The sequence below is a fragment of the Rubidibacter lacunae KORDI 51-2 genome, from assembly GCF_000473895.1.
GTDB classification, from domain to species: Bacteria; Cyanobacteriota; Cyanobacteriia; order Cyanobacteriales; family Rubidibacteraceae; genus Rubidibacter; species Rubidibacter lacunae.
Genome location: NZ_ASSJ01000051.1, coordinates 1 through 51,829 on the forward strand (window position 1 = coordinate 1; position 51,829 = coordinate 51,829).

At 55.6% G+C, this 51,829-nt stretch carries 47 protein-coding genes and 3 pseudogenes; 30 read left to right on the plus strand and 20 right to left on the minus strand.

Annotated features, from left to right (window positions below):
- Positions 1–18: 18 nt before the first annotated feature.
- From KR51_RS09540 to KR51_RS09565, 6 genes and pseudogenes are all read left to right on the plus strand, one after another.
- Positions 19–546: pseudogene (locus KR51_RS09540) on the plus strand (Uma2 family endonuclease).
- 587 nt (positions 547–1,133) lie between these two features.
- Positions 1,134–4,559 carry an SUMF1/EgtB/PvdO family nonheme iron enzyme gene (locus tag KR51_RS20215; protein ID WP_022607177.1) on the plus strand — a complete coding sequence of 1,142 codons (3,426 nt, stop codon included), beginning with the start codon at positions 1,134–1,136 and terminating at the stop codon, positions 4,557–4,559.
- Positions 4,560–4,989: 430 nt separating this feature from the next.
- Entirely contained in the window at positions 4,990–5,241 is a 252-nt protein-coding gene (locus KR51_RS09550) for a hypothetical protein (RefSeq protein WP_156915060.1), read from the plus strand.
- The gene (locus KR51_RS09555) at positions 5,226–5,639 is read left to right on the plus strand and encodes a type II toxin-antitoxin system VapC family toxin (protein ID WP_022607183.1); all 414 of its coding nucleotides are present in this window, start codon (positions 5,226–5,228) and stop codon (positions 5,637–5,639) included. The genes KR51_RS09550 and KR51_RS09555 overlap by 16 nt, the downstream gene beginning before the upstream one ends.
- Positions 5,640–5,937: 298 nt before the next feature.
- Positions 5,938–6,177 (plus strand): hypothetical protein, encoded by a 240-nt coding sequence (locus KR51_RS09560; RefSeq protein WP_022607185.1) that lies wholly within the window; start codon positions 5,938–5,940, stop codon positions 6,175–6,177.
- Positions 6,178–6,393: 216 nt separating this feature from the next.
- The gene (locus tag KR51_RS09565; protein WP_022607187.1) at positions 6,394–7,221 is read left to right on the plus strand and encodes a DUF4351 domain-containing protein; all 828 of its coding nucleotides are present in this window, start codon (positions 6,394–6,396) and stop codon (positions 7,219–7,221) included.
- Between the two features lie 73 nt (positions 7,222–7,294).
- Here the strand turns inward: KR51_RS09565 and KR51_RS19625 are convergent, their stop codons facing one another.
- Positions 7,295–7,438: a hypothetical protein gene (locus KR51_RS19625; RefSeq protein ID WP_022607189.1), complete on the minus strand. Its 144-nt coding sequence runs from the start codon at positions 7,436–7,438 to the stop codon at positions 7,295–7,297.
- The gene (locus tag KR51_RS09570) at positions 7,438–7,950 is read right to left on the minus strand and encodes a hypothetical protein (RefSeq protein WP_022607191.1); all 513 of its coding nucleotides are present in this window, start codon (positions 7,948–7,950) and stop codon (positions 7,438–7,440) included. The genes KR51_RS19625 and KR51_RS09570 overlap by 1 nt, the downstream gene beginning before the upstream one ends.
- A 143-nt stretch (positions 7,951–8,093) precedes the next feature.
- Here KR51_RS09570 and KR51_RS19630 point away from each other — a divergent pair, with 143 nt between their 5' ends.
- The 5 genes and pseudogenes from KR51_RS19630 to KR51_RS21270 all read left to right on the plus strand — a co-directional run.
- Positions 8,094–8,351: a hypothetical protein gene (locus KR51_RS19630; protein ID WP_156915061.1), complete on the plus strand. Its 258-nt coding sequence runs from the start codon at positions 8,094–8,096 to the stop codon at positions 8,349–8,351.
- Positions 8,352–8,746: 395 nt separating this feature from the next.
- Positions 8,747–8,947: a hypothetical protein gene (locus KR51_RS19635; RefSeq protein WP_022607193.1), complete on the plus strand. Its 201-nt coding sequence runs from the start codon at positions 8,747–8,749 to the stop codon at positions 8,945–8,947.
- Complete coding sequence (locus tag KR51_RS09580; RefSeq protein WP_022607195.1) at positions 8,944–9,291, plus strand: hypothetical protein; 348 nt, start codon at positions 8,944–8,946, stop codon at positions 9,289–9,291. Before KR51_RS19635 ends, KR51_RS09580 begins: the two co-directional genes overlap by 4 nt.
- Before the next feature lie 131 nt (positions 9,292–9,422).
- Positions 9,423–9,596, plus strand: coding sequence for a hypothetical protein (locus tag KR51_RS19640; RefSeq protein WP_156915062.1), 174 nt, complete (start codon positions 9,423–9,425; stop codon positions 9,594–9,596).
- Positions 9,597–9,830 (plus strand): annotated as a pseudogene (locus tag KR51_RS21270) (integrase core domain-containing protein); the annotation flags it as partial.
- Positions 9,831–10,100: 270 nt separating this feature from the next.
- On the opposite strand, the gene KR51_RS09590 reads toward KR51_RS21270, so the two are convergent.
- From KR51_RS09590 to KR51_RS19650, 5 genes are all read right to left on the minus strand, one after another.
- Positions 10,101–12,368, minus strand: coding sequence for a heavy metal translocating P-type ATPase (locus KR51_RS09590; protein WP_051358144.1), 2,268 nt, complete (start codon positions 12,366–12,368; stop codon positions 10,101–10,103).
- Between the two features lie 92 nt (positions 12,369–12,460).
- Positions 12,461–13,030 (minus strand): TolB family protein, encoded by a 570-nt coding sequence (locus KR51_RS09595; protein ID WP_022607199.1) that lies wholly within the window; start codon positions 13,028–13,030, stop codon positions 12,461–12,463.
- Complete coding sequence (locus KR51_RS09600; RefSeq protein WP_022607201.1) at positions 13,005–13,571, minus strand: TolB family protein; 567 nt, start codon at positions 13,569–13,571, stop codon at positions 13,005–13,007. The genes KR51_RS09595 and KR51_RS09600 overlap by 26 nt, the downstream gene beginning before the upstream one ends.
- Before the next feature lie 106 nt (positions 13,572–13,677).
- Positions 13,678–14,619 carry a Ycf66 family protein gene (locus tag KR51_RS09605; protein ID WP_022607203.1) on the minus strand — a complete coding sequence of 314 codons (942 nt, stop codon included), beginning with the start codon at positions 14,617–14,619 and terminating at the stop codon, positions 13,678–13,680.
- Positions 14,620–14,649: 30 nt separating this feature from the next.
- Positions 14,650–14,886, minus strand: a complete 237-nt coding sequence (locus KR51_RS19650; RefSeq protein ID WP_022607205.1) for a hypothetical protein — start codon at positions 14,884–14,886, stop codon at positions 14,650–14,652.
- 4 nt (positions 14,887–14,890) lie between these two features.
- On the opposite strand from KR51_RS19650, the gene KR51_RS09610 reads away from it, so the two are divergent.
- From KR51_RS09610 to KR51_RS09620, 4 genes and pseudogenes are all read left to right on the plus strand, one after another.
- Entirely contained in the window at positions 14,891–16,084 is a 1,194-nt protein-coding gene (locus tag KR51_RS09610) for an anhydro-N-acetylmuramic acid kinase (RefSeq protein ID WP_051358146.1), read from the plus strand.
- A gap of 107 nt (positions 16,085–16,191) precedes the next feature.
- Positions 16,192–16,662, plus strand: coding sequence for a hypothetical protein (locus tag KR51_RS09615; RefSeq protein WP_022607208.1), 471 nt, complete (start codon positions 16,192–16,194; stop codon positions 16,660–16,662).
- A 369-nt stretch (positions 16,663–17,031) separates the two neighbouring features.
- Positions 17,032–17,148 (plus strand): annotated as a pseudogene (locus KR51_RS21275) (hypothetical protein); the annotation flags it as partial.
- Between the two features lie 967 nt (positions 17,149–18,115).
- A complete protein-coding gene (locus KR51_RS09620) occupies positions 18,116–19,666 on the plus strand; it encodes a serine/threonine-protein kinase (RefSeq protein ID WP_022607211.1) in 1,551 nt (516 codons plus the stop codon).
- Positions 19,667–19,941: 275 nt separating this feature from the next.
- Here the strand turns inward: KR51_RS09620 and KR51_RS09625 are convergent, their stop codons facing one another.
- The 4 genes from KR51_RS09625 to KR51_RS09640 form a co-directional block, all read right to left on the minus strand.
- On the minus strand, positions 19,942–21,060 hold the full coding sequence (locus KR51_RS09625; RefSeq protein ID WP_022607213.1) for a Gfo/Idh/MocA family protein: 1,119 nt from the start codon (positions 21,058–21,060) through the stop codon (positions 19,942–19,944).
- Between the two features lie 104 nt (positions 21,061–21,164).
- The gene (locus KR51_RS09630; RefSeq protein WP_022607214.1) at positions 21,165–21,653 is read right to left on the minus strand and encodes an ureidoglycolate lyase; all 489 of its coding nucleotides are present in this window, start codon (positions 21,651–21,653) and stop codon (positions 21,165–21,167) included.
- Positions 21,653–22,336, minus strand: coding sequence for a hypothetical protein (locus KR51_RS09635; protein ID WP_022607215.1), 684 nt, complete (start codon positions 22,334–22,336; stop codon positions 21,653–21,655). Before KR51_RS09635 ends, KR51_RS09630 begins: the two co-directional genes overlap by 1 nt.
- Positions 22,329–22,898, minus strand: coding sequence for an Npun_F5560 family protein (locus tag KR51_RS09640; protein WP_022607216.1), 570 nt, complete (start codon positions 22,896–22,898; stop codon positions 22,329–22,331). The genes KR51_RS09635 and KR51_RS09640 overlap by 8 nt, the downstream gene beginning before the upstream one ends.
- 330 nt (positions 22,899–23,228) lie before the next feature.
- Here KR51_RS09640 and KR51_RS09645 point away from each other — a divergent pair, with 330 nt between their 5' ends.
- A complete protein-coding gene (locus KR51_RS09645) occupies positions 23,229–23,474 on the plus strand; it encodes a DUF1049 domain-containing protein (protein ID WP_198016744.1) in 246 nt (81 codons plus the stop codon).
- Between the two features lie 89 nt (positions 23,475–23,563).
- Here the strand turns inward: KR51_RS09645 and KR51_RS09650 are convergent, their stop codons facing one another.
- Complete coding sequence (locus KR51_RS09650) at positions 23,564–23,941, minus strand: hypothetical protein (RefSeq protein WP_022607218.1); 378 nt, start codon at positions 23,939–23,941, stop codon at positions 23,564–23,566.
- A 904-nt stretch (positions 23,942–24,845) separates the two neighbouring features.
- On the opposite strand from KR51_RS09650, the gene KR51_RS09655 reads away from it, so the two are divergent.
- From KR51_RS09655 to KR51_RS17525, 4 genes are all read left to right on the plus strand, one after another.
- Entirely contained in the window at positions 24,846–25,235 is a 390-nt protein-coding gene (locus KR51_RS09655) for a hypothetical protein (RefSeq protein WP_156915066.1), read from the plus strand.
- Positions 25,225–25,761 carry a hypothetical protein gene (locus tag KR51_RS09660; RefSeq protein WP_022607221.1) on the plus strand — a complete coding sequence of 179 codons (537 nt, stop codon included), beginning with the start codon at positions 25,225–25,227 and terminating at the stop codon, positions 25,759–25,761. Before KR51_RS09655 ends, KR51_RS09660 begins: the two co-directional genes overlap by 11 nt.
- A 613-nt stretch (positions 25,762–26,374) precedes the next feature.
- Positions 26,375–26,764 carry a hypothetical protein gene (locus KR51_RS09665; protein ID WP_156915067.1) on the plus strand — a complete coding sequence of 130 codons (390 nt, stop codon included), beginning with the start codon at positions 26,375–26,377 and terminating at the stop codon, positions 26,762–26,764.
- Positions 26,754–27,425 carry a hypothetical protein gene (locus KR51_RS17525; RefSeq protein ID WP_022607224.1) on the plus strand — a complete coding sequence of 224 codons (672 nt, stop codon included), beginning with the start codon at positions 26,754–26,756 and terminating at the stop codon, positions 27,423–27,425. The genes KR51_RS09665 and KR51_RS17525 overlap by 11 nt, the downstream gene beginning before the upstream one ends.
- A 255-nt stretch (positions 27,426–27,680) precedes the next feature.
- Here KR51_RS17525 and KR51_RS09675 read toward each other — a convergent pair whose 3' ends face one another.
- Positions 27,681–28,646: an NAD(+) kinase gene (locus tag KR51_RS09675; protein ID WP_022607226.1), complete on the minus strand. Its 966-nt coding sequence runs from the start codon at positions 28,644–28,646 to the stop codon at positions 27,681–27,683.
- A gap of 1,091 nt (positions 28,647–29,737) precedes the next feature.
- On the opposite strand from KR51_RS09675, the gene KR51_RS09685 reads away from it, so the two are divergent.
- Positions 29,738–30,376 carry a precorrin-8X methylmutase gene (locus KR51_RS09685; protein WP_232214582.1) on the plus strand — a complete coding sequence of 213 codons (639 nt, stop codon included), beginning with the start codon at positions 29,738–29,740 and terminating at the stop codon, positions 30,374–30,376.
- A 609-nt stretch (positions 30,377–30,985) separates the two neighbouring features.
- On the opposite strand, the gene KR51_RS09690 is transcribed toward KR51_RS09685, so the two are convergent.
- Complete coding sequence (locus KR51_RS09690; protein WP_022607230.1) at positions 30,986–31,750, minus strand: inositol monophosphatase family protein; 765 nt, start codon at positions 31,748–31,750, stop codon at positions 30,986–30,988.
- A gap of 112 nt (positions 31,751–31,862) precedes the next feature.
- The gene (locus tag KR51_RS09695) at positions 31,863–32,561 is read right to left on the minus strand and encodes a phosphoribosyltransferase (protein ID WP_022607232.1); all 699 of its coding nucleotides are present in this window, start codon (positions 32,559–32,561) and stop codon (positions 31,863–31,865) included.
- A gap of 53 nt (positions 32,562–32,614) precedes the next feature.
- Here KR51_RS09695 and KR51_RS09700 point away from each other — a divergent pair, with 53 nt between their 5' ends.
- Complete coding sequence (locus KR51_RS09700; RefSeq protein WP_232214583.1) at positions 32,615–33,367, plus strand: uracil-DNA glycosylase; 753 nt, start codon at positions 32,615–32,617, stop codon at positions 33,365–33,367.
- 15 nt (positions 33,368–33,382) lie between these two features.
- Here KR51_RS09700 and KR51_RS09705 read toward each other — a convergent pair whose 3' ends face one another.
- A complete protein-coding gene (locus tag KR51_RS09705) occupies positions 33,383–34,381 on the minus strand; it encodes an aspartate carbamoyltransferase catalytic subunit (protein WP_022607235.1) in 999 nt (332 codons plus the stop codon).
- A 398-nt stretch (positions 34,382–34,779) separates the two neighbouring features.
- On the opposite strand from KR51_RS09705, the gene KR51_RS09710 reads away from it, so the two are divergent.
- Complete coding sequence (locus KR51_RS09710; protein ID WP_022607237.1) at positions 34,780–35,103, plus strand: hypothetical protein; 324 nt, start codon at positions 34,780–34,782, stop codon at positions 35,101–35,103.
- A 162-nt stretch (positions 35,104–35,265) separates the two neighbouring features.
- Here the strand turns inward: KR51_RS09710 and KR51_RS09715 are convergent, their stop codons facing one another.
- Positions 35,266–35,805, minus strand: a complete 540-nt coding sequence (locus tag KR51_RS09715; RefSeq protein WP_022607238.1) for a DoxX family protein — start codon at positions 35,803–35,805, stop codon at positions 35,266–35,268.
- 466 nt (positions 35,806–36,271) lie between these two features.
- Here KR51_RS09715 and KR51_RS09720 point away from each other — a divergent pair, with 466 nt between their 5' ends.
- Positions 36,272–36,772: a molybdenum cofactor biosynthesis protein MoaE gene (locus KR51_RS09720; protein ID WP_022607239.1), complete on the plus strand. Its 501-nt coding sequence runs from the start codon at positions 36,272–36,274 to the stop codon at positions 36,770–36,772.
- A 51-nt stretch (positions 36,773–36,823) separates the two neighbouring features.
- On the opposite strand, the gene KR51_RS09725 is transcribed toward KR51_RS09720, so the two are convergent.
- The gene (locus KR51_RS09725) at positions 36,824–37,261 is read right to left on the minus strand and encodes an SRPBCC domain-containing protein (RefSeq protein ID WP_022607241.1); all 438 of its coding nucleotides are present in this window, start codon (positions 37,259–37,261) and stop codon (positions 36,824–36,826) included.
- Between the two features lie 184 nt (positions 37,262–37,445).
- Here KR51_RS09725 and KR51_RS09730 point away from each other — a divergent pair, with 184 nt between their 5' ends.
- Together KR51_RS09730 and KR51_RS17530 are read left to right on the plus strand one after the other, a co-directional pair.
- A complete protein-coding gene (locus tag KR51_RS09730; RefSeq protein ID WP_022607243.1) occupies positions 37,446–38,843 on the plus strand; it encodes an NAD-dependent malic enzyme in 1,398 nt (465 codons plus the stop codon).
- A gap of 375 nt (positions 38,844–39,218) precedes the next feature.
- Entirely contained in the window at positions 39,219–39,974 is a 756-nt protein-coding gene (locus tag KR51_RS17530) for a DUF4339 domain-containing protein (RefSeq protein WP_022607245.1), read from the plus strand.
- Between the two features lie 121 nt (positions 39,975–40,095).
- Here the strand turns inward: KR51_RS17530 and KR51_RS09740 are convergent, their stop codons facing one another.
- Positions 40,096–41,295 carry a methanobactin export MATE transporter MbnM gene (locus KR51_RS09740; RefSeq protein WP_022607247.1) on the minus strand — a complete coding sequence of 400 codons (1,200 nt, stop codon included), beginning with the start codon at positions 41,293–41,295 and terminating at the stop codon, positions 40,096–40,098.
- Between the two features lie 253 nt (positions 41,296–41,548).
- Positions 41,549–43,378, minus strand: coding sequence for an ABC transporter ATP-binding protein (locus KR51_RS09745; protein ID WP_022607251.1), 1,830 nt, complete (start codon positions 43,376–43,378; stop codon positions 41,549–41,551).
- Positions 43,379–43,534: 156 nt separating this feature from the next.
- Here KR51_RS09745 and rpmB point away from each other — a divergent pair, with 156 nt between their 5' ends.
- From rpmB to KR51_RS09765, 4 genes are all read left to right on the plus strand, one after another.
- On the plus strand, positions 43,535–43,771 hold the full coding sequence (rpmB, locus tag KR51_RS09750; protein ID WP_022607253.1) for a 50S ribosomal protein L28: 237 nt from the start codon (positions 43,535–43,537) through the stop codon (positions 43,769–43,771).
- A 382-nt stretch (positions 43,772–44,153) separates the two neighbouring features.
- On the plus strand, positions 44,154–49,109 hold the full coding sequence (hpsA, locus tag KR51_RS09755; protein ID WP_022607257.1) for a hormogonium polysaccharide biosynthesis protein HpsA: 4,956 nt from the start codon (positions 44,154–44,156) through the stop codon (positions 49,107–49,109).
- 371 nt (positions 49,110–49,480) lie between these two features.
- Positions 49,481–50,095, plus strand: a complete 615-nt coding sequence (locus KR51_RS09760) for a hypothetical protein (RefSeq protein ID WP_040655823.1) — start codon at positions 49,481–49,483, stop codon at positions 50,093–50,095.
- A gap of 33 nt (positions 50,096–50,128) precedes the next feature.
- A complete protein-coding gene (locus tag KR51_RS09765; protein WP_022607261.1) occupies positions 50,129–51,223 on the plus strand; it encodes a hypothetical protein in 1,095 nt (364 codons plus the stop codon).
- The last annotated feature ends 606 nt before the right edge of the window (positions 51,224–51,829 follow it).

Sequence of the window (51,829 nt, forward strand, 5' to 3'; positions counted from 1 at the left end):
AGCATCAGCGTCGGGAGGATGTCACAAGCAGAGCAGTCCAGCGCAGTCAAGCACGAATACGTGCGGGGTCAAGTGCACGCCATGTCTGGGGCAAGCGATGTCCACGTGACGATCTCGCACAATCTCATATCACTTCTCAAGGCCCGTGTGCGCGGAAGCGGCTGTCGGCTTTATGGGCTGGACATGAAGGTACGCATCGAAAGCTAGGATGTTTTCTACTATCCGGACTTGTTAGTCACCTGCGACCTGCGCGATCGCGCCTTTACCTACTACAAATGTTTCCCGAAACTCGTCGTCGAAGTGCTTTCCGATCGTACGGAAGCGTTCGACCGGGGCGATAAGTTTGCCAACTACCGCGAGCTGGCAAGTTTGGAAGAGTATCTATTGGTGTCGCAAAAGCGGAAACTCGTGGAGTGCTTCCGCCGCAATGCCGAAGGGTTGTGGGTGTTGCACGCCTACGGTGCGGGGGAGCAAGTGGAGCTGACCGGGGTAGGGTGGACTGGCGCGATCGCCGACTTGTACGAGGACGTTGAGGTTGCCTCGTGAGGTGGGTGGCTGCGATCGCGGAGTCCGTTTTCTCCAGTCAACAATACTGATTTTTTTGTTTTCATGGGCGAGGAACATCCTTACCTCAAGTGAATTGCCTGGATAGGATTAAGCATATTCAATTACCCCTTCAACCGATGCGCTCCCCCTGGCAGACTGACACTTCTCCTGAAATGCCTGTGAGCTCGCTACAAGCTTGCTTGATTTTAGGTGCTCGTGACAGTCAGGCGCTACGCTCTTTCGATTCTTGGTCTTGCCTGGGTTTTCTTGACCGGTCGGAGTGCCGAGCGGTAGCGGAGCTGGTTGGGAGCAGCGAGTGGTGGCAGAGAATTTGTAGGACCCCAGGGTGGCTGCTGTCGCGTTGCGCCGCATCCTCTAACTGAATAAGGGGGGCGAGCGTGCAACTCGTAAATACTGCTAGAGGTTTGCCGAGTCCCGTGGATGTCGGCAGCGATTGCCACTCAGAGTGAATCTCGTCAGCAACATTAATTAAAGATTGTGGGATTTCCTCGGGTGGATAGACTGAGCGTGGTGGCGGTCGCGGCATGCCTCACCTATGATTGCACCAGAGTGTTAACCCATAAGCCATGCCACCTGTCCGGGGACTTTCAGAGCCGAACGAGAAGACCGCCTCCAGGAAGTGCAAGCCCTCCCAGCGCTGTTGGGGTTTATCAACAGCAGTTGTTTTGGCGATGACGATCGCGCTAGCAGGAGGTGATGCGACCCGGGCGGAGGCATGTAAAGCTGAAGAGATACAAAACTGGGTTGAGGAACTCGAACAAGGAGGGGGAGGCGAGGAGCGAGCGAGAATCGAGCTGATCGATTGTGAAACAGATGCGATCGCCCCGCTGAGAAAAAAACTAGCGGTCAATGATTGGCAGTCCAACCCGCAGAAGTGGGAACTGCAGGAAGCGCTGCTCGAAGTCTTGACAGAGATTGCTGGCGATCTTGCCGAAGACGCACCGATGCTGGAGAAGGAGAAACTGAAGTCGGCGATCGCAAGGCTGAAGGACGGAATCTCTGTCCTGGAAAAGTTTGAGGAAGAGTTCCAGCAAACTCCTCCCAGCGTATCGGGGAACGCATTCGATACGCCTGAAAAGCGCACTGCTTATGCGGCAGCTCAAATCGCAAAGCTGCGACCGCCCCTGAGAAAACTGCAATGGTGGTTGTGGTGGCAGCAGTTTGGGTTGTGGGTGGGTGGCGGCGCGATCGCGGTGCTGGGCTACGGCAGCGTGCTCTGGCTGCAGCCGCTTTGGTTGTTGCGGCTGCCTACCAAGTTCAAGATTCCGAAAACGGAAATCGAGCTCACGATGGGGATGATGCGCCGGCTGACATATCGGCCGCGAGTGCTAGATCGGTGGGTGGCAATCCACCTTACGACAGCTCGGCAGGAGTTTGAGAAGAAGGATACGGTGCGCGAGCGGGCGGTGCATATCTCAATTCCTGCAAGGCTGGATAAGGAGTTATTGGTAGAGCCTAGCGGTAAAGACTTGCGGGGAATTTGCGCAAAACCGAGGTTCTGCGTGTTAATCGTGGCGGAAGGCGGATCGGGAAAGACCAGCCTGGCCTGTCAAATTGCCCTGTGGGCGATGTCAGATGACCCGGAGGAGCGCCTCTGCAAGCACCGAATGCTTCCAATATTGATCGAACAGGAACTCCCCGTAGTTGAGGAGGGGAAAGACTCACTGTTGGAGGCGATTCGGGGGCAACTCAACGATTTGGTACGTGCAGTATCCCCGATACAGCCGGAGTTGGTAGAGCAGCTATTGCGTCAGCGTCGTCTGTTAGTGGTGGTAGACCACCTGTCGGAGATGACAAAGGCAACTCGCGATAAAGTTCGGCCTCAACAACCCGAGTTCGCTATTAACGCGTTGGTCGTAACCTCCCGGCTCGATGAAAAGTTGGGCGGTGTCAACCGAACACGCCTCGAACCGTTGCGGGTGGAAGGCGATCGCTTGTCGAGTTTCATCGCCGGATATTTAGAGCGACTCGGGAAACGCGACCTGTTTGAGGATGAAGACTATTTCAGTGCATGTCGCCGCCTATCCCGCATGGTGGGTCAGCGCAATATCACCGTCTTGCTTGCTAAGCTTTTCGTCGATCAGATGGTCGAGCAACAGCAAGGGGCGGGGGGGACGCTGCCGGCGAACGTGCCGGAACTCATGTTGAGCTATCTCAATCAGCTCAATCGCACGATCGAACCGGCCAATCGACGCGATCGCCTCCAGGTGCAGAAAGACGCGCAGATCGTCGCCTGGGAGTGTCTGAGGCAAACGTATCGACCCGCGCCAGCGAACAAGGAAGATGTCTCCAAAGCGTTGAGAAGAACTGGAAGCACTACAGAAACTGCCCAAGAGCAACTGGACTATTTGGAAACTCGGTTGCGCTTGCTGCAGACCCTGGAGCCGGGGGACAAACTCCGCATCATCCTCGACCCATTAGCAGAATATTTGGCAGCTTTGTGGCTGGTGGGTGACTGTCGAGATGGCTCGGACGATCGCTGGCGGGACGTTCTGGACTCCGTTGACAAGGTTCTAGAAAGCACAAACGATGCGCCCGAAGCCATTCGAGGTTTCTTGCTGGCCGTGCGCGATGCTAGCTTGCTCAAGAAAAAAGAAGCTCGGGTTCCAGACTGGGTGCCGGAAGAACTGGCGCGAAAAGCGGGCATCGATCCAGAGGAACTGCGCCAAATTGAAGAAAAACGCCGGATCCGCTTGCTGATTTCCGAACTGTCTGCCCCAGAGTTAGACTACCGAATTCGCGCGGCTGAAGACCTGGGCGATCGCGGTGCTGCAGCGGCGATCGCGGTGCCGAACTTGCTCGGCATGGTCGAAAACCAGGAACAGAGCGTCGAAGCCAGAAAAGCGGCAGCAACCGCTCTGGGCAAGCTGGGAGCCAACAGCAACGCGCTGCGAGACCAGATTGCTGATCGCTTGGTGGCTCTGCTCGTGGATGAAGCCGAAGCGTCTTCTGCGGAAGATGACGATCGCCTTATAGTGAAGCGTAGCGCCGCTGAAGCGTTGGGGTGCATGCAGGCTGCGCGGGACGAATTAATTGATATTCTCGAAAATACCGCTCGGCCTCTCACTGTGCATCAGGGATGCGCGCGGGCTTTAAGTCGGTTTGATGCTGAAAGTGGCGCGCAGATGCCGGTGCTGGTTGTGCGTATACAGAACGGCCAAACAACGACCCAAGTGCGGCACGTCCGGGTTTGGAAAGAGTCCTTGCCAGAAGGACTAACCCTCGACCTTGTCGATATTCCAGGCGGGAGTTTCTTGATGGGCTCGCCGCCTGATGAGGCCGGACGAGATGTGTACCAAAGCGTGTTTCCTGAAACCGAGGGACTGGATGTGGAGGCGCAACATAAAGTTGCGATCGCATCGTTCAAAATGAGTCGGTGTCTCATAACACAAGCTCAGTGGCGGACAGTGGCTGCTTTGCCTCGAATAAAGTACGACCTCGACCCCGATCTGCCTCGATTCAAAGGAAACGATCGCCCCGTTGAGAACGTCAATTGGTATGAAGCATTGGAATTATGCGATCGCCTCTCAGCCCATACCGGACGACCCTACCGGCTGCTGAGCGAGGCGGAGTGGGAGTATGCCTGCCGTGCCAGATCGACGACGCCATTTCACTTTGGCGAGACAATAGATGTCGGGTTGGTGAATTACGATGGCAACTACACTTATGGGGAAGGAATACAAGGAGAGTATCGCCAGGAAACTACGGAAGTAGGTATGTTTGGGGTGGCGAACGCCTTCGGGTTGTCAGATATGCACGGCAACTTGTGGGAGTGGTGTGCAGACCACTGGCATCCTTCCTACGAGGGTGCGCCGACGGACGGCAGTGCTTGGTTAACAGAGGACGAAAGCAGCTTCCGCCTGCTGCGCGGCGGTTCCTGGAGCAACCTTCCGTGGTACTGTCGCTCGGCGCTCCGCTACCGTTACAACCCAGACGTACGCAACGGCATAAGCGGTTTCCGTGCGGCGTGCGACGCGCCCTGGACCGGATAGCCCTTTGCTATTTTTCCATCGAGCCCGCGTGATTGAAGGAGTGGTAAAGCCGCCTACAGCATTTACCAGGCTAGTGAGGTACACATGTTTTTTGGATTGGCTAAATGGCGGGGGTTCAAAAAGTGAGAGCGCACCTCACGAGACCGATAAATGCTGTATCTTTCCCCTATAACCGCGATCGCCATCCCAACGGCGAAGACTCCATAACGCCACCCCCACAGTACCAGCCCGGCTGTCAGCACTGCCACCAGGAACAGCGATCGCATCTTCAACCTTCTCGCCCCCAGGATTACCGCGAGGAATTGCTCCAGCTCAGAATCTCCTCGGCGATCGCCTTTGCCCCTTGGGCTTTGAGAGCGATCGCGCCTTTGCCACTGTCTCGACGAGCCACAATAGAGATGTAACCTTCACCCAGACGGTAGCCGCTCTCATGACCATTCGAGAACTGCTCGAAGCTGCCCAAGAACTAAGCCAGCGCGATCGCATCCGGTTAGCCAGCGAGCTCATGCAACTCGTCGCCCGAGAACTGGAAGACCCCGAGCCCACGTCATCCCCGTCCACACCGTCCGAGGATCCTTTCGTCGGTCTTTTCTCTGGGTCTGCGGAACTTGCCACTCAAGCTGAAGAGATCCGCCAGCAAGAACTGCAAACCTCGTCTGGCTTCACGTGGAAGGCGTATTAGCGGACACCGGCTTTGTTGTGGCTTTGGTCAACCGCAGCGATCGACGCCACCGCAACGTCGTCCCTATCTATCAACAGTATCCGCAGATTCCGCTCCCCCAGCTGGTCTTGGGAGAAGTTGCTTACCTCATTGGTAGAGATGCAGGCATCGCCACCACAGTTCGGTTCCTGAAGGGCATACCAGCCAGCCGATTTGAGACGATTTTTGCAACTGACGCTGACATTGCCCGCGCTGCAATGATTCTGGAGCAATACATCGACAGCAAGGTCGATTTCGTTGATGCCTGCATTATGGCGATCGCCGAAAGGCTCGACATCCCAACCGTGCTGACTATCGACCGCCGCGACTTCCAGATTTTCAGACCGAGACATTGCCAAGGCTTTATCCTCAAACCGTAAACAGTGTCAGAACAGCACCGCAATCGCTACCCCAACTCCGAGCCGCCATAACGCCACCGCCACACGGCTAGCCCGACCGCAAGAGGAGCTCACAACAGCAGCGATCGCGTCTTCAACCGCCTCGCCGCCAGCATCAACGCGAGGAACCGCTCCAGCTCAGGATCTCCTGGGCGATCGCTTCTACACTCTGGGACTTTGGGAGCGATTCTGCCTTTGCCCGCTCCACTGCCGCGCAAAGGTCGTCGGGCAAGTCATCGTCGTTGAGGTTGGCCGCAATCGCGTACGTGGTTGCAGCAACTTGCTGCTCAACAGCTACTGGGAGGTCGCTGCCGAGTTGGGTGCCGACCTGGACCCGTTGCGGGACTTCCTGACCGGGCAGAGCGATCGCCTCCCCTCACACCTCCGAGAGTTCGTCGGGAGCAGCCAGCAACTTGCCGAGAGCAAGGACATCCCGGCGCTGGCGGCGGCCTTCTTCCTCGGCAGCGAGAACGGGACGGGCCTCCTGCGCGACTGGCTGCGGTTTTCGAGACCGCTGTAATAAACGCGCAAGGGAGTCAGGGCAAGGATTTCAAGAAGCCGAAAAATTTGTCACTTAGATTTCGCATAATCTGGGGCCAATTCTAACGGTAATTAGCGGTAATTCTTTGACGATCGATGTGCAGATTGGGGTTGCGGCGGTTTGCTTTTTAGGAAGTGAGATCGCACCCTCCCACACGAGGCACTATTATGGCCGAGTGTCATCGCATGGGTACAAATGTCCTACGACAGCGTATGCAAATTTATCGCGGAGAACTTCACTGCTGATATCACCACCTGGTTGCTGGGCGAGCCGGTTGAGTTGGTTCGCCTGGAGCCCTCCGAATTGGTGAGCAGTCCCATCTACGCCGATACCCTGGTGGCACTGGAAGACCGAAACCTATCGTTGCACATTGAGTTTCAGGTTGAGCCGAAGCCAGATATCCCATTCCGAATGCTGGATTACGCCGTACGCGCCATTCGCCGTACCCCCGAGAAAGCAGTGCGGCAGGTGGTGGTCTATCTGCGGCGATCGCGATCTCCGTTGGTGCGTCAAACTGTCTCTGAGCGAGATAGTACTCGCCACGAATTTCAGGTCATTCGCATTTGGGAAGAGCCTTCGTCCCGCTTTCGGGAATTACCAGGCCTACTTCCCTTTGCAGTACTCTCTGAGACAAGGGATCGCGAGCGGACATTACAGCAGGTGTCGAGGCAAATTGAAGACATAGGCGATCGCGGGCAACGGGGCGATGTCGCAGCCTCAACGGCAATTCTGGCAGGGTTAGTATTGGATAAGGATCTGATTCGGAACGTACTGCGGGAGGACGTGATGAAGGAGTCGGTGGTCTACCAGGATATTGTGGCAACTGCAGAAGAGCGCGGCCGACAAAAGGAAGGCCTCTCCTTTGCCTCGAGGATGCTGAAGCGCCGTTTTGGAGAGTTGCCTCCCGAAATAGTACAGAAGGTTGAGGGGTTATCTCTCGCATCCTTAGAGCAGTTGGGCGAGGCACTATTCGATCTCTCCGATCGAGCTGCTTTGGCTACCTGGCTTCAAGAGCATCAATAAGTGAGAGCAGGACGGCCGTCGGTATCCGACCGAAGAGCCCCCTCATTTAAACAATAAAACCCATTCGGCTCTCTCACGAAAGCCATCCACACGCTAACGCGATCGCGCTACCTACGCCGACCAGCACCCCATAGCGCCACCGCCAAAGCACCAGCCCCACTGCCATCGTCGCCACGACTAGCAGCGATCGCGCCGACAACCTTCTTGTCTTCAGCATTACCGCAAGGAATTGCTCCAGCTCAGAATCTCCTCCGCGAGCGCTTCTACACTCTGGGACTTTGGGAGCGATTCAGCCTTTGCCCGCTCCACTGCCGCGCGCAGGTCGTCGGGTAAGTCATCGTCGTTGAGGTTGGCCGCGATCGCGTACTTCGCCACTTCCACCCCTGCCTTCCATTCCTGAGCCAAGCGCATCAGTTGGGCGAATTGCTGCTCCCGATATCCGCTTCCGCTACTAGATGCATCCGCGGTCTTCTGGGGATGCACGACGGACTCCTCGGGCAACGTTACGGAACGTTGCGCTTCCAGAAATCCCTCAATCCTGCCGCGATCGCAGTAGTACCTATGTAGCGCGTCGAGCTGCCGTACGTGCTCGGCAGTAAAGTACGCGCGACGCTGCCGATCCTTGCGCGCCTGGATATCTAGGTATTTCAGCCATTCGTAGAACATCGTCTTGCCAATGCCGTACCGCTGCAGCAGCTCGCTGCGACGCGCCTGAGTGGGAAGTTCCATTGCTCTCAACCTGCTGGAAACGTCGCCGGATGTCTACCCGGACGAGTTCATTTTAGTACAAATGTACGCATTGCGTTCCGATTTGCTGCGGAATCCCGCGGACTGCTCCAGCATTGGTTTGTTCGAGCGCAGGTGTCAATCCGATGGAACCCAGCCAGAGTTATCACCAGACGGGGGTGGCGATCGCAGATGCCTTCTCCCGTCTCACACCCCCCAAGCGGGTGGCGCACGTCGCAGTAGCTCTCTGCTTTGGGGTGGGGGATTTCGCGCATTTGGCGCAGGCACTGTCGCACCAGCGCGCGCGGGCGACAGCTCATTGTGTTGATGCACCTCGACCAAACTGGTTGGCGGCGGTCCCGAGTTGCTTCCCAACCGCTATGGGGAGGTCGCCGCCACTCTAGTCCCAAACCTAAAACCGAAACGGACGTTCCCGGCCGGGCGCAGCGATCGCCTCCCCTGGCACCTCCGAGAGTTCGTCGTGGGCAGCCAGCAGCTTGCTGAGAGGGGGACATCCCGACACTGGCGGCTGCCTTCTTCCTCGCTAGCCAGAACGGGACGGGCATCCTGCGGGTTTTGCGGCAGTATCTGCATCCGCCGAAATCTGCTCCTCCTTCCCAGCCTCCGCGCGATCGCCGACTAGGAGCAATTCCACGCGATCGCCCCCTTGAGCTGGTTTGCGGACTCTGTTCGAACGATCGCCAGAATACTGCCCTCGCGATCGCAGTCCAGACCCGCCGCCGTTGTGGGATGCAACCTCTCAACGGATGGCTTCTAATTCACTTGCTGTCTGAATGCCATGTCCAACCGCCCCTGGTTTACCCGCCGCGAGCGCGTCTTCCATCTCCTCGATGAGTGCTGGTGTGAAGGTCGCCGCTCCCATCAGCAGCTCAAAGGTCACGTCCGTCGTGCCACCGGCACGGCCTGCTCCCCGAAGCTGATTGTCGCGTGGAAGCGCGATCGCCACATTCCCCTAACTTGTCACAAGGAACCCGTATGAAACCCGCTACCGCCCGCCTGCAAGTCGTCAAAAAACAGCTCCCCCCCAAGCGCCCGCGTCGAAGTAAGCTGCGGAGGGAGTGGGAAGCGTTTCTGCGCTGGAACGCCTACGCCGTCGGTTTCGTAGCTCCCGCGTCGATGATCCCCCAAGTTGCTCTGGTTTGGCAGGGGCACATCGTGGGGATTGCCCTCATCTCCTGGATTTTGCTTTCTTTGAAGAGCACGCTGTTCGCTTTTTGGGGACTGGAGCGCCGCGTCTGGGTGGTGGCGTTCAAGGAGGGGCTCCAGGCGATCGCCAACCTGCTGGTACTGGCCGGCTTCATCTATCACGCATACTTGAAGTGAGGTGAGCCACGATCTGGTCGACGTCAGAGAAATCTGGCAGTGCAGGCGATCGCCTCCCCGATCGTGGAGGATCCTCCGTGCCAGAGCTGCGCAGCAAGCACAGCCCCCCTGCGGCTTCGGCACCCTGATTGATGAGGGTTGCCCCAGGGCATCGGGTCTACGAGCGCGTCATCGAGTTCGTGCGCCATCGCTCGGGGGGCTGTTGCTCCCGGCGAGCGATCGCCCGCTGGTTGCTAGAGAACGTGCATTACAGCGATCGTGGCCTGAATGCCTCGAAGGAAAACCATCGCTGGCAGGGAGCTTAAGGCATCGAGTACTCGATGAGCCGTCGGGGCAATTTCTTGGACAATACTCTGGTTGAAAGCTTCTTTGCGACGCTGAGGACCGAGCTGGTGTATGACACCAACGCCCTCAACATGGAGGAAGCAAAGTCCGAAATCTTCGAATAAATCGAGGTGTTCTACGATCGGCAACGACGGCACTCGACCCCGGGCTGTGCCACTCCAGCAGACTTCGAGCAAGCCACATCAGCAACTTAACCGACTTGTGCAAAACCCGAGCAAGGCCAACTGGAGAGCAAGCTCTTGCAGCACCTCGAAGATCTCACACCAAAGGTTGTAGCTGCGCTACGGTGCGAAGAGTTCGTTCTCGACGCTCTATCTGTCGCAATACTTCCAAGTGTTGGTATTTGCGCGCTTTAACTACTGATGGCAATGGATAGCTGAAACGATGGATCTACCTCCGAGCCGGCTCGGAGATCTTTATGCGAATAGAGGGCGAACAGAGCGCCTTTTTATACCCCCTCAAAGTTACTGATGAGGCGTGAGGCTTCGGGTCGATCGCTTCAAACGCAGCGCGTTGAATACCACGGATACCGAACTGAGCGCCATCGCTCCGCCGGCAATTGCCGGATTCAAGAGCAACCCGAAGGTCGGGTACAGCAACCCGGCCGCGATCGGAATGCTGGCAACGTTGTAACCGAAGGCAAACCAGAGGTTCTGTCGGACATTCCGCATCGTCGCCCGACCGAGCTGAATCGCGATCGCGATGTCGTGGAGGTTGCCGGACATCAGGGTGATATTGCCAGCGGCGATCGCGACGTCGGTGCCGGTGCCGATCGCGATGCCCACGTTTGCTTGAGCGAGAGCTGGCGCGTCATTGATGCCATCGCCGACCATGGCAACGCGCTTGCCTTCCTGCTGTAACGCCTTTACCTCCTCGGCTTTACGATCCGGTCGCACGCCGGCCGCAAAACGCCAGATGCCGGCCTCCCGCGCGATCGCTTCGGCAACGCGTTCGTTATCGCCCGTCAAGACCATGACTTCCAAGCCCAGCAGCTGTAGCACCCGCACCGCTGCTCTTGCCTCCGGTTTCAGCACATCTGCCAGTGCGACGATGCCTGCTGCGCGATCGCCGATTGCCAACCACACCACGGTTTGCGCGCGAGCTTCCCATGCGTTGGCGCGATCGCTTAACTCAGACGTATCGATACCATCTGCCTCCAACCAAGCACGCGTGCCAGCGCGAGCGGGGACACCCGCCACGTTCCCCTTCACACCGCAGCCCGGAACGGCCTCGAACTCCGCGACCGCTGGCAGCTCGGCACTGGCAATGCCCCAGTCGGTTACGTAAGCGACGATCGCCGCTGCCAGCGGATGCTCCGACTGCCGCTCCAACCCTCCCACCAACCGGAGTGCCTCCCGATCGTTTAGGGTGCCACCTGGAGCAATCGCAAAGTCCGTCACGGTAGGATTGCCCTGGGTCAACGTGCCGGTTTTATCCAAAATCGCCACCTGCAGCTTGCCCACAAGCTCGATAGTTTCCGCATCGCGGATGAGAATGCCCCGCTCGGCACCGATGCCAGTCCCCACCACAATCGCCATTGGGGTCGCCAACCCCAAAGCGCAGGGACAAGCAATAATCAGCACGCTAGCCGTGGCGACCATGCCCAAGCCCGGATTGCCGCTTGCCGTCCATACCGCGAACGTTACGAGCGCGATCGCCAGAACCGCCGGGACGAACCAACTCGTGACGCCATCGGCAAGGTCTTGAATTGGCGCTTTGCTGCCCTGTGCCTGCCGCACCAGCTGCACGATCTGCGCGAGCACAGCATCCTTGCCAACGCGCGTGGCCTGCAGTTGAAAGCTCCCGGTTTTGTTGAGCGTGCCGCCGATAACCTCGTCGCCAACTTGTTTGAGGACGGGCAGCGACTCGCCGGTCACCATAGCCTCGTCCACCGAGGAGCTGCCGGCAACCACCTCGCCGTCCACCGGCACCGTCTCGCCCGGACGTACGCTGACGCGATCGCCGACGACAACTGCCTGCACGGGTAGGTCGAGTTCTTCCTCATTGCGAATGACGCGCGCCGTTTTCGCCTGCAGCCCCAACAGCTTGCGAATGGCAGCGGTGGTTTGGCCGCGCGCCCGACTTTCCAACCAGCGTCCGAGTAAAATCAGCGCGATGACCATTGCCGCACTCTCGAAGTACACCACTGGGTCTGCGCCGCGCGCGCGCAACCAATCCGGTCGTACCGTTGCGAAGACGGAGTACGCATAAGCCACTCCCGTTCCCAGCGCCACGAGCGTATTCATATCTGCCGTGCGGTGCCGAAGCGATCGCCACGCGCCGACGAAAAACGGCTGGCCGCACCACATCACGACCGGCGTTGCCACCAACCCTTGCACGAGCGGGGCGTGCAGCCACATCGGTCCGCCTAACATGCCGCCCATCAGTGCGGTACTGGCTACCGCCGCAACAACGAAACGTCGCAGGAGTTGTTGTTGGTGCGATTGCCGCTCGTCTGTATCCACCGGATCGATCTCCATCGACAGATCGTCCAGCGGCTCGGCCCGGAAACCAGCCGCCGCGACTGCCTGCTGCAGCGCCGACAAATCAACGCGATCGTCGTGCCGTATCGTCGCCAATTCTGCTCCGAAATTCACCTCGCAAGTTTGAACGCCGCCGATCGCTTGCAATGCCGCCTCGATGCGTCCGGCACAGCTCGCACAACTCATGCCATATAGGCGCAGGTAATCGATAGAGAGGTCAACACTGGCGCGGATCGGTTGAGTTGGCATGGTTTGCAGCTCCAAGTTCGATCTCCTGTCAAACATCGCATCGGCATCATCAGGGGCGTTCTCGATACACCCGAGCACGCCGCCAGCCGCTCCTACGGCAACTCGATGCTGTTACCAGAACGATCGCGGACGAATACGTCCCAGCGACCGTCAGGGGCGGCCTCAAAGGCAATCGTCGAGCCGTCGGCGCTGATCGTGGGATGGCGAACGGCGGCAGGTAAGTCTGCCGTTAGGTTACGGGTTATCTGCGTCTCGCGATCGTACAAATAGATAGCTGCATTGCCCCGCCGGCTGGCGGCAAAGACAAGGTAACGTCCGTCCTCCGATACCGACGGATGCGATGCGATCGCGTCGAAGCGATTCAATCCCGGTAGCTCCACGAGACGGCGACTGTCGGCATCGAACAGATATACATCCTGCGAGCCGTTGCGATCGGACACGAAGGCAATGTAGCGTCCGGCGATGCTCGGCATCAGCTCCGATGCCGGACTGTTAAGCCCGCGCCCGCCCTTATCAAAGGAAAACTGCAGCGCGCGCGGATAGCCACCGCCACAGCCGACTAGCAGCAGCGCGATCGCCGCCCAGACGCTATGCCCGCGCCAACGGCGGGCGGCGCACCCCCAAGAGATGCGATCGCTACGGCACTTGAACGGGCGTTCCATCAGCAATGTCCGGTTCCACATCGGGACCGCGGTCGAGCACTTCGATATCCCATTGCCCTTGACGGGCGCGTTCGTAGACGACAAACCGTCCGTTCGGGCTGATGCTGGGGTTGCGAATCCAACTGCGCGAGGGCAGCGCAATGATAACTGGCGTCTGCACCGCGCGGTCGTAGAGCGCTACCGCCGGCCGGCCGCGATCGTCGACCAGATAGGTCAGGTAGCGCCCGGTTCGGCTGAGGCTGGGACTCTCCACAAGCGCGAGTTGCCGGTCGAGACCGGGGAGCATTACGTAGCGCTGTCGCTCCAAGTCGTACATCAAAATCTGACGCCGACCGTCGCGATCGGACACCCAGGCCAGATAGCGCCCGTTGCCGCTGAGTGCCGGATGTTCGTCATTAAAAGGACTGTTTGCCGCCTGCGGACCCTCTGGCAAGCGTGGCCCGCCACAGGCCGAGATCGCGACGATCGAGCAGAGCCCCGCACACCAGTACAGCCACCGCCGGACGCAATCGTGCCTCTGCTGTTTCGGTGATGCCTTCACACCTGCCCCACCTTTGCCTGCATCCGTCAGTTCTAAGCTCCTGTCGATTCCGCTCCCGCCAACCGATCGTCACTCGGGACGCGATGGATCGGAACGAATACCGAAATCAGTAATCGAAGTTGCTCGTGTCGTCATCGCCATCGCCGCTGGGAGGACGCTCCGGGTCGATCGGTTGGTAGTCCGCATAATCGGCGTTGGTGGCCGCGCTCGATCGCTTGGGCGGGCGCTCGGACGAGCCGGACGGACGGCGCTTGCTCGGGCGGCGCGGCAAGTCGGATTCGTCCGAGCGAGCACTCGTCGGACGCGGCCGCCGGGCGGGCGGACGCGAGGAAGGCGGCTCTTCGCGTCCGTCCTCGCGGCTGTTGTCAAAATCGATGTCGAGATCGTCGTCCGGGGGACCGTAGCTGGAGCGATCGCCACCCGGTCGGTCGGTGGCGTAACGATCGCGCTCGGCGGCTGGTGGACGCGGACGACGCTTGCGCGGGGGGCGTCCGGTTGGGCCACCAGTGCTGTTACTGCTAGCGCTACCGCGCGCTCGACGGGATGCAGAACGCTCGTCGCGGGCGTACTCGTCTTCGAAGGAGTCCCGGCGCGCGCGCGGATCGGCCGTCCCGCGCAACTGGCGCTTCATCTGCCGCGGTTCCTCTTCAAGGGAGTCAAATTCGTCGATTTCGGCGCGATATACCCGGCTCGCGCGGCGATCGCGATCCACCGTCGGGGTGCTGCGTCGCGCTTGCTCGGCCGTCACCGACCGCAGGCGGATTGTCTCGAATGCAAAGGCCACCGACACGCCGGCCAGTAGAAATTGACCGAACTGCAAAATGGGATCGAGCCGCCAGCCTTGGAAAATCAAAATGCAGCCGCACAGAAGCCCCACGGCTGCCACGACGATATCTTGATCGCGCGAGAGTTCGGGTCGGAACGAGCGCATGGCATACAGCAACGCACCCGATACGACTAAAAACAGCCCGAGCAAGAACGCGGCATTCAATCCGAAGTTAACCTGCGCGAGCACTTGCGGCGAGTACAGCCAGAAAAAGCTCAACATGACTTGACATTACCTGCAGTCAGTCCCATGTTAGCGGTTTAGGGCTGACCGACGCGATCGCCCGGCCTGCTGGCAAGGCTGCCCGGTCGTTCCGACGGACTCGCACCGCACCAATCGCACGTCTGTAGTCCAGAGGGACCGCCGCCCGCCCGACCAATGGCGCCGGACGCGTGCCCTGCAACCAAAGCGATCGCACTCCCCGACTGCCCCCGGTACCGTTAGGATCCTGGTTGCAGCCATCTTCACAACCCCGACAGCAACTACCATCGTGATTCCTGTTATTGGCTTGGTTAGCGGCACCTCCGCCGACGGTATTGACGCCGCTCTTGTCAACGTCGATGGTACCGACACCGATCTGCGGGTCGAACTCCTAGCCGGCGCGACCTATCCATATCCGCCCGACCTCCGCGCGACGATCCTGGCTGTTTGTGCGGGGCAACCGCTCTCGCTAGAAGAACTGGTCGCCCTCGACGACGCGATCGCCTGGGAGTTCGCCGCTGCCGCTCGCGCCATCCAAAGCGGACAGCCTGCCGCCCGCGCGATCGGCTCCCACGGACAAACGGTCTTCCATCGCCCGCCCGCGCCCACCGCACCCGTTCCCCTCGGTCGCAGCTTCCAGCTCGGGCGCGGGGAAGCCATCGCCCACTTAACCGATCTGCCCACCGCTAGCAACTTCCGCGCTGCCGACATCGCCGTTGGCGGCGAAGGCGCGCCCCTGGTCTCCAAACTCGACGCGTGCCTGCTCGCTCATCCGACTGAAGCTCGCTGCATTCAAAACCTCGGCGGTATCGGTAACGTTACCTACCTACCGCCCAAATCTTCTCCCGATTGGGAACGCAGCATCTGCGGCTGGGACACTGGTCCGGGCAACGCCTTGCTCGACCTTGCCGTCACCGCTCTCACCAACGGCGAACAAACGTACGATGACGGCGGGGCCTGGGCAGCACGCGGAACTTGCGATCGCGCCCTCGTCGATACCTGGTTAGAGCATTGCTTCTTCCACCAACCGCCACCCAAATCCACCGGCCGCGAACTGTTCGGTGCTGGGTTCCTAACCGCCAACCGCCACCATGCGGAGCGGCTCGACCCTGCCGATTGGCTGGCTACCCTGACCGAACTCACCGCCGCGACTGTCGCTCACAGCTACCGCAGCTTTCTACCGGCCCTGCCCAACACCGTTCTGCTCTGCGGCGGCGGCCGTCACAACCAAACGCTCGTCGGGCGCTTGCAAGCCCTATTGCCGGAAACAACCATAACGACAACCGATGCTGCCGGTCTCGACGGCGATCGCAAAGAAGCGATCGCGTTTGCCGTTCTCGGTTATTGGCGCGCGCGCGGTGACGTGTCCGGCAACCTTCCCGGTGTAACCGGAGCGCGGGCCCCAGTCCTACTCGGCGACCTCCACCTGCCTGGGAAATTCCCCACCAATGGAGGCCGGCCGCTCCCGATGCGGCAGGTATACTAGGACAACGCCAGCTAGACTTGCGTCCGGCACGTACGCATATCCGGCACTGGGCCGGATTCAGCACCTGGCAGACCCGGTGCGACACACTGGACGATCGAGGGGAATGCATGGCTCACACCTTCCTACTAGAAGCAGGACGCTGGACGCTGCGCGGAAGATGGCAGGATCGCAGCGGTCAATTCACCAACATGATCGGAAAAACGGTCATCGTTTGGAGTACGGATCGTTGGTTTACCTGGAAAACCAAGATCGTCTGTATCGACGGCGACCTTCCTGGCAGTAAGTCTGGCGAGCGCATCACCGAGATAGCTTCTCAATACCGCGGTCGCATCGATAGCGGGCAAATGCAGTATACGTTTATGCTGCAACAAAGTTTCCTCGGGCGCCTTGAAGGGGAGGGCTGGATCGGTCCCGAGGTAATCGTCCAGCGCTACTGGGTACTGGACGACCGACAACGTCGCAGCGGCTTTGAAACACTCCATCGCCTCAACGAATCTACGTATTACCTCACAAGCGGCCTTCTCACGGGGCATCACTTAGCCGGTACATTCGAGGCGACCCTCGAACGCCGGATCTGAGGAGGCTCTTATTCCTACTGCTCGAATAATTACAGTGGGACTACATCCAGGGCACCTCGAAAAATTGTCGAATTTTGGCTTACCGGCTTTTGAAATGCCCGTGCTGCCCTGCCGGCCTTCGCTCTTGAGTGAATCATCGAGGTGCCCTACACGTTAAGCCTGAACCGTGATGCTCGAGTTGGGTTTAGAGCATGGCGATGTAAGGGTTCCGGACCTGCACCACTCTCACCGTGCAGGACTAGCATAGACAGTTGCCCAGTGCGTCAAAACAATATCAACCATAGCAATCGCCGTTTTGCTAAGGACGTAGGATGAGCACTTTCTCCTCTATCTTCATCCCATGCCCACAAACCCCACAACCACGACCTTCGCAACAATGTCCTCGACGCGATCGCGCGGGGCGACGTGACCGCCATCGAGGCAAGGACTGCCTTCCGTATCAGTCGCGACACAATCTACTTCTGGATGCAGAGCAAATTAGGATAGGGTGACTTTCACCCACGGCCCGCTCCCTAAACCGGTCACAGCGATAAAATTCCATAAAATTTCTGACTAGTAGCAATTTCAGCGTTTTTCGAAGCCGCTCCCAATCGGGCGCAGCAGGAATCGGTTAATTTGTGGCCGGGGGCCGTCAGAAGCTGCCGCATCTTCCGTGTACTGCGCAAGATTGGGTTCGCGCGCATGAAAAAACTGACGGGTACCCAGAGCGTGACGAAGCCTAAAGACCCCCTCAGGGAGCAGTGAGGCCACCGCAAGCGAAAACCATGGTGTCGCCGCTAACGAGTTGAGCAGGGACCAGCAAGACTTATGAGACGATGGCAACAGCCCGCGCGGAGAGAGGCTCAAAGACCTCAAGCCGGTGTCGCAAGGGCGGCGGGTCCACACGATCGCTGCACAGTGTGAGGGCATTTGTGGGCATCATTCGCCGTGGAGCAAACGAGCAAGCAAATGGCGTTTGAGACCTACCTGGAGCAGTGCTTGATTCCCGAGTTAAAAACGGATAGAAAGTAGTGATAAACAATGCGACCTTTCACAAGTTTGGTATGACCCAGGAATTGGTGAGGGCGGCCGGATGTGAGATGTGATATCTGTCGTTCGAATCGCCGGACTCGATCGAAATCGAGCGTTGTTGGTCGCGATCGAAATGTCGGATACGGAAATGCTGGCAGGAGCTTGAGATGTTGCGGGAGGCAATAAAGTACGGACTTAGCAAGGTGTCCTAATCTAGGTACCTATTGCTTTATTATTACCGGTCGTTTTACATTGTTTGCTAGGGATGCTGGAGCAATGCAGGGCTTGCAATTGCTGTCCTACATGACACGAAGCCAGCGCAGCGGGCTACATACGCTTTCTATGACTGTTACCGAGCACGCAGGCTGCTAGACTCGGAGCAGCAACGGTCGCTTGTTTACCTCTCCTAAATGATTTCGCCTCGAACTTGCTATCTGCAGAAATGCCCAGAGACATTAACCGAGAAAACCTCCTGGCGGACCGCTACCAGCTCGTAGAGCTGGTAGGCAAGGGGGCCATGGGCGAGGTTTATCGTGCCAAAGATGTTCTCCTCGGCAGGCTGACCGTAGCGATTAAGTTTATTTCTCAAGCATTGTTAAACGACAAGCGGCGCGATCGCTTCGAGCAAGAAGCAACAATTTGCGCGCTCCTTGGAGAGAAAAGCATTCACATCGTTCAAGTGCGCGATTACGGCGTCGACAACCGTGACGTCCCGTTCTACGCGATGGAGTTTCTAGAAGGAAGTAGCCTTAGCGACATTGTCAAGATCCAGCCGCTGCCACTCGTACGCTTCGTTAACTTTTCGCGTCAGATCTGTTTGGGATTGCAGTGCGCGCACCAAGGCATTCTTTACGAAGGCGAAATCTGCCCGATCGTCCATCGCGACATCAAGCCTAGCAATATCCTAATCGTGCAGGATCCGACTCTAGGCGAGTTGGTCAAAATTCTCGATTTTGGCATTGCAAAGCTCGTTCAAACCAATCAGTCCCAGACTCACTCTTTCCAGGGCACACTAGCTTATTGCTCGCCCGAACAAATGGAAGGAAAAGAACTCGACAATCGCTCTGACATTTATAGTCTCGGCGTGATGATGTACGAGATGCTGACAGGGGAGATGCCGATCTTACCGGAGCACAACTCCTTCGGCGGTTGGCACAAAGCTCACCGTCACAGCCCACCCGACCCTTTCCAGCCATCGCTAAATATTCCGAAAAAAGCGGAAGAGCTGATTCTGGGCTGTCTGGCCAAGAGTCCGCAAGCACGCCCGCAGACTATTAGCGAAGTTCTTGAGGAGTTGAATGCACTGAGTTTGCTGGTTTCGAACGGGGGCGTGCCCGAACCAGCAAACTCCAGCAGTAAAACCTGGCGCACGCCCGCACCGACCGAACCGAATATTAAGGTACCAAACCATCTATCGAGCGTTGACGTACAGCTCGACAACCTTTGCCTCAAATCGACCTGGCCGAATAGCAAGCCGCGCGAGAAGATCGTGTTCCCCCGCATGCTGGCAACCCCATTAGGCGAGACGCCGACGTTATGGGCAATGCTCGATCGCGTCGATATCGAACAGCGGACCGTTTGCAAGCGTTACAACCAATTTTTATTTTTGATGTTCCCGCACCCGATGGTGTTATGGATTACTGCACTCCACAGTCACGCTCGGCCGACGCGCTGGCTGCCATGTTATCTGGACCTTAAATCCGGGACGGGTCAGCAGGTGGCACGCGGTTTGGGGGAAACGGGGATGTACCGCATTCTGCTGTTCGCGACGAACGCACCGCAGCAGTGCCTGCATGTCTTGAAAGCCCGAGTTGCAACTATTCAGCGTCAGAAGCTCTACGATTGGGCCAGCTCCAGCCAGTCTTGGCAGTCTTATGCCAGCCCGCAAATGAGCAAGCAACTACTCCGACGCGAGTTCGACAATATCAAACCGAAGATTCAATCCAAGCTCGACGCTATTAGCGATTCGCGCAGCCAAGTGTCTGAAGTTTAATTCTTGTTGTCCTAGCCAGTTCGTGCTGCGATGCAAGCAGCTGGGTCTAGAGCAGCTGGGTCTATATAGGATAGGACGCATCATCAGCTAAGCCAGGCACGAGCCAAAACCAGGGTCCTGCGCTCGCTTCCCTGCGAATACTGATGAAATCAATTGCGGGTAGAGCATCTGCAGACAGTTTGATGACAAACTGGATACCGCAAGTTGCAATTGCAACGGGTTTCCTTAGCCACTGAATAAATGCGCAGCCAGGCAGTCCTCAAGAAGCTTAAGCTTTAAGGAAGTAGCAAGCGATCCAGTTCGGGAATGTCGACCCAAGCATTTGACTGGCTTGATTGATGCGTGGCGTCCATCAGCAACTGGGAAAAGACACCTTCACGCAGAGACGGCACCATCGTCGTTCCCTGTTGGATGGCATCGAGCCAACGATCGGCAATGCGGATGAAGGGCGCGAGGCGTCCGTCGGGGTAAACGCGATCGAACGCCAATCGTTCTGGAACGTCGACTTCAGCAAGCACTCCACCGGCAGGTGCTGCATAAAGATGGAAGCCGTGGACGTAGTCTTTAGGGTTGCTACTACCCAGGGCTAGCGTGCCCCGATCGCCGTAGACCTCGATCCAGTGACCGCGACCGGCGTAGGTAGCGGAGCTGAGGGCAAGCTGGCAGGGGGCGCCATCGGCCAGCTCCAGCATCAGGATGGCGGTATCGTCAGCATCAACGGGTTTCGACGCGCCACCATCTTGTGGGTCGGGGCGGGTGGGAATCGAGGTTACCAGACGCGCGCAGAGCTTGCGGACGCCGCCGAACAGCCAAAGTAGGTAGTCAAAGCTATGAGAGCCGATCGCGCCGAGAGCGCCGCCACCTTTGTCCTTCTGGGCATACCAGTTCCAGGCACGTTCGGGATTGGCCCGGCTGGCGACAAGCCAGTCGATGGTAACGAGGCGAATATTGCCGACGTAACCCGCACTCAAGTATTCGGCGAGTAGCTGCCAAGACGGCACGCACCGAAACTCAAAATCAACCGCCGCAACGAGACCGCGATCGCGGGCGAGCCGGTAGAGTTCGATCGCATCATCGACATTGAGAGCTAGGGGTTTTTCCAAAAGTAGGTGTTTGCCGGCATCCAGAACGGCTTTGGCCATGTCGTAGTGCAAAAATGGCGGCGTGCTGATGCTGACGGCCTCGACCTCCGGCAGGGCAAGCATTGCGTCAAGGCGATCGCTGGCATGGGGTATGTTGAAGGCTTCGGCGATTTGGCAGGCTTTGGCGCGATCGCGATTGTGGACGGCAACAACGCGCGCGCGCGGATGCGCCTGAAAACCGGGAATGTGAATGCTTTGCCCGAAGCCCGTCCCAACGACGGCGACCCCTACGGTGTCGGTTTCGGCAACCACGAACGTTCCTCCTGCGTGCTCTGTGGCATCGTAGCAGTCGGCGTGCCCGTTCGTGCCTGTCGCATCGGCACGAACGGGCAATAGTCCAAACCAGCGCGGATCGCTCAGGCGATCGCGAACTCGAATCCGTGGCTGCTGCGGAAGTCGTGGGTTTGGCGATCGATAAGATTGGTGTCGCTGAGTTCGAGGTTGTAAAAGTCAAGCTGGTCGGCATCGAAGTAGGGTCCAGCGTGCCAAGTACCGACCGCCAGTTTGAGAAAACACGGTCCCTCCATCCGAAAAACCGCGATCGTGTCCGGGTCGGGTTCGGGCGCGCGGGATGGCGGCGCGACAGCGAGGAACCAGGGTTGCCCCGACACCGTGCCGAGGCATTGGGTACAGCGTTGGTGGCGGGTGATGCGGTGAAAGCGCCGGCCGCGAAATTGCAGCCGCATGATATACAACCGCGGCGTGCCCTGGCTCAGGTCGAGTTGAGCGTCATCGGCGTCGAAGGGTTTGCCATCGGGCGTCGGTCCGACGAGTTGTCCGAACGGGGCAAACACCTCAATCGTGCCGGGGACTGCACTCAGCGTGCGCGTGGCCGGCATGCGCATCACGAGCTAAGCCCTCCAGCAGTTGGGCGATCGCCGCGCACGACCAAATCTAGCAGCGGTTGACCGCTGACGCAGAGCCAATGGGCGGTAAATAGATCCGGCTGCTGCACGCCGAGGCTGGCGAGGGCGGGAGCGGCAGGAAACGGCCACAAGCGCGAAAATGCAACGCGATCGCCATCCGTACCAACTTCGACCAAATACAGGGCAGCTGGCGCGTCTAGCCACCGCAGCAACCGGAACGCCAGAGCGTAAAGCGATTGGCGTATCCGGTCGGGAAAATCCGCCGGTTGCACGTAGCCGATCTTACGGTTGGGGTTGGAGGCAATTGCCTCGCCATAGAGCGGTCCGCGAGCGGTGAGCGCCACGGGCAACCAATAGGTTGGCAGATCGGCAGTCGCGATATCGACTGAGAGGTCGCGCGCCGCGCGCGCTTGCAATCCTTCAACCTCGCGGCAAGCATCCCAAAGCCAGCGGCCGGGAAACTGGAACGCAACGGGTAACTCCAGCTCGAGCGGCAGGTAGCAAAGCTCCGGCTTGGCAACAGCGAGTAACGCTTCGGGGGCCACAACCACAGTTGCAATCTTGGGATTGCAGCGCGCGATCGCGGACTGCAACGCTGCTGAAATGGGATTGGTGCGATCGCCGACGATGGCGATCTGTTGGGGTAGGACCCGTTCAGACATTCTCGAACTTAGGATACGGCTCGGCTTCGCGCTGGGGTTGAGATAGGTCGAGGGGCTGGGCTCCATTGCGCGTGCGCATGGCAAGACGATAGCTCACGCTCTGCAGTTCGGCATACAATTGACGATTTTCCCGTTGCAATCGCTCGACTTTATCGCGGACTGGCTCGATGCGCTCGGAGAACTTTTGCCGGTAAATTTGCGGTAGCTCTTGCACCACTTGTTCGAGCATGTGGTTGCGATCCGATAGGGCTTGAACTGACTGCTGCAACCGGTAAAGTTCCGCATCGCGCGTGGAAATTTGCTCTTGGTAGAAGCGAACCTGTTGCTCGATGTCTGCAAGTTCCCCACGCAACTGATGGAGCTGTTCCGATTGCTCTTGCAGGGCTGACGAACTTTCCATGCCGCTCGGCGGCAAAACGCGATCGCCGTCTTTAACGATGCGAAACAACTCTTGGGAAAGCTGTTCGACGAGTTGATTGCGCAAGTCAAGCTCGGCACGCAGCTCGGCAACATCCGCGAGGGCGTGGGAGGGTGGAGAAGCGGGAAAGTCGGACTGGCTCACAGTTGCAATCGCTCCGAGACACAGAATTAGCGGGGCAGACCCACAGCAGCACCTTACGACAAAAACTGCAGCTACCTTAACATTGATGGCAAAGTAGTGACGTATTGCAGTACGTCCAACGCGGCAGCTCGAACCATTTTTATCATTGCCGTCGATCCAGCAAGATCGGGGATGACGCACGCGTCCGCAATGTTCCCGATCGCCTTCCAGGCGTAAACTGCATCGGCTTCGATCTGCACCAAGACTGACGGCAGCTTGCGCAGTGAAGGCGTCAGTCCAACTTTCTTCGTTCTGGGTGTCGAGAGCGTTATGAGAGCAATTGCCAATCTAATGACTGCCTTAATCTTTGCCAGCTGGCTGGCTGGGATTGCCGTTTTATCCATCCAAAATATCCGCCCGCTCGCACTTCGGTTTTTGACGTGGCAGTCGGTCGAAATTCCCTTCGGCGTGATGCTGAGTTTCAGCGTCGGTGTCGGTTGTGCGGTTGGAGCGATCGCGCCGTCACCGATCGCCGCGCGTCGCCCTCAAGCGAGCGAGCCCGACCCTCTTGAGGATTGGGAAGATGAGGAGGACTAAACGCCGGGGGTGCGGGAAGATTCCTCGACGGAATAGGTATAAACCAGCAGCAGTTCATACTTTGCTGCTGCCGTTAAGCTCGCGTTACTTCAGTCGTCCGCTGCTGTAGAGCGACGTCCGAGATCGTAAATACCGCAGGCAAAACACGCAAGGATGCCGACGCTGACGGCCCAGCTACGCCCCAGGCCGTACTCCACGCCAATGTTGCAAAGAACACCAGCAATCAGGAACGGTACGATGCTGGTCACCGATGCATAGAAGGCATTTTGAGACTCCCGTGCCGCCCGCGTGCGCTCGAACTCTTTCGCAGAGGTATACATCCAGCGCTCGGCGAAATTGAACCAGCGATCGAGCATCTCCGTGACCCATTCGCGCAGACTGGCAAACCCCAAATACAGCGCAAACGCCCACAGGCAGGCCCCGGCGATCGAAGCGCGCTCGATTGAGAACGGCAGCAGATCCAGCATGACGCGTCGTTACGCCTCGTAATCTCTTGAATGGTACGCATCCTAACAAACCGGTTTGGATTGGGCGGACTTTGCTGTTCGCTTGCAGACCAGACTGACAACTTTCACGGTGTCACGCAAAGGTCACTGCTAGTAAGCAATGAAGGTGGCACAAGGGTAACTTCTACGCAGCGAACTCCCTCGGGAAATTCCGAGACATGACAGGCGATCGCTTCAGTACCGCGTTTCTGTAGCGATCGCGACTTTTTTGCTTCGACACCGTTGTCCGCAGGAGCAAGCGTATCGAGAAGTGTTGGGAGCTCTTTTGCAAGCAGAGAACTGTTGCTCGACCGTGCTGCTGACGTTCTCACGCCGGATAATTTCGGGAAAATTTCGAGCAATCGTCCTTCCCCAGGGCAGGAGCACTTTGCAGACTGTGTTGGCAATACACTAGCGGCGGTTGTTACGCCGACAGGCTCGGCTAAGGAGGATGCGGCTTTGGTGTCGTATTTATAGGTAGCGCTTTCGGTCGGCTGGTGCTGAGTTGTCTGGCTTATTGTATGCAGACCCGATCGCTGGTGGACCCGGTGTACGGGAATATCTTCATGCGGCATCAGTTGGGAGGGGGTGAAGGCAGCACTGTACGCGAGTTGGCAGCTTTAGTGGGAGGTGCGCTTCTGTGACTACACCGCTCCAGAACTAGCGCAACCCCAAGTCAGCAACCCCAAGTCAGCAGCAGGAGCAAAGCCGCTATCGGCTGTAATTCGAAATTCAGACTGCTCGCTATGTCTCCGCTCCTTTATAAACTATTTCATTTAATCAGGTTACGATTGCGGTGACTTGATTTATATTCGGTTTGAAAACTGACTATAGAGGTGCAACGAATTGTTTCATTTCTTTACTTGCCGTAGGATTTATGCTCGCCGTGACCATCATTTGCCCTGCCATTGTTAACGCGCAATCAGCACCATTACAGCCGGTCGAGATTGCGATCAAGTCCGATCTTGGAGAAGACATTAAATTGGCAATTTCGGACCGATTCACGACTCCGATCGAGGAGCTTGAGCTGCATTACACCGTGCGGGTAAGCGACTACGTTCTCGCGTTTTGGCAACACGTGCATACCGCTGGCGTAGTGTTTCTGCAATGGTCCGACCTGTTCGAGGAGTGGGAGGTCGTTGGTGGTGGTGGCGGCGTGCCTGATGTGAATGACGCGATCGACTTGGGCGTGCCGACTGATGTAGCACCGGTTTTGATTGGGGCAATGGACGAGTATTTGCGGAAATACGATCTGGAGGCAACGAGTGAGCAATAAGAAGTTTCTGTGGATAGGGTTGGCCGTGCTGACGGCGATTGCGATAGTGGGTCTGTCGTCACTGTTTGCTAGGGGGGACGGGCAGATTGCAGCGGGGGCGGAAGGCCGCGTCGATCGCGAGGAGGTTGCCCCTGGGTACGACCTCTACAACTACGTTCGGCCCGCGCTGGAGGGGAATCCAATGCCCCGTAGGTTGCCGAGCTTCGTTCCTCAGGTAGTCGACCACAATTTTGTAGCGACTCAGGTGGCGGGTACGGAGCCGGAGGCAGACCACTACGAAACTGAGTTTGATTTCTCCCCGAATGCGTTGGCGCGAGTCCGCGCCCCTGGGGGACGGTTTAGGGGTACCTCCGCGATCGCGCCAGTTATATCGTGCCCGACCCAGAAAGATAAGCCGTTTACATTAACGAAGGTTAGAGTTCCGAGGGTCCGCGTAATCCACCAGGAAATGTTGAGTTGCCATATGGCATCACCGGCTTTTTCTTCCCGTCGGTGCTGGCTGCATACCCGTCGGACGCGGCGGTGATGTGGGATGAGGGACCTTACCTATATCGCGTTAGCGCGAAGAGGGGCTCAAAAGAAGAAGTCGTCGAGATGACGCTCTGCCATCCTCAATCCCACGAGTCAAATTCCCGGATGGGAGGCAGGAGGTGAAGCTGGGAATGGGTGAAGAGCGGACCGAAGTGGCTGACCTGCTGAAAAAGAGAGGAAATACGAGAGAAGATCGGGAAACGACTGCAGTAGGAAGGACGGGACCTCATCGCCTTGCTAACCAGGGGCGGTGGCTCATCGACCAGCTATCAGTATTAGGACTTTAAGGAATTGGTGTTACCGCGTTTCTGGACCGAGCGCGAGTTTTTGCGGCGACACCGTTGTCGACCGGAGCGAGTGTAAAGAGCAGTGTTGGGAGGACCGGTGCGAGAAGCGAAACCGCGGTTTGACCGGGATGCTGACGTTCTCCCTCTGGATAGTTGCGAGAAAATTACGAGCAATCTCCCTTCCCCAGGGCAGGAATGTAAGGTATTTCGGTCAATCAGGTTACGGTTGCGGTCGACTTGCTTTATATTCGGTTTGAAAACTGACTAAAGAGGTGTGATGAATTGTTTCGTTTATTTACTTGCCTGGGGTTTACACTCGCTTTGACTATCATTAGTCCTGCCATTGTTAACGCGCAATCAGCAACATTACAGCCGGTCGAGATTGCTGTCGAGTCCGATCTCGGAGAAGACATTAAATTGGCAATTTCGGACCGATTCACGACTCCAATTGAGGAGCTTGAGCTACATTACACCGTGCGCGTAAGCGACTACGTTCTCGCGTTCTGGCAACACGTTCATACCGCTGGCGTAGTGTTTCTACAATGGTCCGACCCGTTCGAGGAGTGGGAGGTCGTTGGCGGTACGGGCGGTGTGCCTGACGTGAATAACGCGATCGTCTTGGGCGTCCCGACTGACGTAGCACCGGTTTTGATTGGGGCAATGGACGAGTATTTGCGGAGACAGGATCTGGAGGCAACCGATGAGCAATAAGAAGATTCTGAGGATAGGGTTGGCCGTGCTTTCGGCGATCGCAGTAGTGAGTCTATCAGTGGTGTTTGCTAGGGGGGACGAGCGGTTTGCAGCAGTGGCAGAAGGACGCGGCGATCGCGAGGAGGTCGCCCCTGGGTACGACCTCTACCATAACGTCCGTCCAGAGCTGGAGGGGAACCCGGTGCCGCGTCGGTTGCCGAGCTTCGTGCCTCCCGGCGGCAGGCAGATAGTCGAGGAAAATATCATTGCGACTCTGGTGGCAGGTACGGAGCCGGATGCAGTCCATTACGAAATTGAGTTTGTTTTCGCGCCTGGATGCGGTGGGGCGACTGCGTGCCATTGGGGGAGGGTCTCGGGCTATGTCCGCGATCGCGCCGGGGATATCGTGCCCGACCCAGAGAGGTCAGCCGTTTACATTAATGAAGGCGAGTTTGCTAAGCGGGCGCCTAATCCACCAGGAGATGTCGAGTTGCCGAATGGCATCACCGGCTATTTCTTACCGTGGGTGCTGGCAGCATACGCGTCGGACGCGGCGGTGATTTGGGATGAGGGACCCTACCGGTATCGCGTTAGCGTGAAGGGGGGCTCGAAGGAAGAAGTCGTCGAGATGGCGCGCTCTGCCATCCTCAATCCCACGGGTCAAACCCCAGGAGGGGATTAATGAGAGGAGGAATGAGCACACGCGATCGTAATTTTGAAGTGCGGCTTTGCCAAACCGACCGACCGGCGATCGCGAAGCATTCTACCTGACTGTCTTAGGGCAAACGCATGCAGATTGCTGTACCACCTAGTTAAGGTTTCAGCGATCTGGATTGCATAAACTTGGCTCTCGGGTTTCAATAAGTCTGGCTCGGTTTTCTCAATAAGCGAAAACCGAGCTGAGATTTCGATTTGGCGTTTGCCCCAGTCGTATGATTTATCGAGTCTCTTCCCAAGCGCTATCGGTACTGTCGGCAAGACCACCGTTGCCGTTCTCGGTTTCAAAATGAACGCGCGTGCCCGCCCACTGCAGTTTCTCTCGTAGCGTGCCATAGAACGAGTAATCCTCGCGCAGAACGATCAGCTGTGCTTGGCACCGCGACATCCGTACGGCCACTCGCTGCCCCGGCCAAATCGTCGTACCCAACACACCATCGGTCCATAGCTTTGTGTTGACCTCACGATCCCCGACCGGCCAAATATTTACCACCGACCCCGGCGGCAAGACGATCGGACGACTTGACAGACTCAACGGGCAAATCGGCGTTACGACAATTGCCTCCATGCCAGGGTGCAAAATGGGCCCGTTTGCCGAGGCGGTATAGCATGTGGAGCCCGTTGGTGTAGCAACGAGCAACCCATCGCCCTGAAACTGATCGACCATTTGCCCGTCGATTTCCATCTCCAGTACCGATGTTGGCATGCGATCGATGCTGGCGGGTTTGACACACATCTCGTTCAGGCACAAAAACGTGTCGCTCACTTGCTCGGGATAGCGACGGCTGCCTTCTTGCAAGCAGGCCTCTAGCATCATTCGCCGCTGCACCGCATAGCGATCGCCGATCAAGCGATCCAGCACCACCTCCACATCCTTAAACAGTTCGAACGGCTCGGTCAAAAAGCCCAAATGACCGCCGACATTCACGGCTAGAATCGGCACGTTCTCGCAGGCAAGTTGCCGGGCGGCTGCCAGTACCGTTCCGTCACCGCCAAGGACGATCGCCAAGTCAATCGATGCGTGCGCGGACGCAAGAAAAACCGGGTAGGGATTGTCGCTAACCCCACTCGGACCCACCATCACCCGACAGCCCCGCTCCTCGAGTGCTTTGGTGTAGGTCTCCGCCCAAGCTTTGCTCGCGGGGTGACCGGATTTGTGAGCAATGATGATTTGTTTGAGCTGCACGAGAGAGGGGGGCGTCCTGCCGGCTTTAGAAAGGAGGCAAGCCTACACGAGTGTATGACAACTCTCCTTCGCAAATTATAGACATCTGCTCTAAACGGTTAAGCTGCTGCACCATAGTAATGCGATCGACAAGTAACAGAAAATCATTAACCCCCTAAAAAACTGGATAGACTACAATCAATTACAACCTGACCTATAAAAAATATTGCGTCAAACAAGTACTAGACTTCGATCTGCCTCAGGTAGCTCGAACCGGTCGAGATCGACATGTAAGTCGATCTAATATTGACTGCGATATGCAAGCCAATGTGGATTTTCGATCCACTTCGATCGTTCCAATAATTATTCTTGCAGTATCGGTTTTGTACAATTGTTTTGAGATATAGGTTTCAGCGATCGCTGCTGCCAAATATAGCATTTGGAGCTGCGTTTTCTACTCTATTGAGTACCACTCAAGACGACTGCGATGACTAAAGTAAGAATGGCTGCGCCTTGGGTTCAAGCACCGCTCACTTATTGAGAAAGCAGTGGACGATCGCTATAGTAAATTGACATTGCTGCATCCCTCCTCGCTATTGCCCATGAAAACCTAAACTTTCGATAATCCACCCATCGTTCGGATCGCTCGCGTGCGAATGAAGTAGACCTGCACAGCGCCGTTGTATCTCGCCATTACGTCGATTTGCGCCGCTAGGGTTTGTAATGGCGGTTAGTCAACTTAGTTTTAGTGAACCTTCGTTGACAACGAGCTCGTTGCTGAGGAGTTCGGCTTCAATGGTGCGAAAGTCCGTCCTGCGAGATCCTGCCCGCGCCAGAATTGCGAACGCGGTCTTTCGACGCACTCTCCCGCCGCACTGGCACTGAAGTGTCAGGCAACCGACATCGATTCGGCAGAAGAATCAGAGCGAGCCAGAGGTCCGGTTAGCGAATGCAAGCTGCAGTCAGACGAACGGTTCTTGAGAACGGTTCTTGCTCGACGCAGCGGATCGGCAAAGGTAGTGGGGGACGCCGGTCGAGCAGTAGCGCGCAATCGCGTTAGCCGAACGATAAGCTGAAAGCAACTTTTTAATCGATGAGAGTGCTGCACAGCGGTGAATTTATCCCAATCGCCCAAACTGTCCGTGCATCCCATCATGGCCGAAAGCTTTGCCATCATCGATCGCGAACTCGGCCCCCATTCCTTCGCCCCAGACGCCTACGCGATCGTGCGTCGCGTCATCCACGCGACCGCCGACTTCGAATTCTCCGAGCTACTGCACTTCAGTCCAGGCGCGATCGCGAGCAGCATTGCAGCGTTGCGGGCAGGTGTGCCGATCGTTGTCGACGTAGAGATGTTGGAACGAGCCGTTGCGAGTACTGTCGCGCGCACCTTCGGCAATCCATTACTGAGTGCGATCTCCCGCGCCGATGCCGCAGAACCCGGAAAAACCCGCACGGAAACCGGGCTATTGCGGTGCTTTGCCGAATATCCGCACGGGCTGTACGCGATCGGTAACGCACCTTCGGCTCTGAAAGCATTGTGCACCGCAACGATAACGTCATCCGAGCGCCCGGCCGCAATTGTCGGCGCACCGGTCGGGTTCGTTGGAGTTGTTGCTGCCAAGCAGTTACTGGCACAAACACCCGTGCCGCAAATCCGCATCGACGGTCGTAAGGGGGGAACGCCTGCTGCTGCTGCAATCCTTAATGCCCTGCTCGTCCTCGCATATGAAAGTGTGCGATCGGGATAAAAGCACCACCCAGTCGGCAATCGCTTCAATTGATGTTCGCTAGCTTGACAGTAGTAGTGGCAAAACTGCTTGGCAGACCCTAAGGGTTCCGGCAAAAATTAGCGTCTGCCCCAATCTCTCAGATCGCAATCGTCAGATAAATTCTATTTCGTCAACTGACCTAATTCCAGATGCCTTTCCTCCCTTGGGAGCTACCCTCTATGGAGGAGAATCAATCACCCAGCTCAAAAACGTCCTAAAGTGCATACAGCTGGCAAAAATAGAAAGTGGAGAAGAGGCTACAATTGCTACGGCTCTTCGGCACAATTTGGGATATTCAAACCACAACTTAGGCGATGACAACCTCGATCGCGGTCTCGATGACCTTCACAAACAGCAAGGTTGGGTTTAGCTACACACGCGATTCCCTGTTGACTTTAGCGAATCCGTTCGCCTGCACGTCGTTGTAAAAACGCTACTTGTGTGCCTTGGATGCCGACTAACTGGGCGAACTGTCCCACACATCTGTCTGAGTATGGCCCATTCAGGGTGGAGTTTATTTCCTGAAGCTACTAGTAGACTCTTTACTTGCATGCACTGCTCCTAACAGGAATGTCGTAACAGGGAGCCTTAGCTATTCAGGAGCTGGACGATACGATCGTGGATATTAGCGCAAGCAGCCACGCAGGAATTCGAGCGCACCGGATCGGCTCCCGACCAGTCTGTAACGATACCACCGGCACCTCGAAGGATTGGAATCAGTGGTAGAACGTCCCATGGATTCATAATCGGATCGAGCATGATATCTACTCCACCTTTTACGAGAAAGATATAGCCATAGCAGTCCCCCCACGTTCGAAATAGACCGGTCGCTTGTAATAATTTCTCAAATCCTTGCCGCTCGTGGTGTTTGTAAATGTTTTTGAGGTCAGTCACAGAAAGCATGGCTTGTTCAAGAGAGCGAGCCGGTCTCATCAGTGCAACGCGATCGTTAACCGTGGTTTGCTCGCCGTCACCGATACAAAACTGCTTCAGGATGGGGTTATGAATGGCACCTAAAATGGGCGTGCCGCGGTGAAGTAGACCGATGGCAGTTCCAAACAGCGGGCAGCCACGAGAAAACGAAACCGTGCCGTCAATCGGATCGAGCGTCCAAACGTACTCGGCAGAGCTATTTTCGGAGCCGTATTCTTCACCGATAATGCCGTGATGAGGGTATGTCTTACCAATTAACTCTCTCATCACAGCCTCCCCTTCCCGGTCGGCTTTTGTGACTGGAGACCGATCGGCCTTCAGTTCCACCGTCAAATCGTGTCGTGCGAAGTACGGTGCGATCGCGTCACCGCTGCGCTCTGCTAAGACACGTATGAACGCTCGATACTCTTCAGTCTTCATCTTTAAACGCGATTTATATGGCGCTGCTAATGGTTATGAATGACCTTATCAATCGGCTGGCACCAGATGAGTAACGAACGCGATCCGATCGGAGACAGCCAGTAGCGATCGCTTAGTTCAGTTCCGCTCGCGACTGTTGGTAGTGTTGCCAATACTGTTGCAGACAGGCAACTGCCTCATCGATACTCACCTGCGGGAAGTCCCGATAAGAGGCACTGACGCTTCCGAATGGAACCGGCGTCGATACAGCTAGTACTCGCTCGCTCCATTGGGGCGGATGAGATACGAATCCGAGCGGTGCGACAGGAACGGCGATCCACAACTGCAGGGGTCGGCGAGCGTGTAATGATCGCGCAGCAGCTGCGGCAGTCGTTCCAGTCGCTGCGCCGTCGTCCACAATAATTGCCAGCCGTCCGAACGGATCGACCGGTGGAAAGTGAGCGTCGAGCTGGGTTTGGCGGGCGATCGCGCAATTGCGAGCGTTGCGGGCGGCTTGGAGCAGTGCTGCCGAATGAGTTTGCAATTCCCGTTGGGGTAGCGTCCACAACACGTCATCCGCCGACGTGACGGCTCCGAGCGCAAGTTCGGGATTGGTCGGCAGCACCACTTTCTTGGCTGCAACCACACCGAGCGGACAGTCCAGCTGGCGAGCGACGATCGCTGCCACCGGAATCCCACCGCGAGGGAGCCCATATACGACCGCCGGAATATCGTCACCGGACGCTCGCACTTCATCGAACGCTGCCGCCACAATGCGGGCAAGGGCCAATCCAGCGTCGCGGCGATCGCGAAAGAGAGTTGTTATCGCCATCAATTCCAACCTCCCCGCACAATTGGCTTACAATGCTATGAGCGTTCGCGCCTTTGCCCGTTTGCCCCGATCGCGATCTCGATATGAGCGCAGACCAATTCAGCTTATTCTCTACACCGTCTGAAAATTCAACGCCGTCTGACGCAAGTTCCGAGTTCGACCGCATACCTTCCGACGCTAGCGTCCAAATTCCGCCCGGAACCTATGTCGATCTAGATCGACTCAAACATCACTGCGAAACTTGTCATCGCTGCGAACTCAGTGGCGGCCGCACTCAAGTCGTCTTATCGCGGGGTAACCCGAAGGCACCGATCGCCATCATTGGTGAAGCGCCCGGGCAAAGCGAGGACGAGCAAGGCCTCCCCTTCGTCGGCAAATCAGGTCAGCTTCTCGATAAAATCCTAGCGTCCGTTCGCCTCGATCCCGCGCGCGATACGTACATCTGTAACATCATCAAATGCCGCCCGCCGGGCAACCGCACGCCAGTCGCACCGGAAATTGAGGCGTGCAAGCCCTATTTATTGGAACAATTGCGCCTGGTCGATCCTCAGATCGTCTTGTTCACAGGTGCAACCGCTTTAAAGGGCGTCACCGGCGAAAAACGCGGCATCACGAAAATTCGCGGTCAGTGGCTCAACTGGGAGGACAGGCTGGCGATGGCAATCTTTCACCCAGCATATTTGCTCCGCAATCCATCGAAGGAAAAGGGCAGTCCCAAGTGGCTCATGTGGCAAGACATTCAAAAAGTTCGGGCCAAGCTTGACGAATTGTCATCAGTGACTGACAACTTTGACTCTGAAGGCTGAGTTCGAAACCGAGCGCTATATTGGCTCGGTCAGCTTGCCCGTCCCGACCAGGAATAATAAGGCCATGCGGACGGCCACCCCGCTGGTAACTTGGTCCAGGATCAAACTCGACTCAAGGTCGTCAACGGCCTCCGAACTTAGCTCTACTCCGCGATTGACCGGCCCCGGATGCAGTACCTTCACCTGAGGAGATGCCAGCCTCAGGCGATCGCGTCCCAAACCATAATCCCGACGATATTCGCGCAGACTAGGTAAGAGATTGGCGCTCATGCGCTCCCGTTGCAGGCGCAGCGCCATTACGTAATCGGCACCATCAATGGCTGGTTCGACTGCCCTGTGGAGGAACACTTGCTGGGATCGAGACGCGTCGAGAAGGTCTAGGAACTCCCGCGGTAACAGCGTTGGCGGTCCAGCCAAATGTACTTCAGCCCCCATTGCCGTCAGGCTATAAATATTTGACCGCGCCACCCGCGAGTGCACTATATCGCCGACGATTGCCACCTTTCTACCCCGGAGGAACTCGCGCGGCGCTTCCGAAGCACGCAGGGTATAAAGCGAGAACAAATCCAGCAGAGCCTGAGAAGGATGCTCGTGCTGGCCGTCGCCGGCATTGATCGCGCTCACACCGGCGTTCAAGCGGTCGAGCTCGCGGGCGATCGCAGCCGGAACCCCCGCTCGATTATGGCGCACGACAACAATCGTCGCTCCCATTGCCACGTAAGTCTTAGCCGTATCGAGAATTGTCTCGCCCTTAGCCAGAGATGAGGAGCTGGTTGCGAAATTAAGCGTATCTGCCGACAGCCGTTTGGCTGCTAGCTCGAAGCTGCTGCGCGTGCGAGTCGACGGCTCGAAAAATAAGTTCGCCACCACCGCTCCCTGGAGAGCTGGAACCTTCTTCGTGCGGGTGGTTAAGACTTTCCGGAACCCCTCGGCCGTCTGCAACACCGAGTCATACTCCGCTGGCGTAAAGTCCGCCAGGGAAAGTATGTGCTGCCGCGTCCATCCCGTGGTCATTGTCGAGTTCGCAAAACTGTGCGCTACTACCCTACACTTGCTCGGAACTTCATGCTAGCGACCCATAAGTAACCGAACTTAGTCAGCGCACGATGTCTCGAAATGTCAAGTTTCATTGCGGGAAAGTCGCGCCTCAGGAGAGCAGCCGCCATTTGCGCAAGTGCCTTCTCAGACTGAATCTCGAGCCAGTGGAACGCAAAACAACACGTAACTACTTGCAACGTCTCGTTAAAACTTCTTTCACGAGTTAGAACGAATGTTGGGCGCGGCGCTTAAATGAGCAATAGGTCGATTGCAATGTACCTGCACGAATGCAGTCCAGCTCCGCACTCGGATTCGAAGCGACTGATAGAGAAGCGACCGAACGATGATAAGCCGCATTGGCACGGCCAATCGACATGACTTTGCTTGCTTTGCTTCGGCAAACCTTTACCAAAACCCTACCGAATCAGCACTACTCGCAGATCGCGCACTTGATTCGCGACTTCTACCGCGAAGATCCAGCCGATCTTCAGAAGCTTAAGCCGCTGGCAAGTTGCCGTCTCGTTCGCCGGTGGGGCAAGCTCCGCATTCATTGCCCCGACCTTGCTACGGCATCAGCAGTCATTGATGCCCGCGGGATCTTGGAAGTACCGATTGCTCAATTACGCCTCGCTAAAACGATCGGGGTGCTGACCGACGAAGGACCCGTCGAGATATTCAAGGTATCCTCTCACCCGTAGGGACTGTAAACCGACCGAACTATTCAACTACAGCTCCAAACTAAAAAATAGCGACTGCACCACTTGGGCAATCGCTATTAAGAGGAGCAAACCCGTTTTAGTTCGAATCGAGTTCGCTAAAGTTTCCTCCCTAAGGTCGAACCACTAGCTGCACCAGCAGTCCTACTTAGACCCTAAGTTTGCTGGAACGGACTGGTAAGTGCTTTCCAGAGCGGCACGCTTGGACTCGTCCTGACGACCAGAAAGCGATATCAACCAGCCGCCAATCAAAGCGTCTAGGGAGAAGATGCCTGCACCGTTAATCGCAAAAAACAAGAAGCAAGCTGCGTAAACTGCCGACAGTTCCAAATATGGAATGCTGAAACCGGCAACCTTGACGTGGTGGTACATTGCCACGCACATCGTAGAAAAGAGACCGAATGCTGCCGGACGGGTCAGCAAACCGACAGCCACCAGAGGAGCTGCCAGTAACTCGGTGAAGGCAGCCACGTAACTGAAGACGATCGGGAACGGTAAACCGATCGCTTCCACATAAGCCGCGGCGAAGTTCTCGATGTCGGACAGCTTGTCGAGACCGTTGTGAATCATCATCAGTCCGACTGTCAATCGCAGCACAGTCCAGCCAATCTGAGAGATGTAGCTTGCACTGAGGGTCGGGCGCAACACAAGGGTCAGCAGATCGATCGCGCTCTTCATGTTCATGGTGGAGGGATTGAAAAGATTCTGAGGTGATGTCAATTGTCAGATCGCTTCACGGAATTCAAAATTCAGCCGATTCGCAGACCGTGCGTCTGCGGACAGCAGCCAGAGAACCCGAGCCCACTAACCCTGCTAATGCACGAAAACGTATTCCCGTGCCTCGCAGCAAGGATAATGGACACAAGTCTTAATACCGATTCACGATAATTAATAATTCTAGGCACATTTTAGTGGTAGGGCAACTCAATCCACTAATTTTTGTTTATGTCACTTGCGGTGATAATTGCGAGAGCGCTTTACTGCTCTGGTTTTAGGGTGCCATACCACTAAAGAGAGATCTTTTCGCTGAGGGATGTGCATGCTCTAATAGCTGTTGACAGTGGGTGGGGAGGCACAAAGGGGTTGGCGCAACAGGCTATGGGTCTTTGCCAGGAGCTTAAAGTATGCACGGAGAGAGGGAGAACAGCCTGTGGCAGTAGCAGCTGAAGTATCCTCAGCGGACAGTTTCGCAATTTCGATCGCGCCCCTATCTTTGGCAAAGGTATACGAACTTGCCGAAACTCCCGCAAATGGGGCACTGGTAGTGATGAGCGGTACTGTGCGCGACAATACCGAAGGGAGAGCTGTGGCATACCTGGACTACCAGGCATACGAGCCGATGGCTCGGGTTGTCTTCCAACAAATTGCTCAAAGGATGCGCGAGCGATGGACGGACATTAACCGTGTAGTCATTCACCACCGTATTGGTCGTTTGCGTGTTGGGGAAATCAGCGTTCTCGTAGCAGTGGGCTGTCCGCATCGCGTGGAAGCCTTTACTGCCTGCCAATACGCCATCGATACACTCAAGCACAATGCACCGATATGGAAGAAGGAATTCTTTCTGGGCCCGGACGGTACCGAAAGCGGTGAATGGACTCAGGGCTGCCGGGTTAGCGATCTAGGCGGGTCTGCTGCCGGAACCTACAGCTAACCACACTCGGTAAACGCGATCGCTCTCCGCGGCGAGTTATGAAAATCAAGCTTACTGGTTGAGTTCGGCATAACGCTTGAGCTCGCGAGCCATGCGCCGCAGACCGATTGCCTCGTCCTCGCGGACGAAGGGTATCAGTATCGGAGCCAGGAATCCCGAGAAGTGATGGGCATGGACGTACTTCGTGCGCCGGAAGCCAATTTCTTGGAGTTCGAAAACCGTTTCGCTCTTGAGTCCCGGAATTGACGCCTGCCATTTCAAACATATCTCTGGCAGTACTAGCATCACGCGCGGCTGAAACTCGGTTTTTTCCTCGTGGGCAAGTCGGCGCATCGATAACAGCACGCGTTTGCCTTGCAGCAAAGGCTGCGAGGCGTCGCCGTCAAACAGAAAGGTATTCCACAGTTGCCACTGCTCCTTCGCAAGCAGCAAGTCCCAGACGACCGACTTGGGAGCGTTGATGTCAATTTCAGTGTAGAGACTGGCCATGGAGGGCAATCCTTCAACAAGGCAGTGGGTAAAGACCGACGCGATCGCAATTGTTATCGGGTTGCGCGCGGCTTAACTTTATAATGTTGCATCTGGAACTTGCAACTGCTGTCCACCACCCCCGGTCGACTGCCGACTTCTTCCCTTTGAGTACGCGTTAGCCACCCCATCCATAGCGAGCTGCATGGTCAACCTCACGCCGAATCCGAGTTACAGCCTCACCATCCATCTGCGCTATCCCAATCGCGCTGGCATGCTCGCCGCTGTGACAAGCGCGATCGCCGATGCCGGAGGCAACCTAGGACCGATCGGGCTAATCGAACAAAACCGCAAAACCTGTTTGCGCGAGGTCGTAGTCAATGCTTACAGCACCGAACATGCAGAGAAAATCACCACAGCTCTTAAAAACCTTCCGGATATAGAAATCCTGAACGTTTCCGATCGCACGTTCGACCTTCATCGCGGCGGTAAAATCTACATTCAAAGTCGCATCCCGCTGCAATCGCAAGGCGACTTGGCAATGGCATACACTCCCGGAGTCGGGCGGATCTGCAAAGCCATTCACGAGCGACCGGACGACGTCTTCAATTTAACGATTAAAGGCAACACGATCGCCGTTGTGACCGATGGGAGCGCCGTGCTTGGCTTGGGCAATCTCGGTCCGGAAGCCGCACTGCCGGTAATGGAAGGTAAGGCGATGCTGTTCAAAGAATTTGCCGGGCTTGAGGCGTTTCCAGTTTGTTTGGCAACTCAGGATGCCGACGAGATCGTCGCGATCGTTAAAGCAATTTCACCCGTTTTTGGCGGTGTCAATCTGGAAGATATTAGTGCACCCCGCTGCTTCGAAATCGAGCGCAGACTGCGCGCGGAACTGGATATCCCAGTTTTCCACGACGACCAACACGGTACGGCAATTGTGTCGCTAGCCGCTCTCTTCAATGCGCTAAAGGTCGTACAAAAAACTCTCGATACGGTAAGTATCGTTATTAACGGTGCAGGAGCAGCTGGTGTTGCCATCGCGCGTTTGCTCGTGCGGGCGGGAGCGCAGCGCGAGCGCATCGCCATGTGCGACTCCCAAGGCATCATTTCAGCCAGCCGCGTCAATCTGACTACCCAGAAACGCGAATTTGCGATCGCCGCCAGCGGCTCGCTAGCGGATGCCATGAAAGGGGCCGATATTTTCATCGGTGTGAGCGTACCGGGCGTGGTGTCGCCGGAAACGATCGACTCGATGGCACGGGATTCGATCGTGATGGCGATGGCCAATCCCATTCCTGAAATCCAGCCGGAATTAGTTGCCGATCGCGTCGGCGTGATGGCCACCGGACGCAGCGACTATCCAAATCAAATCAATAACGTATTGGCGTTTCCGGGCGTGCTGCGCGGAGCCCTCGATTGTCGGGCAACCGCGATTACGGAAAACATGTATCTTCACGCCGCTCAAGCGATCGCGGCGCTTGTCAGCTCGCACCAGCTCGATCGCGAGCACATCATTCCCTCGGCATTTGACGAGCGCGTTGCGCCAGCAGTCTCGGCAGCAGTGCAGCAAGCCGCTCGCGAAGATGGGGTTGCTCGTACTTAGAAAATATTAGAAAGGCGATCGCTTAGCTCGGCAATTGTGTTTGCTGATTTTCAAGTCATCGACTGCGATGCAACCTACATCACCTAATAAGTTTGCGAACTCAACTCGGAAGGTGTGTTCTCTAGTCTGGCTGCGACTCCATCCCTAGCAGGCGATCGTTTCGCGTCTGTTTCGATCGCGTATGCTCAGGTTTTTAAATCAGATACAGTCGGGGGGCAATGGTAGCAGTGTGGGTAACATCTAAAGATACTGTTCCGCTCGCCAGTGCCGCATACCCCAAACCCCTTGCTCGATCGCAGCCGTTTACTGCAAAAGGCACTAACAAAGCCATGCTATTCTTTTTGGTGTGTCAGTCAGACAATTAGGGGAGGGCAAATGTGGCACTTTATAGATGAAGATCGCAAAGTAAGGGATATAGAGAGCTCTGAAGAGATGGAACTTCTCATTGAGAGCCGCGCTATCACCTCCGAGACCCTGGTTTGGAAAACCGGGATGGGTAGCTGGCTGCCTGCTGGAGAAACGGAGCTGAGAGAGTTGCTACCAGAGGAGGATGCTGCTCCTCACAATCCTGCAGCAGGTTCTCCTCCAACTATCCCTACAGATTTAGAAGATTCCTTCACTTCGACAAGCAAGAATATTCCAAAACAAATACAAACGTTAGAGACTTGGTTCACAATTTATTGGATTTGCTTAGCAGCAGGTATTCCACTATGTATTCTCTTTATAGGTGTCTTTGGTGTTATCACTGCATGGGTGTTGTCTCTGGTAATGCTTCATGAGTTCTGGAAAACCATCCAGGATGGCGGACGGGCAAGAACGACTCCGGGTAAAGCAGTTGGCTTTCTTTTTATTCCTTTCTTCAACTTCTACTGGAAGTTTGTGGCCTTTTGGGGTTTAGCGAAAGACATGAACCAGTACATAAAAAGTCGAGGGATTCGAGGTCAGAGAATCGAGGAGGAGCTTGTCCTTGCCCTTTGCATTTTGAACTGCTGCTCGCTGATTCCTTACGTGAACATCATTACAGGTATTGCCTATCTTGTTATTTGGATAATCACGATCCGGTCTTTCAAAATAGCAACTGTAGCAATTCTCAAGCACAGAATGAGAGGTGGGTTAACTCAACCGGCTTGAAAGATAAACGAATATCTCGTTCGTCATCATCCAAATTAACTGTTGTTAGTCTGAATGACTGACGAATTTGACTCATGAAACGCAAGCTCGTCGCGAGATTTCAGGAGTTTCTGGAAATGTGTCAGTCAGCCAGATTGTCAGGTTCAACTGACTCCAGCGAGCGCGGTTTGCCAAAAGCTGGGTTGGTTAAAAACTCGCGGTCGGTGAAACTCTCCAGCAGTGCTAGCAGATCTTGCTTCTCCTGCTCGGTGAGTTCGAAGCCGGTCATGAAATTGCTCTTCAGGGGATTGCTCCTGCCGTCACCCACGTACTTACCCTCGACGATCGCGCGACCACCGGAAGCGTAGTGGGCGATCGCTTCTTCGAGTGAAGCAACGCTGCCGTCGTGCATGTAAGGAGCTGTGAGAGAGATGTTGCGGAGCGTTGGGGTTTTGAAACGACCCATATCTTCAGGATCGTGGCTGATCTCGAACACGCCGCGATTGTTAGGTGGGTAGCCTCCCATACCATCGATGTTGTAAAGGCCGGTGTTATGGAAAGCAACTTCAGTAAATTCCAGATCCTGGTGTTGAACGGAGTCGGTGTAGTTGATGCCACCGTGACAGTGAAAGCATTCCAAGCGCTCGGAGTTAAACAAGGCTTCGCCGCGCTTGACTGCCTCGGACACGGCGTAATTGTCCCCGCCGTAGCGAAAGCGATCGTAGGCGGAGTTCCCAGAAATCAGCGTGCGTTCGAAACTCGCGATCGCGAAAGCCACGTTCTGTAGCGTCACCGGGTCGTCGGCATTGGGAAAGGCCAGAGCAAACAGATCGGCATACTCGCGATCGCCCCGCAGGGTTTCCAGTAGCTCTTGTTCTTTGCCAGCCATACCCATCTCTATGGGGTCCTCTCCAAACACCGGAATCAGCGCTTGGGCTTCTAGGCTGGTCACTAACGGATTCGCCCACGTCAACACCGGATTGTAGGCAACGTTAGCCAGGCTCATGGAACTGCGGAAATGCACCTCTCCTGTGGTTCCGATCGCGCGAGGGCGTCCGTCTGTGAAGGCTAATTCTTGCTTGTGACAGGTCGCGCAAGATTGCTCGCCATTGACCGATAAGCGCGGTTCGTAAAACAAGTGACGCCCGAGTTCGACTTTCTCCGGCGTCATCGGGTTGTTAGCTGGCACAACTGGTTCGGGCATCCAGTCTGGCAAGTGCCACGTGTAGGCTGGCGGTGACCCCACATCGGCCGCATCGGCTGCCAACCAGTGGGAAAATCCGACGGAAAGGCATGTCGATAACAGGCAGCATAGCGACCAGTGCCACCATCGACGTCTCATGCGCGCCTCAACCTCCACTCCTCAATACTACAAATGTAACGACCGCGACCGAACAACGAGGCGATCGCCTCCACTACCGCACGGCAGCATTTTAGCAATGCGACCCTTGAGTCACTCCAAGCAGACAGTACTTGAAGCCACCGATCTTTATTCATAACTGCTCGGACAAACTTCTTGAAGCGGGAAAACAGGTTGTCCCACACACTCTCTCCTGAAGCGATCCAAGGTTCAAAGCCTGCGAGTCAGCGATCGCCTAGCGTTTTCGGTCCATCTCCATGGTTTGCAAACCCGTTTGTACCCGCCACAAACCGGCATAAATCCCATTAATTGCCAACAGTTCTTCGTGGCGGCCGCGCTCGACAATCTTGCCGCGATCCATCACGTAGATGCAGTCGGCATTCCGCACCGTGGAGAGACGATGAGCAATGGCAATCGTCGTGCGATCGCGAGTGATGCGCTCCAGCGACCGCTGAATCGCTGCCTCTGTCTCGTTATCGACTGCCGACGTAGCTTCGTCCAGAATCAACACCGGCGGATCGCGGAGAATCGCCCGCGCGATCGCCAGTCGCTGTCGCTGCCCGCCCGAAAGCTTCTGACCCCGCTCGCCGACAATCGTGTAGTACCCTTTCGGCAAACAGGATACGAACTCGTGGGCTTCTGCCATCTTTGCAGCAGCAACGACGTCATCGAAACCTGCCTCCGGACTGCCATAGGCAATGTTTTCCAGAACCGTACCGTGAAACATGTACACGTCCTGGTTGACCCAGCCAATCGCACGACGCAGATCCTGCAGGCGCAATCTGCGGATGTCCGTGCCGTCGAGAGCAATGGTACCGGCGTCCACATCGTATAGCCGCAGTAGCAACTTCACTAGCGTAGTTTTTCCCGACCCCGTCGCACCCACAATCGCGATCGTCTTGCCCGCTGGAACGTGCAGCGAGAATTGCTCCAGCACAGGCTGTGCATCTCGATAACTAAACGTCACGTCGCGCAGGTCGATTTCGCCGCAAACCGTCTGCACCGGGAGCGCTAACTGCCCCGACGGTATCGAGATCGGTGTATCGAGAACGTCGAGCACCCGTTGGGTCGATGCCATCGCCCGCTGATACAAATCCAAGGTTTGGCCGAGGCTCGTCAGGGGCCACAGCAACCGCTGCGTCAGGAATACCATCACGCTGTAGGTGCCCACAGCCATCTGCCCGTCCACCGCGGCCAGCCCACCCACTAACAGGGTTGCCACGAAGCCAATCAGAATGACGATGCGGATCAGCGGCACGAAGGCGGAACTCAAAGCGATCGCGCGTTGGTTGCTTTGGCAATATGCATCGCTATCGCGGGCAAGACGCTCGAGTTCGGAGTCTTCAGCTGTGAAGCTCTTGATCGTTGCGATGCCACTGAGGTTGTTTGCCAGCCGCGCGTTCAGGAAGCTCGCGCGATCGCGCACTTCGGCATAGCGCGGTGCCAAGCGGTTTTGAAAGGCAATCGAGCCCCACAACACAAAGGGAACCGGCAGCATCGCCCACCACGCTACCTGCGGAGCCAAAACGAAAAATGCCCCTCCAATCGCCACCACCGTCGTCAGCACTTGCAAAATGTCATTGGCACCAACATCTAGAAAGCGTTCGAGCTGGTTGATATCGTCATTGAGCACGGCCATCAAATCGCCCGTGCTGCGCTCTTCAAAATACGCCAGCTCCAGCTCCTGCACGTGTTCGTAAGCATCCAGACGCAATTGATGTTGCATCTTTTGAGCCAAACCGCGCCACAACCGCTCGTAGGCATACTCAAACGCCGACTCAAGACCCCAAATTATTAGACTGAGTAGGGCTAGCGTCGATAGCTGTGCGAACGTCCCGCGGACGCCCACCCGCGCCAGCAACGACGCATCCTGCTGTACCACCACATCTACCGCTGCTCCGATCAGTGCTGGCGGAGCGAGATCGAAAATCTTATTGAGCACCGAGCAAATGCTCGCCATCCAGACTTGTTGGCGGTACGCCCGCCCGTATCGCAGCAACCGCCGCAGCGGATGGCGAGGATTGACGTGCCCTGTGTCCGGGCGATCGCGCAACGGTCTTTTCATGGTTGCCCTTTCAGCTGCCACAGATATCCGGTCTTAAATCGCTCGTCTTACCTTATCCCAGCCATCCTTCAAGCATCACGTGAGGGCGGACTGTGCTCGTTGCTATGATGAAGAGCGGACTACTTAGACATACATGCAACTTAGGAGATCAAGCAGATGTCGCGTCGCTGCGCGTTAACGGGTAAGAAGGCCAACAATGCCTTTGCCGTTTCTCACTCTCACCGCCGTACAAAAAAGCTACAGCAGCCCAACCTACAGACCAAGCGTATTTGGTGGCCCGAGGGCAAGCGCTGGGTGCGTTTGCGCGTATCCGCCCGCGCGCTCAAAACCCTTCAGAAGAAGGGGCTGCAGGCGATGGCTGCCGAGATGGGCATCGATCTCAATAAAGCTTAAAAGAGTTCGGATATTCGACAAAGCTAGGGCTGTATGGGGAACCGGAACCTTCTGGTTTCGGTTCTACACTGCGGAAATGGGTTCGTCGCGATCTTCGGGACTCAGGATTATTTTGAGCATAAAATGAGGGATAAATTCGCGCCAAGTGACGAAAATCACCTATTGATAGGCAACTATGGTCACAGCCTCAATCTTTCATTACTTGTTTAATCGTTTTTGTGGTCTGCACCTCTTATTTTGCAATCACTTTTTGCAATAAGCGGAGGTTTCGAAGGGGTCTCAAACTGATTTGTGTGCTCTGCGCATCGAAATCGTTTCAACTTCTTCGATACCGCCAAGATTCCATTGAACATCCTCTTTCCAAGCGCTGCGAGAGTGCGACATGCTACCCAAGAGTTCTGCCGCTCGTTTTGTCCGCCGGATCGCACACCTGCTTGGCTCAGGTGTGCGATCGTTCGCAGGTCTGCTCGCCCGCGCCCTGCTGCGATTGCTCAATCGCCCGCTCCACTCGAACCGCGGACGGAGGGCGCGGGCGGGATTCGCGCTACCGACAGCCACAATGGTTTTGTTGGTTATTTCTCTGTTGATAGGAGCAATGGTAACCCGTTCCTCAGAGCGCGCGAACGAAGTTATTGTCCAGCGACAGCTGGCAAAAGTTTCCAACGCCGCCAGCCCCGCCATCGAGCGTGCCAAGGCGAAATTAGAGTTTCTTTTCGAGCGCGACCCACGAATACCTGCAGCTATACCAGCTGAAGAATTGCTCAAGAGCCTCGTAGCAAATGATGGCATAGAGGCAGCGGCACTCCCAACAGATCCCTACACGTTGCCGGGCGAAAAGCGACTTAATCTGGATGGAAATCCAGCCACTATTGAGAACGCTTGGCTTATTCAAGAAGATATCGACAACAATAAAACTATCGACTCAGGCGAAGGCGTTCGTTACTCGATCAATATGCTTTATGGCGTCGACACCAACGATGACGGAGTTAACGACGTCGATCTTTCCAGTAGTAACTTAGATAAAGCTGAATATAATGTCGTCCGCTCGGGGCCAATCGCAGTGGGCGATGCCACGGGTCGCTGTGCTTCAGGGGGTCGCGGTCTCGACGGAGGGTGGTTTGAGGTTTCCGGCGCGAGGCTGCGCAAAAATTTCCAAGTTGATGCCGTTGCCAATCGTCCGAACAGCGTTACGCCCGTACTTGCAACCTTGGAATTCCAACAAGATCGTCAGCTAGACCGTGGCAACGCTTATGGTGCATGGTTTCGTGCCGATCTAGAGGTGACTCCAGGCAGCGACTTCAGGTGGAATGGGACGATGCACACCGAAGGCAGTGTGTTTATAGGTCAGACTGACGGAGGAAATTTTTTGAATGATACCAGACTTTACCTCATAAGTTCTGATGAATCGTGTTTCTACGACCCCGGGGCATCTCAAATCACCATGGCCCAGAACCTGGACCCAAATGGGGATACTATTTTTCAAGGGCAAGCGATTTCGGGAAGATTGCGATTCAATGACTTTAATCAAGTTGATACTTTCATTGACATACATCCTAAGGATGATACTGGGCCATCTGGAGATACTCTTCAGCAGCCTTTTATCGGTGCTACGGACTTGGTCCTTGCCGATAATAATGAAACACCCTTCAATTACACGCTCGACCCAATTGTTTTATTTACGCAAGACGTATCGCAGTCGAGAAATCCGGGCGATCCAGAGAATGACGGCAATCGCGATAATACCCAGTTTATGGGTAACAAACTCTATAACGATCTTGAAAATCCTCGCATTCTAAATACGAATATTCCCCGCCCCTATGTTGACGACACATACCGTGCTGACGACAGATGGGGACCAGAACCCGTCTATAACAGAGATATTTCGACTTCCGTAGCAGACTACGGCCAGACGATCACCGTTGCCAATGCTGGTAGCACCGAGACTTTTGACGAATTGACTCGAGACGCAAATCCGATCCTGCCCGAAAGCGCCGGACTGGATGGTTATTGGGAACGTCGCGCCTCCGCTCAAGGATTGCGTACGATTGTTGGCCAGCGTTTAGAGTTGGGGAATCCATTTGGTTGGCGCAGTAATGACGAACCTTTGTACCCCCCAACAGATATCTTTCCAGATCCTGGGGTTACCGGAGCTTCTACGGTCGCTGCCTCTGATAATCGAAACGAGCAAATTCAGCGCCGAACCTTACGCGATAACCTAGCGGCGGTTCAATCCACGGCAATCTACCACTATCTCGAAGATGCCGAGTTTCCGGTTGCATGCATGTCAACAACCGTTCATCCCGGCACCTTCAAAACCTTCACAAACAGCATTGACTTCAACCAGCTTACCTACAGAGATAGCACCGGCACTAATATATCTTCACGCAGCAACTTCTTTTTTGGTAAGGGAACTAACGGTTGGGAATACGCCCCCCCTGCCAAAGGTACCTTTGCTAGTGACGTTGCTAATGCAACTAGCGAACTAGGGAAGGCGCTGCGCAACCTAGCTTACTTTGCAGGCGATCCCGACGGAGCCTTCCCGCCCTTGCAGGAGGTCAGTGCGGGAGCATCACTTTATCCCGTCACCCACCCTTACCCCTATCTGTCTATGTGGGGAGATTTTTCCGGGTTACGCCGGGCTTTGAGTCTTCTAGATAGTGGCACCCCTTACATCGATCTCAGTTTGGCCGATAAAACCACTCTTCAAACAGCATCTTGTACGCTGGGCATCTTGGCTCGCAATCTAGTAGAGCTTGATAATTTTGACTACCAAGAAAGCGCCACTTCCGCTGCCGCCCTCATTGTTAATAACCCAGTAAATCCGTTGGAAGACGAGCGCCTTTTTGGTGCCCTTGCGCTTCTGACCGACGGTATTGGTGAAGGTAATGGCGAGGTCGTACTTGAGGGGGATTTTGGACCAAAGGACCCAACTAATCCCCAGGAAATCTTAATTGATGGAACAACAACCCTTCGTAAAATCGATCTAAGAGAGGAGGACTCTTCAGCTCCACTTCCTGGCGATGATACTGACGACAATGATATCCGCATGTTCATTGATAACGGCAGCCCCGCTGGGGAGGTTCAATATGTCTCAGTCAATACAGAGGATCGACCTTACACAACCCCTTACGAGGCTTACAACACAGCTATCAACTTTATCGAGCCAAGTTCTTTCAAAGGGACCGTAGATGATCTTCGACTTGCCCGCCGTTTTCTGCGCTTCTTGCACACGCGCGAGCAAGTGCGTCGCGACCGCGAACATGGATTTGAAAATGGCCTGCCGTCCGACGGATTTTGCTCAGAAGGTGGTCCCTCAGGCACGGGTTTCGGAACGGGTGTCGGCGATATCGATGCAAATAAGGCTGATTTATTACGAATGGCAGTTTGCTCTGATATTCCTAAGTTTCCAGCGCTGCATTTCCTGTTCCCGGTTTTTTCGGATACCACCACCAGCAATTTCGAGTACACAGGGTCTCCCGTTGGTGCCAAAGTAGCTGATGATGACGACGAACCCTACTTAAATCGCAGCACCCCTGATGGTGAGACAAACATTCCTGCGGGAAGTTGTAATGGCAGGAATCCGGCAGACTATATCTGTCGTGTGAATGTAGGTATTCGCTTTAACAGAGTCAATCCTTCTGATGTCGCCCTGAACCCTCGCGCCAATGCAACTGCAGCTAGCTGGTCCACCCCCCTGGATCCTGGCAACTCCACTGGTCCGAACGTCATCTTTACGGGCTATGACGGAGGGGCGCCCGACAGCCCCGTATCTATCGCCTTCCAGGACAAGGCATTTTTTGATGGTCGCCAAATGATGGAAGTAAGGACTCTCGACTACGACCTCGAATTGTTGCGTAACAATACTGTCGGCGGTGGAGATTTCTGGCTACCCACCAGCGGTGTGGTCTATGCATTCCGCGAGGATGCCGTGCGCGAAGATGCCATTTCAAGACCGCGCCGCGCTGCATGGTCTGATTGCAATACAGAAGTAAAGCTCACGGGTTTTGACCCGCTTTCACGAAGTGTGCAAGGTGCGAATGCACAGTGTCGCATGCTCGTTACCGGAAACCAACCTACAGATCCTCCAGTACTGGATTCGGGAACGGCGAGCGCGTCTTATGGTATCAGTCCAAAGCCGGTTGATTTCTTTATGGATCCCGAGCGACGGGCACATGGGTTCCGGTTGCGCCGGGGTGCCGATCTGCGTCGCGGAGGCGCAGATGTTGCGAGTAGCTTGTCTTTTATCACCGACAATTCTCTATACATTCAGGGAGATTTCAATCTCCACACGGATGGGTCCAACCGGCTAGAGGAGTTTAAAGGGAATGGTTTGCTCAAAGACAATTACTCAAACTTTTACCTTCGGACGGCAAATGACCTTGACGACAAATTTGCCGACCCGGAAGGCGATCGCTGGCGGGTTGCCGAGCTTCTGGCTGATAGCATTACCATTCTGACCGAGACGTTTTGTGATGGAGCAGTTGAAGGTGGACTCCGCTCTGTTCTTGGTTTGAGTAGCAGCCCATACGAAATATGCACCAATAGTGAGTCTTCGTCTTATGCCAGCGGTCGTTGGGAAGGCGATCCCCAAACAACGGGCTCCTTCACGGGTTCACTCGAACGGTGGTACCGCGAGAATCCCTTTGACGTCGATCAAGGTGGGTTTCAGTCCAATTTCGACTTCCGGAGAAAAGCAACCTACAGCTCTCCAATTTTCGTAGATCGTGACGGTCGCTTCTACTACATTGAGAGTTCGACGAGTACTTATCAAGATCCTGGCGATGCAGGGTCAGCGAACAACCCCCTGGATGGCTGGAGCGAATACTACGGCGATGTGAATGACTACTTAAACGGCACAGGCGGTTTAGGAGATGTAGCTCGAGTTAAAATTCAGAGACCTGCGAGTGGCACCGATATGACAGTCAACGCAATTTTGGTATCCGGAATCACTCCTTCTCGGTCCGGCCAAACTGATGGTGGATTTGTCAATTTCCCGCGCATGCTTCAGGACTGGGACACTAATAGAGCTATTTTGCGAATCAACGGAGCGTTTATTCAGCTTAACTACAGCACCTCGGGGACAGGACCGTTCGATCAAGAACTTCTGGAGTCGGACTGGGTTGGAGGTAATCCAGGAAATCTTGAATTTGATGAGTTTAATGGCTACTACACACCACCCATCCGTCGCTGGGGATATGATATAGGCTTGCAATACCTTCCACCGGGGCCAGTTAGCGAACGCTTCGTTACTGTCGGGAGCCCGCGCACCGAAACCTATCGGGAAATTCGCGCGGACGATCCCTACATTGACAGACTTTTAAAAGGAGTTCCGAATTAAAGGGGATAGTACAAGCAAATGGCACTGACTTAGGCCTAACCCTCTGATGCAAGCGGTGTTGAGGACATGAAATCTTAGCTCCTTTAATCTCAGCTAAACAGTTAACCAAGGGTTAGGATCGGCCCACAACCTCTCCGATATGTATAACCGAGTCAGGAGGACCGCTGCTCAAGCTCCTAATACCCTTGCCTGGATTAGTTCTCTCGGATTCGAACCTCCTTAAGTTTGTGACATTCGATACCGGAGCCAACACTTCCCAACCCGAACCGAGCATCCTTCATGCATCAAGCTGGAGTCTTAAAATGGCTAAATTCAATGTAAATATAAGGCAATGTTTGTGTCAGCACGCTCGGCATAGTCGACCCAACAACATGGGTTTGAGCTTGGTGGAGGTCGTGGCAACAATCGTAATGACTGGCATCATATTGGCCTTTATGGCTCCACCAATTTTGATTTCAGTGGGAACTCGCTTCCAGAATCGTCGCGGGCAGCAAGCTCAGCTCCTGGCGCAGCAAGAGATCGATCGCGTCCAGGCAGCGATGGCCCGCGGCGATGACACCCTTAGCCCCCCAGAATTGGGAGCTGGAAACCCGGCAGAGTCAGCCGCCGCACCAACTCAATTTGTTAACAACCGAGCGAGTGCTACAAATCCAACATATGCTTTTGAGCAAGATATCGATGGCGACGGCCGGACTGACTTTTTTGTACAGCGCTTCCGCGACGAAGGAGTTGACTTCACTGCCGGTATCGAACAAGGTCAACTGGCTGTGTTTCAAATGGGCGTAAGAGTTTATACTCTAGAGGCTAAAAAGACTGTTGATGCGGGCGTTACCCTTGAGACCGATCAGGCTCCCTTGGGACTGACAGCCGGCATTGGCAAACAAGCAACGCAGCCTCTTGCTGTGCTATTCTCCGAAATCAGCCGAAGCGATCGCGAATTATCCTTGGAAGAATATAAACGTTACTGCAACAAATATTGTAAGTGAACCTCGAGTGCACCGTACGGGGAATTCAATAACATGAAATCTTCATCAGTCAACTACCTTCTCGAGCAACTCGTGCGGTTGCAGCAGCGATCGCGCAGTCACCAACGCGGATTCACTCTACTTGAGTTGATTGTTGCAACGCTGATGTCGCTTCTCATCGTTGGAACGCTCCTGTCCATGGTGATAGATGTATTCCGAACGAACACTAGCGAGGAAGTTCAAACCGAGACTCAGCAGGAGATTGATGCAGCTCTTGACTACATTGCAAGGGATCTTCGAGAAGCAGTCTTCGTGTATACCGGAGACGACATCGAAGATGATCGGATTATCCCGCAAGACGATGGGGATGTAACTGTTGACAGTTTTGGAGCACAGCTCGCAATTCCCAACAATTCTGGCGAAACAGTCGTCTTAGCGTTGTGGATAATTGAAGATCTACCCTACAACGGGGATGATGATGTAGCCAATTTATTACCGAGCGATACCGGTAAATGTCCTACAGGTTCTTTAGAAGTTGAGTGCAAAGGGCTTGGCACCGAGCGTCGGGCTTTCTCTCTGGTGTTTTACACGATCGATACTAGCGTGGAGCCTACCTGGGAGGGCCCCGCTATAATTCGTCGTACCATCCTGCGTAAATACGATGCTCTTGATAGCAGCGGAGCGTTCGACCTAGCGAAAGGCTATGTAGACCCTCGCAAAGATGGAAGCTCGTTTAAATTCTGGCCATTTGACAATGAGGGGATCGATCTCCAGGGTGACAGTATCGACTATACCAAAACTAAACGATGGGCTCTTGTAGATCGCGTCGACGATCCAAACAATACCGACCCTAACGTATTGGTGCCAAACTGCCCGGCGGGATACTCACGATCTCCGAGAGCAGGAGGTAGCATCGCCCACACTAGTTTCTATGCCTGCATCCGTAATCGCCTGGAACCGAATCAGATCGTCGTCAATCAACTTCTAGGCGGGGATGAACAAGCTTTTAACTACAGTGGCGGAAACCAGGATGTATTTGTCTACTTGCGTGGCAATCCTGGCAAAGCACCTAACGGTTCTTCTTTGCCATTACCAACATTGCAAACACAGGTCATAACCCGCGGCGTTATTCAGAAGTTGAATAATTAACCGAAATACATCAGCGACAGCCTACTAGAATTTCGCTTAATATATGGTGCCCTTCAATGCAGTCACTATTGTGCATCTCCGGCAACCGCTTTGTTCGCCGCCTGCAATGTTGCCTGTGACGGACTTCTCAAAAGAATCCACTTCATCGTATGTCATTGTCGTCGCATTTACTTAGCACGCTGCTCTTGGGATTTTCGTATTAATCCAGCCTGCACGCCTAAGCTAGATCGGGCCATGCGACTTTATAATTCCCTATCGAAAGTGCAAAGAATCCGGATTCTTCTTTTCGATTCGCATGTGACTGCGCTATCACAGCGAGAATTACTTTGGGAAGTATTGCACGCTGCCTGGAGGCAGTCGGATCGTTCGCAGCAGCCGCATTAGCATGGAAGTGCGCTAAAAATGCTCTAATAAAAAGTGAACTCCCCCACAGAGTGGGGAAGAATCCGCATTATAGCTTAGAGGTAGAGGTCGGCGATGCGTGGATGCCACTACTAAAAACTCAATACTAGTGCCAGAGGGGAGGGTGATTCCTGTCTGACGGACAGAACGCTTGAAAGGTTTACTATGCCGTCATTGTCGGCATATTGAAGTGAGTCGCCGAGC

What these genes read in the sequence shown, in the direction of transcription:
- KR51_RS20215 (WP_022607177.1), top strand. Translation starts at nt 1,134, where the DNA reads ATGCCACCTGTCCGGGGACTTTCAGAGCCGAACGAGAAGACCGCCTCC.
- KR51_RS09550 (WP_156915060.1), top strand. Translation starts at nt 4,990, where the DNA reads ATGACCATTCGAGAACTGCTCGAAGCTGCCCAAGAACTAAGCCAGCGC.
- KR51_RS09565 (WP_022607187.1), top strand. Translation starts at nt 6,394, where the DNA reads ATGTCCTACGACAGCGTATGCAAATTTATCGCGGAGAACTTCACTGCT.
- KR51_RS19625 (WP_022607189.1), bottom strand. Translation starts at nt 7,438, where the DNA reads ATGCTGAAGACAAGAAGGTTGTCGGCGCGATCGCTGCTAGTCGTGGCG.
- KR51_RS09570 (WP_022607191.1), bottom strand. Translation starts at nt 7,950, where the DNA reads ATGGAACTTCCCACTCAGGCGCGTCGCAGCGAGCTGCTGCAGCGGTAC.
- KR51_RS19630 (WP_156915061.1), top strand. Translation starts at nt 8,094, where the DNA reads ATGGAACCCAGCCAGAGTTATCACCAGACGGGGGTGGCGATCGCAGAT.
- KR51_RS19635 (WP_022607193.1), top strand. Translation starts at nt 8,747, where the DNA reads ATGTCCAACCGCCCCTGGTTTACCCGCCGCGAGCGCGTCTTCCATCTC.
- KR51_RS09580 (WP_022607195.1), top strand. Translation starts at nt 8,944, where the DNA reads ATGAAACCCGCTACCGCCCGCCTGCAAGTCGTCAAAAAACAGCTCCCC.
- KR51_RS19640 (WP_156915062.1), top strand. Translation starts at nt 9,423, where the DNA reads ATGAGGGTTGCCCCAGGGCATCGGGTCTACGAGCGCGTCATCGAGTTC.
- KR51_RS09590 (WP_051358144.1), bottom strand. Translation starts at nt 12,368, where the DNA reads ATGCCAACTCAACCGATCCGCGCCAGTGTTGACCTCTCTATCGATTAC.
- KR51_RS09595 (WP_022607199.1), bottom strand. Translation starts at nt 13,030, where the DNA reads ATGGAACGCCCGTTCAAGTGCCGTAGCGATCGCATCTCTTGGGGGTGC.
- KR51_RS09605 (WP_022607203.1), bottom strand. Translation starts at nt 14,619, where the DNA reads ATGTTGAGCTTTTTCTGGCTGTACTCGCCGCAAGTGCTCGCGCAGGTT.
- KR51_RS19650 (WP_022607205.1), bottom strand. Translation starts at nt 14,886, where the DNA reads ATGGTAGTTGCTGTCGGGGTTGTGAAGATGGCTGCAACCAGGATCCTA.
- KR51_RS09615 (WP_022607208.1), top strand. Translation starts at nt 16,192, where the DNA reads ATGGCTCACACCTTCCTACTAGAAGCAGGACGCTGGACGCTGCGCGGA.
- KR51_RS09620 (WP_022607211.1), top strand. Translation starts at nt 18,116, where the DNA reads ATGCCCAGAGACATTAACCGAGAAAACCTCCTGGCGGACCGCTACCAG.
- KR51_RS09630 (WP_022607214.1), bottom strand. Translation starts at nt 21,653, where the DNA reads ATGCGCATGCCGGCCACGCGCACGCTGAGTGCAGTCCCCGGCACGATT.
- KR51_RS09635 (WP_022607215.1), bottom strand. Translation starts at nt 22,336, where the DNA reads ATGTCTGAACGGGTCCTACCCCAACAGATCGCCATCGTCGGCGATCGC.
- KR51_RS09645 (WP_198016744.1), top strand. Translation starts at nt 23,229, where the DNA reads ATGACTGCCTTAATCTTTGCCAGCTGGCTGGCTGGGATTGCCGTTTTA.
- KR51_RS09650 (WP_022607218.1), bottom strand. Translation starts at nt 23,941, where the DNA reads ATGCTGGATCTGCTGCCGTTCTCAATCGAGCGCGCTTCGATCGCCGGG.
- KR51_RS17525 (WP_022607224.1), top strand. Translation starts at nt 26,754, where the DNA reads ATGAGCAATAAGAAGATTCTGAGGATAGGGTTGGCCGTGCTTTCGGCG.
- KR51_RS09690 (WP_022607230.1), bottom strand. Translation starts at nt 31,750, where the DNA reads ATGAAGACTGAAGAGTATCGAGCGTTCATACGTGTCTTAGCAGAGCGC.
- KR51_RS09695 (WP_022607232.1), bottom strand. Translation starts at nt 32,561, where the DNA reads ATGGCGATAACAACTCTCTTTCGCGATCGCCGCGACGCTGGATTGGCC.
- KR51_RS09705 (WP_022607235.1), bottom strand. Translation starts at nt 34,381, where the DNA reads ATGACCACGGGATGGACGCGGCAGCACATACTTTCCCTGGCGGACTTT.
- KR51_RS09710 (WP_022607237.1), top strand. Translation starts at nt 34,780, where the DNA reads ATGACTTTGCTTGCTTTGCTTCGGCAAACCTTTACCAAAACCCTACCG.
- KR51_RS09715 (WP_022607238.1), bottom strand. Translation starts at nt 35,805, where the DNA reads ATGAACATGAAGAGCGCGATCGATCTGCTGACCCTTGTGTTGCGCCCG.
- KR51_RS09725 (WP_022607241.1), bottom strand. Translation starts at nt 37,261, where the DNA reads ATGGCCAGTCTCTACACTGAAATTGACATCAACGCTCCCAAGTCGGTC.
- KR51_RS09730 (WP_022607243.1), top strand. Translation starts at nt 37,446, where the DNA reads ATGGTCAACCTCACGCCGAATCCGAGTTACAGCCTCACCATCCATCTG.
- KR51_RS17530 (WP_022607245.1), top strand. Translation starts at nt 39,219, where the DNA reads ATGTGGCACTTTATAGATGAAGATCGCAAAGTAAGGGATATAGAGAGC.
- KR51_RS09740 (WP_022607247.1), bottom strand. Translation starts at nt 41,295, where the DNA reads ATGAGACGTCGATGGTGGCACTGGTCGCTATGCTGCCTGTTATCGACA.
- KR51_RS09745 (WP_022607251.1), bottom strand. Translation starts at nt 43,378, where the DNA reads ATGAAAAGACCGTTGCGCGATCGCCCGGACACAGGGCACGTCAATCCT.
- rpmB (WP_022607253.1), top strand. Translation starts at nt 43,535, where the DNA reads ATGTCGCGTCGCTGCGCGTTAACGGGTAAGAAGGCCAACAATGCCTTT.
- hpsA (WP_022607257.1), top strand. Translation starts at nt 44,154, where the DNA reads ATGCTACCCAAGAGTTCTGCCGCTCGTTTTGTCCGCCGGATCGCACAC.
- KR51_RS09760 (WP_040655823.1), top strand. Translation starts at nt 49,481, where the DNA reads ATGGGTTTGAGCTTGGTGGAGGTCGTGGCAACAATCGTAATGACTGGC.
- KR51_RS09765 (WP_022607261.1), top strand. Translation starts at nt 50,129, where the DNA reads ATGAAATCTTCATCAGTCAACTACCTTCTCGAGCAACTCGTGCGGTTG.